At 62.6% G+C, this 57,044-nt stretch carries 50 protein-coding genes and 1 tRNA gene (2 of these 51 only partly in view); 22 read left to right on the plus strand and 29 right to left on the minus strand.

The window, feature by feature from the left end; translation table 11 throughout:
• The 6 genes from Q1B16_RS14740 to Q1B16_RS14765 form a co-directional block, all read left to right on the plus strand.
• Nucleotides 1-60 carry the 3' portion of a LysE/ArgO family amino acid transporter gene (locus tag Q1B16_RS14740; protein ID WP_299790225.1) on the plus strand. Its footprint begins 534 nt before the window's first position, so 60 of the gene's 594 nt are visible here — the last part of the coding sequence; the start codon falls outside the window, past its left edge; it ends in the stop codon at nt 58-60.
• A 104-nt stretch (nt 61-164) separates the two neighbouring features.
• On the plus strand, nt 165-1,082 hold the full coding sequence (locus tag Q1B16_RS14745) for a DMT family transporter (protein ID WP_299790846.1): 918 nt from the start codon (nt 165-167) through the stop codon (nt 1,080-1,082).
• Nucleotides 1,083-1,225: 143 nt separating this feature from the next.
• Nucleotides 1,226-1,423, plus strand: a complete 198-nt coding sequence (locus Q1B16_RS14750; RefSeq protein ID WP_299790228.1) for a hypothetical protein — start codon at nt 1,226-1,228, stop codon at nt 1,421-1,423.
• An 81-nt stretch (nt 1,424-1,504) separates the two neighbouring features.
• Nucleotides 1,505-1,957, plus strand: coding sequence for an isoprenylcysteine carboxylmethyltransferase family protein (locus tag Q1B16_RS14755; protein ID WP_299790231.1), 453 nt, complete (start codon nt 1,505-1,507; stop codon nt 1,955-1,957).
• Nucleotides 1,958-2,093: 136 nt separating this feature from the next.
• Entirely contained in the window at nt 2,094-3,671 is a 1,578-nt protein-coding gene (locus tag Q1B16_RS14760) for a Re/Si-specific NAD(P)(+) transhydrogenase subunit alpha (protein ID WP_299790234.1), read from the plus strand.
• Between the two features lie 12 nt (nt 3,672-3,683).
• A complete protein-coding gene (locus tag Q1B16_RS14765) occupies nt 3,684-5,201 on the plus strand; it encodes an NAD(P)(+) transhydrogenase (Re/Si-specific) subunit beta (RefSeq protein WP_299790285.1) in 1,518 nt (505 codons plus the stop codon).
• 60 nt (nt 5,202-5,261) lie between these two features.
• Here Q1B16_RS14765 and Q1B16_RS14770 read toward each other — a convergent pair whose 3' ends face one another.
• Nucleotides 5,262-5,798 (minus strand): flavodoxin domain-containing protein, encoded by a 537-nt coding sequence (locus tag Q1B16_RS14770; protein WP_299790288.1) that lies wholly within the window; start codon nt 5,796-5,798, stop codon nt 5,262-5,264.
• Nucleotides 5,799-6,084: 286 nt separating this feature from the next.
• Between Q1B16_RS14770 and Q1B16_RS14775 the strand changes: the two genes are divergently transcribed.
• Nucleotides 6,085-7,383: a DUF3422 domain-containing protein gene (locus Q1B16_RS14775; protein ID WP_299790291.1), complete on the plus strand. Its 1,299-nt coding sequence runs from the start codon at nt 6,085-6,087 to the stop codon at nt 7,381-7,383.
• Nucleotides 7,384-7,484: 101 nt separating this feature from the next.
• Here Q1B16_RS14775 and Q1B16_RS14780 read toward each other — a convergent pair whose 3' ends face one another.
• Nucleotides 7,485-9,032, minus strand: coding sequence for a Ppx/GppA family phosphatase (locus Q1B16_RS14780; protein WP_299790294.1), 1,548 nt, complete (start codon nt 9,030-9,032; stop codon nt 7,485-7,487).
• A gap of 174 nt (nt 9,033-9,206) precedes the next feature.
• Here Q1B16_RS14780 and Q1B16_RS14785 point away from each other — a divergent pair, with 174 nt between their 5' ends.
• Complete coding sequence (locus tag Q1B16_RS14785) at nt 9,207-9,431, plus strand: hypothetical protein (protein ID WP_299790298.1); 225 nt, start codon at nt 9,207-9,209, stop codon at nt 9,429-9,431.
• Nucleotides 9,432-9,442: 11 nt separating this feature from the next.
• Here the strand turns inward: Q1B16_RS14785 and Q1B16_RS14790 are convergent, their stop codons facing one another.
• The 4 genes from Q1B16_RS14790 to Q1B16_RS14805 all read right to left on the minus strand — a co-directional run bounded on the left by Q1B16_RS14790 (nt 9,443) and on the right by Q1B16_RS14805 (nt 15,061).
• Nucleotides 9,443-11,617, minus strand: coding sequence for an RNA degradosome polyphosphate kinase (locus tag Q1B16_RS14790; protein WP_299790301.1), 2,175 nt, complete (start codon nt 11,615-11,617; stop codon nt 9,443-9,445).
• 67 nt (nt 11,618-11,684) lie between these two features.
• The gene (locus tag Q1B16_RS14795) at nt 11,685-12,380 is read right to left on the minus strand and encodes a DnaA/Hda family protein (RefSeq protein ID WP_299790304.1); all 696 of its coding nucleotides are present in this window, start codon (nt 12,378-12,380) and stop codon (nt 11,685-11,687) included.
• Complete coding sequence (locus Q1B16_RS14800; protein WP_299790307.1) at nt 12,381-13,448, minus strand: AI-2E family transporter; 1,068 nt, start codon at nt 13,446-13,448, stop codon at nt 12,381-12,383. It abuts the gene before it with no gap.
• 143 nt (nt 13,449-13,591) lie between these two features.
• A complete protein-coding gene (locus tag Q1B16_RS14805) occupies nt 13,592-15,061 on the minus strand; it encodes a histidine kinase dimerization/phosphoacceptor domain -containing protein (RefSeq protein WP_299790310.1) in 1,470 nt (489 codons plus the stop codon).
• Nucleotides 15,062-15,251: 190 nt separating this feature from the next.
• On the opposite strand from Q1B16_RS14805, the gene proS reads away from it, so the two are divergent.
• Entirely contained in the window at nt 15,252-16,595 is a 1,344-nt protein-coding gene (gene proS / locus Q1B16_RS14810) for a proline--tRNA ligase (RefSeq protein ID WP_299790313.1), read from the plus strand.
• A gap of 50 nt (nt 16,596-16,645) precedes the next feature.
• On the plus strand, nt 16,646-17,584 hold the full coding sequence (locus Q1B16_RS14815; protein ID WP_299790316.1) for a serine hydrolase domain-containing protein: 939 nt from the start codon (nt 16,646-16,648) through the stop codon (nt 17,582-17,584).
• Between the two features lie 33 nt (nt 17,585-17,617).
• On the opposite strand, the gene glmM is transcribed toward Q1B16_RS14815, so the two are convergent.
• From glmM to Q1B16_RS14860, 9 genes are all read right to left on the minus strand, one after another.
• The gene (gene glmM, locus Q1B16_RS14820) at nt 17,618-18,961 is read right to left on the minus strand and encodes a phosphoglucosamine mutase (RefSeq protein WP_299790319.1); all 1,344 of its coding nucleotides are present in this window, start codon (nt 18,959-18,961) and stop codon (nt 17,618-17,620) included.
• The gene (gene folP / locus Q1B16_RS14825) at nt 18,951-19,970 is read right to left on the minus strand and encodes a dihydropteroate synthase (protein WP_299790322.1); all 1,020 of its coding nucleotides are present in this window, start codon (nt 19,968-19,970) and stop codon (nt 18,951-18,953) included. Before folP ends, glmM begins: the two co-directional genes overlap by 11 nt.
• Before the next feature lie 39 nt (nt 19,971-20,009).
• Entirely contained in the window at nt 20,010-20,936 is a 927-nt protein-coding gene (locus Q1B16_RS14830; RefSeq protein ID WP_299790325.1) for a dihydroneopterin aldolase, read from the minus strand.
• A gap of 122 nt (nt 20,937-21,058) precedes the next feature.
• Nucleotides 21,059-21,691 carry a cell wall hydrolase gene (locus Q1B16_RS14835; RefSeq protein WP_299790330.1) on the minus strand — a complete coding sequence of 211 codons (633 nt, stop codon included), beginning with the start codon at nt 21,689-21,691 and terminating at the stop codon, nt 21,059-21,061.
• Between the two features lie 185 nt (nt 21,692-21,876).
• Entirely contained in the window at nt 21,877-24,369 is a 2,493-nt protein-coding gene (locus Q1B16_RS14840) for a putative PEP-binding protein (protein WP_299790848.1), read from the minus strand.
• 175 nt (nt 24,370-24,544) lie between these two features.
• Nucleotides 24,545-26,767, minus strand: coding sequence for a glycine--tRNA ligase subunit beta (glyS, locus tag Q1B16_RS14845; RefSeq protein ID WP_299790333.1), 2,223 nt, complete (start codon nt 26,765-26,767; stop codon nt 24,545-24,547).
• A complete protein-coding gene (locus Q1B16_RS14850) occupies nt 26,767-27,294 on the minus strand; it encodes a DUF6446 family protein (RefSeq protein WP_299790336.1) in 528 nt (175 codons plus the stop codon). The genes glyS and Q1B16_RS14850 overlap by 1 nt, the downstream gene beginning before the upstream one ends.
• Before the next feature lie 3 nt (nt 27,295-27,297).
• Nucleotides 27,298-28,002, minus strand: coding sequence for an FkbM family methyltransferase (locus tag Q1B16_RS14855; RefSeq protein WP_299790339.1), 705 nt, complete (start codon nt 28,000-28,002; stop codon nt 27,298-27,300).
• Complete coding sequence (locus tag Q1B16_RS14860) at nt 28,002-28,931, minus strand: glycine--tRNA ligase subunit alpha (protein WP_299790342.1); 930 nt, start codon at nt 28,929-28,931, stop codon at nt 28,002-28,004. Before Q1B16_RS14860 ends, Q1B16_RS14855 begins: the two co-directional genes overlap by 1 nt.
• Nucleotides 28,932-29,084: 153 nt before the next feature.
• Between Q1B16_RS14860 and Q1B16_RS14865 the strand changes: the two genes are divergently transcribed.
• Entirely contained in the window at nt 29,085-30,803 is a 1,719-nt protein-coding gene (locus tag Q1B16_RS14865; RefSeq protein ID WP_299790345.1) for a serine protease, read from the plus strand.
• Here Q1B16_RS14865 and Q1B16_RS14870 read toward each other — a convergent pair.
• Both Q1B16_RS14870 and ilvC read right to left on the minus strand, forming a co-directional pair.
• The gene (locus Q1B16_RS14870; RefSeq protein WP_299790348.1) at nt 30,787-31,716 is read right to left on the minus strand and encodes a DMT family transporter; all 930 of its coding nucleotides are present in this window, start codon (nt 31,714-31,716) and stop codon (nt 30,787-30,789) included. The two genes, Q1B16_RS14865 and Q1B16_RS14870, sit on opposite strands and share 17 nt — an antisense overlap.
• Nucleotides 31,717-32,063: 347 nt before the next feature.
• A complete protein-coding gene (ilvC, locus tag Q1B16_RS14875; RefSeq protein ID WP_299790351.1) occupies nt 32,064-33,086 on the minus strand; it encodes a ketol-acid reductoisomerase in 1,023 nt (340 codons plus the stop codon).
• Nucleotides 33,087-33,218: 132 nt separating this feature from the next.
• Here ilvC and Q1B16_RS14880 point away from each other — a divergent pair, with 132 nt between their 5' ends.
• Together Q1B16_RS14880 and Q1B16_RS14885 are read left to right on the plus strand one after the other, a co-directional pair.
• Entirely contained in the window at nt 33,219-33,674 is a 456-nt protein-coding gene (locus Q1B16_RS14880) for an Lrp/AsnC family transcriptional regulator (RefSeq protein WP_299790354.1), read from the plus strand.
• Nucleotides 33,671-34,129 carry an Lrp/AsnC family transcriptional regulator gene (locus Q1B16_RS14885; protein ID WP_299790357.1) on the plus strand — a complete coding sequence of 153 codons (459 nt, stop codon included), beginning with the start codon at nt 33,671-33,673 and terminating at the stop codon, nt 34,127-34,129. Before Q1B16_RS14880 ends, Q1B16_RS14885 begins: the two co-directional genes overlap by 4 nt.
• A 15-nt stretch (nt 34,130-34,144) precedes the next feature.
• Here Q1B16_RS14885 and Q1B16_RS14890 read toward each other — a convergent pair whose 3' ends face one another.
• Nucleotides 34,145-35,239 (minus strand): Hint domain-containing protein, encoded by a 1,095-nt coding sequence (locus tag Q1B16_RS14890; protein ID WP_299790360.1) that lies wholly within the window; start codon nt 35,237-35,239, stop codon nt 34,145-34,147.
• A gap of 244 nt (nt 35,240-35,483) precedes the next feature.
• On the opposite strand from Q1B16_RS14890, the gene Q1B16_RS14895 reads away from it, so the two are divergent.
• Nucleotides 35,484-36,608: an aminotransferase class V-fold PLP-dependent enzyme gene (locus Q1B16_RS14895; RefSeq protein ID WP_299790362.1), complete on the plus strand. Its 1,125-nt coding sequence runs from the start codon at nt 35,484-35,486 to the stop codon at nt 36,606-36,608.
• Nucleotides 36,609-36,782: 174 nt separating this feature from the next.
• Here the strand turns inward: Q1B16_RS14895 and Q1B16_RS14900 are convergent, their stop codons facing one another.
• Nucleotides 36,783-37,415, minus strand: a complete 633-nt coding sequence (locus Q1B16_RS14900; protein WP_299790365.1) for a J domain-containing protein — start codon at nt 37,413-37,415, stop codon at nt 36,783-36,785.
• Nucleotides 37,416-37,489: 74 nt separating this feature from the next.
• On the opposite strand from Q1B16_RS14900, the gene Q1B16_RS14905 reads away from it, so the two are divergent.
• Nucleotides 37,490-37,747, plus strand: a complete 258-nt coding sequence (locus Q1B16_RS14905) for a BolA family protein (protein ID WP_299790368.1) — start codon at nt 37,490-37,492, stop codon at nt 37,745-37,747.
• Between the two features lie 25 nt (nt 37,748-37,772).
• Here the strand turns inward: Q1B16_RS14905 and Q1B16_RS14910 are convergent, their stop codons facing one another.
• The 3 genes from Q1B16_RS14910 to Q1B16_RS14920 all read right to left on the minus strand — a co-directional run bounded on the left by Q1B16_RS14910 (nt 37,773) and on the right by Q1B16_RS14920 (nt 40,969).
• Nucleotides 37,773-38,174, minus strand: coding sequence for a DUF4177 domain-containing protein (locus Q1B16_RS14910; RefSeq protein ID WP_299790371.1), 402 nt, complete (start codon nt 38,172-38,174; stop codon nt 37,773-37,775).
• Nucleotides 38,175-38,182: 8 nt separating this feature from the next.
• Nucleotides 38,183-39,697, minus strand: a complete 1,515-nt coding sequence (gene gatB / locus Q1B16_RS14915) for an Asp-tRNA(Asn)/Glu-tRNA(Gln) amidotransferase subunit GatB (protein WP_299790374.1) — start codon at nt 39,695-39,697, stop codon at nt 38,183-38,185.
• 69 nt (nt 39,698-39,766) lie between these two features.
• Nucleotides 39,767-40,969, minus strand: a complete 1,203-nt coding sequence (locus Q1B16_RS14920) for a hypothetical protein (RefSeq protein ID WP_299790377.1) — start codon at nt 40,967-40,969, stop codon at nt 39,767-39,769.
• A gap of 270 nt (nt 40,970-41,239) precedes the next feature.
• On the opposite strand from Q1B16_RS14920, the gene Q1B16_RS14925 reads away from it, so the two are divergent.
• Nucleotides 41,240-41,935, plus strand: coding sequence for a transglycosylase SLT domain-containing protein (locus tag Q1B16_RS14925; protein ID WP_299790380.1), 696 nt, complete (start codon nt 41,240-41,242; stop codon nt 41,933-41,935).
• Here the strand turns inward: Q1B16_RS14925 and Q1B16_RS14930 are convergent.
• Complete coding sequence (locus Q1B16_RS14930; RefSeq protein ID WP_299790383.1) at nt 41,932-42,792, minus strand: lysophospholipid acyltransferase family protein; 861 nt, start codon at nt 42,790-42,792, stop codon at nt 41,932-41,934. The genes Q1B16_RS14925 and Q1B16_RS14930 overlap by 4 nt on opposite strands.
• Before the next feature lie 195 nt (nt 42,793-42,987).
• Nucleotides 42,988-45,537 (minus strand): aminopeptidase N, encoded by a 2,550-nt coding sequence (gene pepN, locus Q1B16_RS14935; RefSeq protein WP_299790386.1) that lies wholly within the window; start codon nt 45,535-45,537, stop codon nt 42,988-42,990.
• 147 nt (nt 45,538-45,684) lie between these two features.
• On the opposite strand from pepN, the gene Q1B16_RS14940 reads away from it, so the two are divergent.
• The 4 genes from Q1B16_RS14940 (at nt 45,685) to Q1B16_RS14955 (ending at nt 50,086) form a co-directional block, all read left to right on the plus strand.
• Nucleotides 45,685-47,199 carry an FAD-binding domain-containing protein gene (locus Q1B16_RS14940; protein ID WP_299790389.1) on the plus strand — a complete coding sequence of 505 codons (1,515 nt, stop codon included), beginning with the start codon at nt 45,685-45,687 and terminating at the stop codon, nt 47,197-47,199.
• Nucleotide 47,200: 1 nt separating this feature from the next.
• Entirely contained in the window at nt 47,201-47,350 is a 150-nt protein-coding gene (locus Q1B16_RS14945; protein ID WP_299790392.1) for a DUF2256 domain-containing protein, read from the plus strand.
• Nucleotides 47,351-47,533: 183 nt separating this feature from the next.
• Complete coding sequence (locus tag Q1B16_RS14950; protein ID WP_299790395.1) at nt 47,534-49,684, plus strand: malate synthase G; 2,151 nt, start codon at nt 47,534-47,536, stop codon at nt 49,682-49,684.
• 325 nt (nt 49,685-50,009) lie between these two features.
• Nucleotides 50,010-50,086, plus strand: a tRNA-Arg gene (locus Q1B16_RS14955).
• A 965-nt stretch (nt 50,087-51,051) separates the two neighbouring features.
• On the opposite strand, the gene Q1B16_RS14960 is transcribed toward Q1B16_RS14955, so the two are convergent.
• Nucleotides 51,052-52,167: a tyrosine-type recombinase/integrase gene (locus Q1B16_RS14960; protein ID WP_299790398.1), complete on the minus strand. Its 1,116-nt coding sequence runs from the start codon at nt 52,165-52,167 to the stop codon at nt 51,052-51,054.
• A 126-nt stretch (nt 52,168-52,293) separates the two neighbouring features.
• On the opposite strand from Q1B16_RS14960, the gene Q1B16_RS14965 reads away from it, so the two are divergent.
• Nucleotides 52,294-53,247 (plus strand): DUF1403 family protein, encoded by a 954-nt coding sequence (locus Q1B16_RS14965; protein WP_299790401.1) that lies wholly within the window; start codon nt 52,294-52,296, stop codon nt 53,245-53,247.
• Nucleotides 53,244-53,843, plus strand: a complete 600-nt coding sequence (locus tag Q1B16_RS14970; protein ID WP_299790404.1) for an SMC-Scp complex subunit ScpB — start codon at nt 53,244-53,246, stop codon at nt 53,841-53,843. Before Q1B16_RS14965 ends, Q1B16_RS14970 begins: the two co-directional genes overlap by 4 nt.
• A 173-nt stretch (nt 53,844-54,016) precedes the next feature.
• Here the strand turns inward: Q1B16_RS14970 and Q1B16_RS14975 are convergent, their stop codons facing one another.
• The 4 genes in view from Q1B16_RS14975 to Q1B16_RS14990 are tightly spaced (at most 14 nt apart) and all read right to left on the minus strand, a layout consistent with a single transcriptional unit that may run on beyond the window.
• Nucleotides 54,017-54,535 (minus strand): type II 3-dehydroquinate dehydratase, encoded by a 519-nt coding sequence (locus Q1B16_RS14975; RefSeq protein WP_299790407.1) that lies wholly within the window; start codon nt 54,533-54,535, stop codon nt 54,017-54,019.
• Between the two features lie 14 nt (nt 54,536-54,549).
• Nucleotides 54,550-55,293, minus strand: a complete 744-nt coding sequence (locus tag Q1B16_RS14980; RefSeq protein WP_299790409.1) for an SDR family oxidoreductase — start codon at nt 55,291-55,293, stop codon at nt 54,550-54,552.
• Entirely contained in the window at nt 55,290-56,042 is a 753-nt protein-coding gene (locus Q1B16_RS14985; RefSeq protein WP_299790411.1) for an alpha/beta hydrolase, read from the minus strand. The genes Q1B16_RS14980 and Q1B16_RS14985 overlap by 4 nt, the downstream gene beginning before the upstream one ends.
• Nucleotides 56,039-57,044: the 3' portion of a CoA transferase gene (locus tag Q1B16_RS14990; RefSeq protein WP_299790413.1), read on the minus strand. Its footprint extends 209 nt past the window's final position; the window shows 1,006 of its 1,215 coding nt (coding positions 210-1,215); the start codon falls outside the window, past its right edge; it ends in the stop codon at nt 56,039-56,041. Before Q1B16_RS14990 ends, Q1B16_RS14985 begins: the two co-directional genes overlap by 4 nt.

Here is a 57,044-nt window from a genome sequence, read left to right on the forward strand (position 1 = left end):
CTGGACGTTCTGATCGGTCTCATCATGTGGGCCATCGCGGCGAAGCTGCTGTTGATGTGATCGTTTGAAGCGCCATCCGTCGGGTACCCCTTGCATGACAGGTCGCGTTCAAGGGGGTCGTGCGGCCTCTTGCCATTCCGATGCCCATCCGCTCCATTGCAGGGATGAGCGCCTCCGTACACACCGACACATCAGCCAATCCCGTCAAAGGCATCTTCTGGATGATCGTGACCGGCCTGTGTTTCGTGGCTGTGACGGCCTTGGTGAAAACGCTTGGCGGGCGCGTGCCCGCGGCGGAATCGGCGTTCCTGCGCTACGTGATCGGGCTGGTGTTCCTGGTTCCGGTCTGGCGGGAATTGATGGCAGTGCGGCTCACACCGCGTCAGAAAAAGCTGTTCGGGTTGCGCGGGCTGGTGCATTCGCTGGGCGTTATCCTGTGGTTCTATGCGATGACGCGCATCCCGATCGCCGAGGTCACGGCGATGAATTACCTCAACCCGGTCTACGTCACGATCCTTGCGGTGTTCGTGCTGGGCGAAACCCTTGCGCTTCGGCGCGCGATGGCCGTTGTCGCGGCCCTTCTGGGGGCTTTGATCATCCTGCGGCCCGGCTTTCGCGAGCTTGATCTCGGGCATATCGCCATGCTTGGCACGGCGCTGTTCTTTGCGGGGAGCTACCTGATCGCCAAGATCGTGTCGGGCGAATTGCCCGCGAGCGTTGTGGTGGCGCTCTTGTCGATCACGGTCACGATCGGGCTTGCGCCCTTTGCCATCGCGGTCTGGGTCACGCCCAGCCTCGCCGATCTCGGGATATTGGCGGCGGTGGCCTGTTTCGCGACGGCGGGCCATTACACGATGACGCTGGCCTTCGCGGCGGCCCCGGTGACGGTGACGCAGCCAGTGACATTTCTCCAGCTGGTGTGGTCGGTGCTTGTCGGCATGGCGTTTTTCGGAGAGCCCGCGGACCCGTGGGTGATCCTCGGCGGTGGCGTAATTATGGCATCGGTGATCTTCATCACCTGGCGCGAGGCCCGTCTGCGCAACGTACACCGCACTCCGACAGTCAATGAAACAAAGGGATAAGCTGACGTAATCCTTCCTCACGTCAGCCTGTTGCGGCGGTTTTGCCGCCATTGTTTCGAATTCCGCAAAAAACCCGGATTGGCTCCAAAATTGAACACAATCCCCCATGACAAAAAGGGAAGGTAACGTACGAGGAGACACCCATGTTTGCCGAAACTTTTTCCAGCCCCGATCTGGGCGAATTACGCCACTTTCTGGTAGCCGAGCGTCAGAAGACGCTGTCGGACACCGAATGGAAGTTCCGGATGCGCGGCTACGGATTTCACGTCAAACGCGTCGAAGGCGGCGTGATGGTGGCGCGGATCTCGCAAAACGAAATTCTCGGCTGCGTGAAGATGTAAGCGTAGGGTCGCCGGCTCCGGCGGCCTTTTGTCTCTGCATCCTCTCTCGCGCAGCGCGGCGGGCTTTGCTATGCCCTCCGCATGATGAAGTATATCGACATTCCCCCGGTCTGGCTGTTCGCAGCCCTTGCCATCGCGTGGTGGCAGAAGACCCATTTCGACTACGGGCTAAGCTTTGGCCCGGTCTGGGCCGACCTTCTGGGCGGTCTGCTGGTGGGCGGGGGATTGGTGCTGATCGCGCTGGCCGCCTATGAAATGCGCCGCCACCGCACGACGATCATGCCGCACGAGGTGCCTGACGCCTTGGTGACAAGCGGCATCTTCAAGCGCTCGCGCAATCCCATTTATCTCGCTGATTCGCTGATACTCACCGGGATGGTCCTTTATTGGGACGCCGTGTTATCGCTCCCATTGATCCCGGTCTTTGTCTGGTGGATCGAGAAACACTTCATCCTGACCGAAGAAAAACGCTTGCGGCGAAATTTTCGTGCGGATTTTGCACGATACGAGAAACAAACGCGACGTTGGCTCTAGCCGTTCGGGCGCATCTGTTCTAGATGAGCGGTTCGCGGTGGGGGGACGTTGTGTGCGTTAGGTCAGCACTGTAGACCCATCGCCGGAAAACATGCCGCTACGGCACTTCGGAACGAAGCAAAGGGGGACGGCTCAGGTGAAAATCGGGACGCCAAAAGAAGTGATGAAGGGCGAGGCACGCGTTGCCATGACCCCGGATTCTGCCCGCCAGCTGCAAAAGCTGGGGTACGACTGTATCATCGAAAGCGGTGCAGGCGACGCAGCAGGCTACAATGACGACACGTACAAAGAGGCTGGCGTCAAGATTGTCAAAACCGCCGCCGCCCTTTGGAAAGAGGCCGACGTGGTCGCCAAAGTGCGTCCACCCACCGAAGCCGAGCTGAAAAAGTCGCGTGAAGGCCAGCTTCTGATCTCGTTCTTCTGGCCCGCCCAGAACGAAAAGCTCATGAAGCAGGCGGCCGATCAGGGCACGTCCGTGATCGCGATGGACATGGTGCCGCGCATCAGCCGCGCGCAGAAGATGGACGCGCTATCCTCGATGGCCAATATCGCGGGCTACCGCGCCGTCATCGAAGCGGGCAACAATTTCGGCCGCTTCTTCACCGGTCAGATCACCGCTGCGGGCAAGGTGCCCCCGGCCAAGGTGCTGGTCGTCGGTGCCGGTGTGGCGGGTCTTGCCGCCATCGGGACATCGACCTCTCTGGGTGCGATCACCTACGCGTTCGACGTGCGCCCCGAAGTGGCCGAACAGGTCGAATCCATGGGTGCGGAATTCGTCTTCCTTGATTTCGAGGAAGAACAGCAGGACGGCTCCGCTTCGGGCGGCTATGCCTCTGTCTCTTCACCGGAATTCACCGCAGCGCAGCTTGCCAAGTTCCGCGAGTTGGCGCCCGAGATGGATATCGTGATCACCACTGCGCTGATCCCGAACCGCGAAGCGCCGGAGCTCTGGACCAAGGACATGGTCGAGTCGATGAAGCCGGGTTCGGTGATCGTCGACCTTGCCGCCGAAAAGGGTGGCAACTGCAAGATGACCGTGATGGACGAAAAGATCGTCACAGACAACGGCGTCACGATCATCGGCTATACCGACTTCCCGTCGCGCATGGCGACGCAGTCGTCCAACCTCTACGCCACGAACATCCGTCACCTGATGACCGACCTGACGCCAGAAAAAGACGGCACGGTCGTGCACAACATGGAGGACGACGTGATCCGCGGCGCAACCATTGCGCACGCGAAGGAAGTGACCTTCCCGCCACCGCCACCAAAGGTGCAGGCGATCGCCGCCAAGCCCAAGGAAAAGGTCAAGGAACTCACACCCGAAGAGCGCCGGGCGCAGGAACTGGCCGCGTTCAAAGGTCAGACGAAGCAGCAGGTGACGTTGCTTGCCGTCGGCGCGGCGCTGGTGCTTGGTGTCGGCCTCATCCCAGGCATGCCCGCGAGCTTCATGCAGCACTTCATCGTGTTCGTGCTGTCGGTGTTCATCGGCTTCCAGGTGATCTGGAACGTCGCGCATTCCCTCCACACGCCGCTGATGGCCGTGACCAACGCAATTTCGTCGATCATCATCCTGGGCGCGCTGATCCAGATCGGATCGACGAGCCTTCTGATCACGCTGCTGGGCGCGCTGGGCATCTTCATGGCCGCCGTCAACATCTTCGGTGGCTTCCTCGTGACACGGCGGATGCTCGCCATGTTCCAGAAATCCTAAAGGGGCAGGGCAATGGAAAACGCATTCACCATCGCGGCCTATGTGGTCGCCGCTGTTCTTTTCATCCTGTCGCTGGGCGGTCTGTCCGGCCAGGAAAGCGCGAAACGCGCCGTCTGGTACGGCATCGCGGGCATGGCGATCGCCGTGCTGGCGACGCTTGTCGGGCCTGGGACGGGCCTCTGGTTCGTCTCGCTTGTTCTGATCGCAGGCGGTGCCGCCGTTGGCTACCAACTGGCCACCAAGGTCGAGATGACCCAGATGCCCGAGCTTGTGGCCATCATGCACAGTCTCGTCGGTCTGGCGGCTGTCTTTGTCGGCTTCAACGCCGATCTGATGATCAATTACGTTAACGGTATCTATGAAGCCCAGGGTCTGGTTCTGGGTACGGTCGGCGAGGACGGGATCACCGCCATAGGTCTTCCAAAGGAAACCTATGACAGCCTCTCCGCCTTCGGCCAATTGATCGCCAAGAAATCCAGCGTCGAAATCGGAATCCTTCGGGTCGAACTGGTGCTGGGTATCTGGATCGGTGCCGTGACCTTCACTGGGTCGGTCATCGCCTACGCCAAGCTGGCGGGCGGATCCTCGAAACTGCCGTTCCAGGTCGATACAAGCGCCAAGAAACTGCCCGGCGGGCACATCCTGAATGCAGCTGCTGCCGGCTTGTCGGTCCTTTTGCTCATCGTCTACCTGACGGGTGGCGGATCCTGGGCGCTGGTCCTGTTGACGCTTGCAGGGCTCTTCATCGGCTATCACCTGATCATGGGCATCGGCGGCGCGGACATGCCGGTCGTTGTCTCCATGCTCAACAGCTACTCGGGCTGGGCGGCTGCCGCGATTGGTTTCAGCCTCGGCAACGACCTGCTGATCGTCGTCGGTGCGCTGGTCGGCTCTTCGGGTGCGATCCTGTCCTACATCATGTGCAAGGCGATGAACCGCAGCTTCATCAGCGTGATCCTGGGCGGCTTTGGCGGCCCCGCGGGCGAACAGATGGCCGTGGAAGGCGAGCAGATCGCCATCGACGCGGACGGCGTCGCACAGGCGCTGGACGAAGCCGACAGCATCATCATCATTCCGGGCTACGGCATGGCGGTGGCGCAGGCCCAGCAGAACGTGGCGGAACTCACCCGTCGCCTGCGCGCCAAGGGCAAGACCGTCCGTTTCGCGATCCACCCGGTCGCTGGCCGTTTGCCTGGCCACATGAACGTGCTTCTGGCCGAAGCCAAGGTGCCCTACGATATCGTGCTCGAGATGGACGAGATCAACGACGACTTCCCGGATACGGATGTCGCCATCGTCATCGGCTCGAACGACATCGTGAACCCGGCCGCTCAGGACGATCCCAACAGCCCCATCGCCGGTATGCCGGTTCTGGAATGCTGGAAGGCCAAGCAGGTCTTCGTGTCCAAGCGCGGGCAGGGCACCGGATATTCGGGGATCGAGAACCCGCTGTTCTTCAAGGACAACACGCGGATGTTCTACGGCGACGCCAAAGCGTCGCTGGATGCGCTGCTCAACAAGATCACCTGAGTCCGCGCGATCCCATGACCCTTCGGGCCTCGCATCGCAGGATGCGGGGCCTTTTTCGTTTCACTCCCTCGGGCCTTTGACCCATTCGCTCAGCGTGGCATCCAGCGCGTCCCAATTGGTATATTCCTTGTCCCAGTCCAGATCGGCGTCCGGATCCTTCTTGGCGATGATCCGGCGCATGGCAAATCGTCGGAAGACGTCGTAGCGCGACGGGGTGTACGCCCCGGCGACCTGGCTCACCTGACCGGGGGTCCAGCCGGTGGCATCGGTGAAATCAGACAGGATGGCATTCAAACTGCGCCATTCCTCGGCATCATGCCCGGCGGCCGCAAGCGAGACCGAGATCATCAGCGTCGGCATGTCGTTCAGCGCCCCCGCGTGTTCCGCGGCAAAGTCCGACAGGGTCTTCTGATAGTGCCCGATATGAAGCGACCCCGCCAGGATCGCCCCGTCAAAGCGGCTCAGGTCCACCGGCCCTGCATCGCCCACCGTTGTCAGCTCGACTGAATGACCCATGTCGACCAATCGATCCGCGATGTGGCGCGCGATCTTCTGGGTTTGCCCCTCTATGGTTGCGTATCCGATAAAGAGTTTCATGACCTCTCCCTCTGCTGCCGAAGGGCCACAGCCCGGCGACCCTTTCTCCCGGCCTGATGATACACGGCCGTGAAACCAGGCGCGTTGACCCACCGCAAAAACCGTTTGAGATCATTGAACTGGCAGGCAGAGTGTGGATGTCGCAGGCGCTAAAGATACCGTAAGCGGCGTGCAGTCGCCGCAATGCATACAGTTGAATACAGGTAAAATACTGAAATGTTTGGAAATTTCCTTTACTTGGCAGAATCGCGCGCCTAAGTGGTAGCCAAATCTGAAAGACCGACCCATGGCCCCGATCGAAGATCATCCCCTGCGTTACGCGCTCTCGAACGAGCTTCACGCCCGACCGTTCCCGTCACTGGAGGCCCCGTGCCGGGCCGTCTACCTCGCGCTGAAAAAGCCCAAGGCGGCCGCCGCGCGGGACAAGTCTCTTGATCTCGACCATCTCAAGGCGCTGCTCGATCGGTACGGCACGGCGCATCCGCAGCCCGGGGCCACGCATTTCTCGGGTCAGATCGGACAGCACACGCTGAAATGGGAACAGCACACGGAATTCGTGACCTACACCGTGTTCTTGAACGGCATGCCCGAACGTCCCTTCGATCCGGCGGATATGGACGTCTTCCCGGAAAGCTGGCTTGCCTCTGCGCCGGGGGTCAGGATCACGTCAGCCCTCATCCGGGTCGAGGAACGGCCCGATGAGGAAAAGATCAAACAGAACCTCTCCGACTGGTTCGTTCCCGAAAGCCTCGCCGTCAGCCGGGTCTTGGATGACGACGCCATTGTCGCCGGCGATTTCCGGATCGATCCGGCAGGTCATCTGCGCTTCGGCGTCTTCGTCAGCAAGGGCATCGGCCGCCGCCGCGTTGGCCGCATCGTACAACGCCTGTGCGAGATCGAGACCTACAAGACCATGTCGATGCTGGGCTTCACGCGGGTGCGCGAACTGGGTCCGCGCATGGGCGAGATCGACAATGAACTCAACCGGCTGATGGCGGCCATGACCCAGGGCGACGGTCAGGAAGAAGACCGGCTCAAGGCGCTTCTGGCGGTTTCTGCCGAACTCGAAAGCCTGTCGGCCCAGACATCGTTCCGCTTTGGCGCGACCGGGGCCTACGAGGCGATCGTCGAGCAACGGATCACGGTATTGCGGGAAGAACGGTTCGATGGTCGCCAGACCTTCGCCGAATTCATGACGCGCCGTTATGATCCGGCCATGCGCACCGTCAAATCCGCCGAGAACCGTCTTTCGGCCATGGCGGCGCGGGCGATGCGGGCAGGCGACCTGCTGCGCACACGAGTCGAGGTGGCGCGCTCGGCGCAGAACCAGCAATTGCTCGAAAGCATGAATCAGCGCGCCGATATGCAACTCCGTCTGCAAAAGACGGTCGAAGGCTTGTCGGTCGTCGCGATCAGCTACTACGCCGTGTCGCTTGCCGGGTTCCTGCTTTATCCGCTGGCCGAGATGCTGGGCATCACCAAAGGTGCGGTGACGGCCGCAGCCACGATCCCGGTGGTGCTGCTCGTGTGGCTGGCCATTCGCCGGATCCGGCGCGTTGTCGAGCAGGGCGGTCCCGACCTTTAGGTTTCTTTGGGCTTAAAATACCTTGGGGGGAGGCCGAAGGCCGGGGGGCAACGCCCCCGCGTTTGCGTCTACGCAAACGGCCGGACGCGTCGACGCGTCCGCTACCTCTGAACGGTGACTTCGGTCTCTGCACTCAAAGAGGCCGCCAGCGACGCGAAACGCGCCTCGGCCACTTCGCCGTATAGCGGCACCGATGCCTTGGTCAGCTTCAGGCGCAAGAGCTTTTTCCGGGGTCGCCACTCAAGCGACGTGCCATCGGCGCTGGCATCCGACATCCAGAGCATCGACCCGAACCGCAACGCCTTGCCCAGAACCTCGGCCTCGTTGGTCATCTTTTCGGACAACAATCCTTCGAGATCCTGAAACCGCGTGCCCTCGCGCTTGTTCTTGTAGCGGTGCAACAAGGCCAGCCCGAGGAACACCCGTTCGGAATGCTTCAACCCACCAAGATTGGCCCGGGTGGCGTTGTCGAAACAGGTCTCGGCACGGTAGTCGGGATGCGCGCGCCAGCTTACGTCATGCAAGAGGCACGCCGCCTTGATCAACCGCATCCGCGCCGGGTCGGCGCTTGAAAAGAGCGGCGTGACGAAGCGGAACAGCTTTTTGCCGAACCCCGGCAGACGCGCATCCTTGGCTTCGGCAAAGCGGCAGGCTTCGATCAGCGGGTCGCGGTCGCGCAGCACCTGCGGCATCTGTTCGTACAGTAGCCCTTCGCGGATGCCATAGCTCGATATCGCGATATCCTTTGGCTTGAACGTCTGCACCAGACGCTTGAGGACATCCGCGGCATAAGGCACCAGCTCCATCCGCGCGTTGGACACGCCGCAGGCTTGGCGCAGCTCTTCCAGGTCGCTCGATTTGATGAACTTGACGGTCTGGTTCACCGACTTCTTGTCCATCCGGTATTCGTGCAGCACGTGTAGCGGATAGCCGCGCCGGTACATGTCGATCCGGGCGATGGCACGCCACGATCCGCCGACAAGGAACAGGCGGTCGCGCTGTGGTCCCATATGATCGGCAAGCTTGGCCATCACGTCCTTGATGTGCTGGTCACGGCCTTTTTGCCCGCCCTTGAGATCGCGCAATTTCAGCGGCCCGAGGTTGGAACTGATCCGCCGCCCGACACGCCCGTCGGCGATCTCGGCCAATTCCATCGACGACCCGCCGATATCGCAGACCAGCCCGTAGCTTTTCGGCCAGCCAAGCAGCACACCCTGCGCCGACAGACGCGCCTCTTCCTCGCCGCCGATGACCCAGATCCGCAGGCCGGTCTCGCGCAGGACGTCTTCGCGGAACTCCGGCCCGTCTTCGGCTTCGCGCACGGCGGCGGTGGCGACGACACTCAGCGGTGGCAGGTTCATGCCCTCGGCCAGCGCCTGAAATCGTTTCAGCGCCTGCAACGCACGCTCCCGGCCTTCGGGGTTCAAACGCCCGGTGTCGGACATGCCCGCGCCCAAGGCGCACATCAGTTTTTCGTTGTAGAAATAGGCCGGGGATCGCGCCGCGCCGTCGAACACCACAAGACGCACCGAGTTCGACCCGATGTCGATCACGCCCACACGGGACAACGCCCGCGCCTTGGGGTCGTTGAACAGGGGGCGGCCAAATGGGCCCAAGGGGTCGTGTTCGGAGTCGGTGGTTCCGTCCATATGGCCTCCCGGTCAAGGTCGCGCGCACCGTGTCAAAGCAGGACGCATCGGTCAAGAAAACCTGTACCGCTTGCCGCAACTATTTCCAGCGCCTTGGAGGCAGAGCGGCGGTGACGTTACGGGAACCGATCCCGCAACACCGCGTTTTCACAGCACAGCAAGCGAGGATGTCCCATGGCAGCGCAAGGTCTCCATTCACTGAAACCAGCCGGAAAACAGGGCGCGAAACCGTCGAAAGAGGTCCGTGCCGGGCCAGGTGACGCGGGCCGGCAGGACCGTCCCGAACGCTTGCCCGAACGTCCCGGGGGCCGCCAGAAAGGCCGCAACGCGGTGATGCTCTTTGCGGTGCTCTGCGCCATCGGTGCAGTGGTCTGGGTACTCCTGCAATTGGCGGCTTAGAGGCTTCGGGATCACTCTTCGGTATGGGTCAGTTTCGGCACATCCGACGCCCCGGCTGAACCGCGTCCCGACAGCGACGGGTTTTCCATGAAAAAGCGGTGACAGTTGAACGCGAACGCCCCTTCCTCCCAGGTCGTTCGCACGAAACTGCCATCCGCCTGCATGATCCAGCTTTGCGCCACGTCGGCAAGGTTCGCCGCCATGATCTGACTGACGATCTGGGCTTTGACGGTGGCGTTCTCGATCTCGACCAGTGTCTCCACCCGCCGGTTGAGATTTCGGCCCATCCAGTCTGCCGATGAGATGAACACGCGGGCTTTCTTGTGCGGAAGGCCGTATCCGTTGCCGAAGCAGATGATCCGCGAGTGCTCCAGGAACCGTCCGACGATGGACTTGACGCGGATGTTCTCGCTCAGCCCCTTCACGCCGGGACGCAGCCCACAAATGCCCCGGATGACGCAGTCGATCTTCACCCCATCCTGACTGGCGGCATACAGCGCGTCGATCATGTCGGGCTCGATCAGGGAATTCATCTTGAGCCAGATCTGCGCCGGTTTGCCTGCGCGTGCGTGTTCGGCCTCGGCGGCGATCATCTCCAGCATCTTCGGTTTGAGCGAATGCGGCGAGATGCTCAGATTTTCGAGACCGTCGGGCAAGGCATACCCAGACAGGTAGTTGAACACCTTGGTGGCATCCCGCCCAAGTGCCGCGTCGCACGTGAAAAAGCTCAGATCGGTGTAGATGGTCGCGGTGATCGGGTGGTAATTCCCGGTGCCATAATGGGTGTAGGTCACCAGCTTGTTGCCCTCGCGGCGCACCACGACCGAGATCTTGGCGTGGGTTTTCCAGTCGAGGAAGCCGTAAACCACATGCGCGCCGGACCGTTCCAGCCGTCGCGATTGCCGGATATTCGCCGCCTCGTCGAACCGCGCCTTGAGTTCGACCAGAGCGGTGACGGACTTGCCGTCCTCTGCCGCTTCGCACAGGGCTGCGACGATGGGGGACTGGCGGGATGTGCGGTAGAGCGTTTGCTTGATCGCCACCACATCCGGGTCGCGGGCGGCTTGCGCCAGAAAGCGCACGACCATGTCGAATGTTTCGTAGGGGTGGTGGAGCAGCATGTCCTTCTGCTTGATCGCGGCGAACATGTCGCCGTCGAAATCCTGCACGCGCTCGGGCACACGGGGGGTGAAGCTGGGCCAAAGAAGATCAGGACGGCTGTCCAGCACCAGTTCCTTGAGGTCGGCCACGCCGATCATGCCGGTCAACTCGATCACATCGTCGTCACGGACCCGCAATTCGCGCATCACGGTGTCGCGCAAGCCCTTGGACGATCCCGCCGAGATGGTCAGGCGCACCACTTCGCCTCGGCGGCGGCGCTTCAACGCCACCTCGAATTCGCGCACGAGATCTTCGGCCTCGTCCTCGACCTCGATGTCGCTGTCGCGCAACACGCGGAATCCGAAATGGTCGCGCAGTTTGTAGCCGGGGAAGAGCCGGTCGAAATGCAGCAGCAGAAGGTCTTCGAGAAACAGGAATCGGTCCGCCCCGTCGCGAGCGGGCAAAGCCACAAATCGGTCGACCTGCGCGGGGATCGGCAGCAATGCCTGCAAGCCGGTCTTGTCCTTGCGCCGTTCCAGTTGCAGCGCAAGGCAATAGCCGTTGTTCGCAATGAACGGGAAGGGGTGCGCGGGGTCGATGGCGAGCGGAGACAGGACCGGAAACACCTGGTTCAGAAAGACGTCTTCCAGATGCGCCAGATCGTCGTCATCGAGGTCTTCGCGCGACAGGATCGAGATGCCTTCCGACTCCATCTGCTCACGCAGTTCGGCCAGCACGCGCTGCTGCGAGGCCATGAGCTTGCGCGCGTTCTCGTTGATGAGGACAAGCTGTTCCGCCGGGGTGAGTCCATCGGCGGCAGGGGTAACGTTGCCTGCCTGCGCCAGTTCCCGAAGACCCGCCACGCGGACGGTGTAGAATTCGTCCAGATTGGTGGCCGAGATCGACAGGAACCGCAGCCGTTCCAGAAGCGGTACGCGGGGATTTTCTGCCTCTTCCAAGACACGCCAGTTGAAGCCGAGCCACGACATCTCGCGATTGAAGAACCGTCCCGGACCGGACAGATCGACATCGGGCAGGTTCGTTGGATCGGGGAAAGGGGCGTTCAGGAAGTCGGCGCTGTTCATGGGCATCCCTTAGCGGCGGCGCGTGACGGCGTCGTGACGCACGGCCAAAGAAGATCTCTGCAAGGCCCTAGTCTGACGCGGTTTCTTCCCGGAATTCAAGATCGGCCAGCGCTTTGCGCGCCAATGCGCGGGTCACGCCTTTGGGCGTGCCGAGCGCTTCGGTGTCCAGATGCGCGACCACGGCTCCGGCGGCTTCGAAAGACCGGGGCATCCAGCGCACCAGATAGGGGATCACATCCGCCATCGGGACGATCTGCCGATCGGCGAACAGCTTGGCCAGAACCGCCGACAGCAGAATGTCGTCGGGCGGTGCCATCTTGGCCACGGTCGTTCCCGCCATCCGGCTCGCCAGATCGGGCAGGCGGATCGCCCAGGCCGACGGTGGCCGCGTCGCAGTCAGCAGCATGGAGTGCCCATTGGCCAGCACGAGGTTGTGCAGGTGAAAGAGCGCTTCCTCGGCCTCCGCATCGCCGGCGATCTGTTCCACGTCTTCGACACAGACCGGCGCATCGGCCAGTACGGGCACATCTGCGTCGGCAAGGTCGCACGCCGCAACCATGCGGCCATCGCTATCGGCGCACCAGACATGGGCCAGGTGCGATTTTCCCGATCCGTGCGGTCCAACCAGAACCAGCTTGCCGTTCGGCCAGTTCGGCCAGGTGTCGACAAGGCCGAGGGCCACCGCGTTGCTCTGGGTGACGTAAAAGTCCCCGCGTCCCAGCGCGGGCCGCGCCGGAATGTCGAATTTCAACTGAAGAGGCATTTATTCGCGGTCCTGGTCACTCAATCCGCGATAGAGGCGGCTATGGAGATATTGATCGGCGGCAAAGCGCATTATGACACCGATGGCCGCCGCGACCGGAACCGCGACCAGCATCCCGACAAAGCCGAACAGCGTGCCGAAGATCGACAGCGCAAGGATCAGCCAAACCGGATGCAGGCCCACCGAGGATCCCACCAGCTTGGGGGTGAGCACATTACCTTCGATCACCTGGCCCAGCACGAACACGCCCGCGACAAGACCGATGGACAGCCAGTCACCCCAGAACTGGAACAGCGCCAGACCGATGGCCAGCGCTCCGCCGATCAGCGCGCCGAGATAGGGAATGAACGTCACCAGACCGGCAACGAACCCCACGACGAGCCCGAATTGCAACCCGATCACCATGAGCGCCACCGCGTAGTAAGTGCCCAGGATGATACAGACAGTGCCCATGCCGCGGATGAAGCTGGCCAGTGTCTTGTCGATATCGGCAGCCAGCTTGCGGATGGTCGGCGCATGATCGCGCGGCAAAAGCTCGTCGATGCGGGCGACCATGTTGTCCCAGTCCAGCAGCAGATAGACCGCCACCACCGGCACGATCACGAAGAGCATCACGATATTGATGAAACCCGCCGCCGAACTCAGCACGGTATTCAGAAGCTCTCCACCGCGTGACTGGATCGTTTCACCGACCGAGATCAGCGATTGCCGCAGCGGGCTTTCGGTATCCATCACCTCGGGGAACCGCGCGATCAGGAAATCGCGGAGATTGCCGAACAGGGTCGGCGCCACGTTGAACAGATCCACCGCCTGATCGATGAGCGCCGGAATGACCAGAAGGAGAAGGATCACAAAGGCAAGAATGCCAACCACCGTGATCAGGAACGTCGCCGCCACGCGGCTGAGACCCAACCGTTCCAGACGATCCGCCACCGGATCGAGGAAATAGGCGATCGCGCCGCCCAGCACGAAGGGCAACAGCACGTCGCCAAGGAACCACAGCACAATCGCAAAGGCGATTGCCGCGACTCCCCAGTATTTCAGCTGTTCCCGCGCGGGAAGTGCCATGCCAAGCGCCCTTTGAATCTGGACCCTACATCGCCTGTCCGTTGCAGGGTTTCAAGAGGCACACGCAGCCTCACCAAAGCTGTGATGTTTTCCGCTGACGCGGCATCCTCGATCAGGCGCGTTGCGCAATCCCGGTGCGCGCCTCACGCTTCGACCGGCATGGTGATCTGCGCGACGAACCGGTTTGGATCCTTCGACCGCGAAACCTCGGCCCCGATCTGTTCGGCGAATTGCTGGATCAGGCGTTCCCCGGTGCCCGAGGAATCGATGTCCAGCGTCTGCGAGCTGTCCGAATGGCTGTTCTCGACGGTAATCTGGAGCTTGTCGTCGGGCCACACCTCGAGCAGCAGCTTCACCGGCGTGTTCGGCCGGGGAGAGCCGTGTTTGATCGCATTGGTCAGCAACTCGTTGAGCATCAGGCTCAGCGCGATCGCCGTATCGCTTTTGAGTTTGCAGGCTTCTGCCGGATGCTCGAAAACCAGCGCCTGTTCCTGCAACTCCGCGCTTTTGCGCGTCGACTGGACGAGCCTGTTGAACAAGGTGATGACATCGATCCGGGCCACGTCGCCGTCGATCTGGATGGCGGCGTGCACATCCGCCACGGCACGAACCCGCGATTCCACGGCGCGCAGGGCGGCGCGCGCCCGTTCTGCGGCCGGGCCGCCGGTCACGATCAACCGGCTCGCCTGAAGGCGCAGCAGGGACAGCGCAATCTGCAGGCTGTTCTTGATGCGATGGTTCGCCTCGACCACCAGCGCCTCGCGCACTTCGACCGCCCGTTCCAGTTCGCGACGGGCGTTTTCAATATCGGTCAGATCGACGAAGGTGCCGACCAGTTTGGGCCGCCGGTCGATTGGATCGGTCGCAATCTCGCCCCGAATGCGGACGAAGCGCTCTTCGCCATTGGGCAGCGGGACGCGGTAATCGAAAGACGCGATCTCGCCGGGCGGTGCTGCCAGCACGCGGGCCACCTCGGCATGAACCGCACCGATATCGTCCTGGTGTACCCGTTCGAAGAATGGTGCCGCGTAGGGCCCGGCCTCCTCGGGGGCAAAGCCGAACATCGCGTCGATGGCGTCGTGGCGCAGGAACAGATCGGTCTCGGGATCGTAGCTGAAATAGGCGACGGAGGCTGTCGATGTCGCCGCACGCCGGTGACTTTGCGCCAGCCGCGCTGTCAGCGTCGCCTCGGTCACATCCCGCGCGGTTTGCAGGATCGCGATGATCTCGCCGTCCTCGCGGATCGGCGCGAAATGCATCTGCCAGTGGTGTTCCATGTAAACACCGTTTTCGTTGACCAGATCGAACCGGGCGGGGCCAACCTCTTGCGGTTCGCCGGTCCGAAGGATCTCGGCCACGGCGCTGCGGATACCCTCGACCGCCTTTGATCCATCGGCGTCGGCGCTTGGTGGAAATGCCTCGAATATCCCCTTACCGGCGACGTCGACGCCCACGGTGTCCGTCATCACCTCATGTGCGGAATTGCGCCATAACAGCGTCATGTCGTCATTCGGCATGAAAAACAGGGCAGCAAAAGGAAGCGCTTCGAAACCAAGCGCCAGAATGTCCTGTATCCTGCCCGGGGCGACGGACAGGGGCAAATCGCTTTTCATTTCCGAAACAGACTCCGAACTATCAGGTGCGCAGAAGATGTTTGATTTCCATGGCAAAGTCCATCGCCTACCAGCCTTTTTGCGGGCCCATCTCGCCAAGCGCTCTTGAACTGCGCATGGCGCTCTACGCCCCTTGTCCGGGTCGATGCAACCCGCTAGGACGGGCGAAACCACCATCCGAGGCCAACACATGCGTCTGTCCCGCTATTTTCTGCCCGTTCTCAAGGAAACCCCTGCCGAGGCCCAGATCGTCAGCCACAGGCTGATGCTGCGCGCCGGGATGATCAAGCAGGCCAGCGCCGGGATCTATTCGTGGCTGCCGCTGGGCTACAAGGTGCTTCGCAACATCGAGCAGATCGTGCACGAAGAGCAGGCGCGTGCAGGTCACATCCCGATGCTCATGCCCACGTTGCAGTCCGCCGATCTCTGGAAGGAATCCGGCCGTTACGACGCTTACGGCCCCGAAATGCTGCGGGTCGAAGATCGGCATGGACGTGACATGCTCTACGGTCCCACCAATGAAGAGCTGATCACCGACATCTTCCGCAGCCATGTGAGCAGCTACAAGGACCTGCCGCTGACGCTGTATCATATACAGTGGAAATTCCGCGACGAGATCCGCCCGCGGTTCGGCGTCATGCGCGGCCGCGAATTCCTGATGAAGGACGGCTACAATTTTGACCTGACCAAAGAAGACGCGCTGCACGCCTATAATCGCCATCTGGTCAGCTACCTGCGCACCTACGAACGCATGGGCCTTCAGGCAATTCCGATGCGCGCGGACAGTGGGCCCATCGGCGGCGACGACACGCATGAATTCCTCGTGCTGGCCGAAACCGGCGAGTCCGAGGTGTTCTACGATTCCGAAATCACCGATCTGAAATTCGGCGACCGCGCTATCGACTACGATAACAAGGCACAGTGCCAGGCCGTGCTTGAGGAATTCACCTCGCGTTACGCCCGCACGGACGAGACCCATGACGAGGCTGAATTCGCCAAGGTGCCTGCTGACCGTCAGCGCACTGCGCGCGGCATCGAGGTGGGCCAGATCTTCTATTTCGGAACCAAGTATTCCGACGCCATGGGCGCGACGGTTGCGGATGCCGACGGCAACCGCGTGCCTGTTCATATGGGCAGCCACGGGATCGGCGTGAGCCGCCTGCTGGGCGCAATCATCGAAGCCAGCCATGACGACAAGGGCATCATCTGGCCCGAAGGCGTGACGCCGTTCCATTGCGGCATCGTCAATCTCAAGCAGGGCGACGACGAGGCCGACGCGGCCTGCGAGTCGCTTTATGCAAGCCTCATCGCGCTCGGGCTTGAACCGCTCTACGACGACCGCAACGACCGGGCAGGTGCCAAGTTCGCGACGATGGACCTCATCGGTCTGCCATGGCGCATCACCGTCGGCCCGCGCGGTCTCAAGAACGGCGTTGTCGAACTCACCTCCCGCCGCAGCGGTGAAAGCGAAGAACTGCCGCCCGAACAGGCGATTCAGCGGATTGCCGCGATATACGGCAAAGCCAGCGCCTGACAAAGGCACGTCTCTTGCGGGATCACCGTCGCATTTGCTAGCCAGAGGGCATGAAACGCCTTTCGGCATTCCTTTTGGGTTTCTGGGCCGCAAGCCCGGTGGCGGCCTCTGATCCCGTCGCGCTATTTGAAGAATGGGCGCGGGCGGAAGGCGCGGGTGAGACTGCGATTGCGGTGCTGATCGACGGACAAATGGCGCATGACAGCAACGCGGATCGGCCCGTCGATCTTGCGTCCAACTCCAAGGCGATCACGGCGCTCTGCGTGCTGTCATTGGTGGATGAGGGCAGTCTGCACTGGGACATGCCGCTGTCCGAGGCGCTGGGGCGCGATGCGTTCGATGCGACGCTGGCGGAGTTGGTGACCCATAGCGCCGGGATCGGGCAGGACACAACGCAATTGCGGATGGGGTTCTGGCTCAACGAGGACACGCCGCGTCACGCGCATGTCACCGACCTCGTGCTTGATCGCGACGGCCAGAAAGGCACGCGCGGTGCGTTCCGGTACAGCAACGAGAATTACGCGCTTCTGGGTCGGATCATCGAACTGGCCAGCGGAGTAAGCTACGAAGACACCTGCCGCGCCCGTGTGCTCGAGCCTGCGGGCGTTTCGGGCGCCCTGTCACCCCGGTTCGGTGCCTTCGCCGCGTGGGGTGGCTGGCGGATGACCATGCAGGATCACGCGACTTTGCTGTGGCATTGGTTTGGACCCGACGGACGGGTCGGGACGGACCCGCTGGCGCTGCCGCATATCGCACGGGGCGAGGGCAGTTTTTACGGCCTCGGGATGAACTACACGGAAGACGGCAACGGGATGCGTTACTCTCACGCGGGCGCGCTGTCTTTTCCCTTTGGCCCGAAAACCGGGGCCTTTGCCGTGGTGTACCCGTTCAACGCGGTCGCCGCGATGGGCTATGATGTGGCCATTGCCGATCCGCCGAAATTCCGGAAGATCGCCGACCAGCTGGGCGAAACGCTCAACGGGGAATAGGCGCTGGTCTCGGTGCCAACGAAACCCGACCGGTCAGACAGCCGCGGACACTTCGGCCACGATCCCATCCACCACTTCGACAAGCAGCCCCTCGTCCTCGCACTCCGCCATGACACGGATCAGAGGCTCCGTGCCGGATTTCCGGATGAGCAGACGACCCTTGCCGTTGAGCCGCGCTTCGGCCTCGGCGATGGCGGTCTTGACCGACCCGACCTCCAGCGGCGCGATTGACGGATCGTAACGCACGTTCTTGAGCAGTTGCGGCACCGGCTCAAAGCTCCGCGCCAACGCGCTGGCCGGCTGTCCGGTGCGGCACATTTCGCCAAGGAACTGCAATCCGGCCATGAGACCGTCGCCCGTGGTTGCGTAATCCGTCATGACAATGTGGCCGGATTGTTCACCACCGAGGTTCCAACCGCCCTTGCGCATCGCTTCGACCACATAGCGGTCCCCGACGCCCGTTCGTTCCAGGCGCAGCCCACGGCCATCGAGGAACCGCTCGAGCCCGAGATTCGACATGACGGTCGCAACCAGCACACCATCGCGCAGCCGGTCCTCATCGGCCCAACGCGCCGCCATCAAGGCCATAATCTGATCGCCGTCCGCGACTTGCCCGGTTTCGTCGATCAGGATCACCCGATCGGCGTCGCCATCGAGGCAGATCCCCACATCCGCGCCATGCGCCACCACGGCAGCTGCGGCCAGCTGCGGATGGGTCGAGCCGCACCCCTGGTTGATATTCTCCCCGTTCGGCGTCACGCCGAGCGGGATGACATCCGCGCCCAGCTCCCAAAGCACTTCTGGCGCGGCCTTGTAGGCGGCCCCGTTCGCGCAATCGACCACCACCTTGAGCCCGTCGAGACGCATTCCGGCCGGGAAGGTCGACTTTACCCGCTCCTGATAGCGGAAACGTCCGTCGTCGATCCTTTTCGCGCGCCCGATATTGTCGGCCTGCGTCGGGGCCACACCGGTCTCGATCAGCGCTTCGATCTCGGCTTCGTCGGCATCGGACAGCTTGAACCCATCCGGCCCGAAAAACTTGATCCCGTTGTCCTGCGCGGGGTTGTGGCTGGCCGAGATCATGATCCCCAGATCGGCCCGCATCGACGGTGTGAGCAAACCCACCGCAGGCGTCGGCACCGGGCCCAGCAGCAATACGTTCATGCCGGTCGAGGTGAGCCCAGCTGTCAGCGCGTTCTCGAACATGTATCCCGATTGCCGCGTGTCCTTGCCGATCACGACGCGGTGGACACCCTTGGAGTCCTGCCGGAAATGCCGCCCGACGGCAGCGCCGATCCGCAGCGCCATGTCGGCGGTCATCGGAAAGCTGTTCGCCGTCCCACGGACACCGTCGGTTCCAAAAAGCTTACGCACCATGCTCGTATCCCCACTCGATTGCACGCCAGAGCGCCAGGGCCTGACGCGTTTCCTTGACATCGTGCACACGTATAACCTGTACGCCCTGCGACGCTGCGTGCAAGGCGACCGAAACCGATCCCGCCATGCGTGTGTCCGCGTTGCCCGCCCCCGAAATCGTGCCGATGAATTTCTTGCGCGAGGCGCCCAGAAGGATCGGGCAGCCCAACCCGTGGAACAGGGATATATCGTTCAAGAGCGACAGGTTGTGGTGCAAAGTTTTGCCGAACCCGATCCCCGGATCAACCATGATCCTGTCGCGCGGTATTCCGATATCGACCAGTGCGTCGACCCGACGTGACAGAAAGTCAAAGACGTCCAGCCGCACATCATCGTATGTCGGTGCATCCTGCATGGTCTGTGGATCGCCCTGCGCATGCATCACGCAGACAGGCACGTCTCGCCGCGCACAAAGGGGGCCGAGCGCCGTATCGTAGGTAAAGCCGGACACATCGTTGACCAAGGTTGCCCCGGCATCCAGAGCAGCTTCGGCCACGGCGGTCTTGCGTGTGTCGATTGAGATCGGAACGTCCACCAGACCCGAAATAGCCGTGATCGGAACCTCGACGCGCGCGATCTCCTCTTCGACGGGTACCGGAGTAGACCCCGGCCGGGTGCTTTCTCCGCCCACATCGATGATGCCCGCGCCGTCGCGGACCATCTCCTGCGCCTGGGCGACCGCCGCTTCGGGTTCAAGAAATCGCCCGCCATCGGAAAAGCTGTCCGGCGTGACGTTGAGAATTCCCATCAGGGTCACCGTATCCATCCGGCATCCCGCGATCGGTGCGCGCGCAGCCGTCAGGCGCTCCAAAGCGTCATCAGGAACCGCTTTCGCCGGGATAAGGTCCGGTTTCGCATCGCGCCGATACACCGCGACCTCGGTGAACCACAGTGGTCCACCGGCCAGCGGCATGGCGTCTTTCGGGCGTTGGGGCCCGGATCGGGGCAGGGGACGGAAATATGATGTCATGGCGCGTCAATGAAACGCTCTGCGAATTTTGACAAGCGGCTAAAGCACGCTTTCGCCGATGGGTGTGTTGCGGACTGAAACATTTGCCGACGCGGGCGCCTCAGCCCCGATCACGAGCAGTTCCCGCGCGTCCATTTCGTCCGCAAACCAGGCCGACAGGGCCGCCGTATCGGTGACGGGTGTCTCCGGTCCGGCAACCGCGTCCAGCACGATCTTCGACGGGGCCCAGATGCAGACCTGTCCGTTTTTCATCGCCCAGTCGAGCTCGGTTCGGGTCGCGACCACCTTGCAGCGTCCGTCGCGCGCGGCGAGAACCCAGCCATTCTGCTCGATCGCCAAGAGGTCGATCCGGCGCTGCGTCATGGCATGGCCGGTGACCGGGCGCGGGCCGTCAGGCAGGCCGACGCACAGGATCAACGGAACGCGCTCCGCCTCGAGCTGATCGAGCCACGCGGCAAGGTGTTCCGACGCGATGGCCGCATTCGACAAGTACACGACGCGGGGATGAGGGCGCTCCTGGCTGCTGTCATGCGCGGCAACGTCCAGATCGGACCTCGACCGCACGATCTCTACGCCAAGCGCGCCGGGACCGCGATCCAGCTTCTCGATCCGAACGAAGGCCCGCAGCGCCTGCGGTTCTTGCAGGATCCGCTCGGCGATTCGCTCGGCCAGCGTTTCCAGAAGGTTCAGGCGCTCCGCTCCAAGCTCGGCGGCGATGGCTTCGGTGACCCGGTCATAGGACAGGATGCGGTCAACGTCATCATCGATATGTCCAACGATTGGTTGCACTTCGACGACGACATTAAAGCAGATGCGCTGCGTCGTGCCACGTTCCGCCTGGAACGCGCCGATCTCGACATTGACGATATGATCGCGGAGCGAGATCCGATCCACCGGTCCGTCCTGGGCCGTGGCTATGGCGCGTTCTGACGGGTGCGCAAAAGCAAGTCGGATTTCAGAACTCATCGCAAGGCCTCCGGATCGGTCGCGACTGGGCTATCAGAGGATGCCGGAAACGAAAATGCCGCGAAGGGGCATTTTGCACGCCACTCGCGACATCGTCGGGTCTTGGGATCGACGGGACTGGATCAGCTGTTGCTGCTGACACGCCAGGTGTGGCGGTAGAACAGGTGCACACCGATGGACGCCGTCTTGGTGTAGGTGCGCGACCAGCGTGGGCGCACGGCGTTGGTGTGGTAATGCGTTGCCCCTTCGGTCAGGTTCATCGGCGCGCGACCGTCAAGAATGGCGCGGGCGACCTTGCCGACACGCTCCCAGGCGCGGGGTTCGCTGATCCGTTCCGGAATGCCGTCGCAGGTGTAGGTGAACTGGCACTGGTATTTCTTGCCGGTGCCCTGGTTGATCACGCCACAAATGCTGTTCGGAAAGCGGGCGCTCTTGACGCGGTTCATGATGACTTCGGCGACCGCGAACTGGCCTTTGATGGTTTCGCCGCGCGCTTCGAAGTAGAGAGCCTCTGCCAGGCATTCCCACTGAGCGCCGCCGCTCGCCTTGTCCTGCGCGTTCAGCCAGGACGTATTGTAGATTGCGCCTTTGCGTGACGCGGGTGTGACAAGCGATGTCAGATGCGATTGGCCTGCTGCTGAAAGGCCGTTTTGTTCTTGGGTGACAAGAGCTTGAGCAGCGTCCTTCGAGCGTTCTGCGAAGGAGGGCGATGCCACGAGTGTGGCCGCCAGAATAAGTGCAAACAATCTCGACATACCGAGTGTTCATCTCGCGATATTGTGGGTGGCGACGAGATGCACAGAAAACAGGCATCGCCGCGCGTTCGACGGGCTGTTACAGAAAATATTGGAAATCCACAAGTTACCCGCCCATGCGCGTGGCGCAAGGCCGATGCCCGACCCCGAAATGGGGCAAAATCTGGGCCGAATTGTGCCGACGGCTACTTTATCTTGTCGGCCAACGCAAGTTGTGCTGCGGCAAGACGTGCCACCGGAACCCGGAACGGAGAGCAGCTGACATAGTCGAATCCAGCCTCCCGACAGAAGGCGATTGATTCGGTATGCGCGGCATGTTCCCCGCAAATCGACAAAACCACGTTCGGGCGGGCAGCGCGACCCCGAACCACCCCCAATCGCAACAATTCCCCGACACCCTCGGTATCGAGGATATGAAAGGGGTCTTCGGTGAAGACGCCTTGCCGGACATATTCCGACATGAACCGCCCCGCATCGTCGCGCGACAGACCGTAGGTCATCTGTGTGAGATCGTTGGTGCCGAAGCTCAGGAAATGGGTGTGCTCCGCGATATCCCCGGCGCGCAAACAAGCGCGGGGGGTCTCGACCATCACGCCAAGACGATAGCTGAAATCCGCGCTCTGTTCCGTGCGCACGGCGGCAGCCACTGCCTCGACCCGGCCCCGGACGAGTTCGACCTCGCGCTTGGCGGACACCAGCGGCACCATGATTTCGGGCACGACCGTGATGCCTTCGCGGGCGGCCTCGACCGTCGCCTCGAAGATCGCGCGCGCCTGCATGTCATAGATCTCGGGCACCGAGATCCCCAATCGCACGCCGCGCATCCCCAGCATCGGATTGTATTCCGCGAGGCTGTCGATCCGACGGGTCACGTCGCTCACCGGAATGTCCAGCGCTTCGGCCAGTTCGCGCTGGCCTGCACGGCTTGTGGGCAGGAATTCGTGCAAAGGCGGGTCGAACAACCGGATACACACGGGTTGGCCCTGCATGATCTGGAAGAGCTCGAGAAAATCCGCGCGTTGCATCGGTAGCACCAACTCCAGCGCCGCCTGACGATCCTGCGGGTTCTGCGCGAAGATCATTTCGCGCATCGGGGTCAGGCGCTCGGCTTCGAAGAACATATGTTCGGTCCGGCACAGACCGATGCCCTGGGCGCGGAAATGCAGCGCTGTCTTGGCGTCGGCGGGCGTGTCCGCGTTGGCGCGCACGCCGATATCGCGCTCGGCATCGGCCCAGCTCATGAAGGTGCGGAACGTCTCATCCAGCGTCGCCTCGATCATCTCGACCGACCCGGCGAGGATCTGGCCGTTGGTGCCGTCCACGGTGATCTCGTCACCTTCCCGAAGCACCCGGCCATCGGTCGCCACAAGCTGCTTGCGTTTGACGTGGAACCGCAGGTTCGCGGCCCCCACGACGCAAGGAAGACCAAGCCCGCGCCCGATCACCGCCGCGTGGCTGGTCATGCCGCCGCGTTCCGTCAACACGGCCGAGGCCACATGCATGCCGCGAATATCCTCAGGGCTGGTTTCGCGCCTAACCAGAACACAGGGTTCGCCCCGCGCGGCGCTGGCCTGAGCCGCCTCTGACGAAAACACGATCCTGCCCGTCGCAGCACCGGGGCTGGCGGCGATTCCGCTGCCCAGAACATCGCGCTTGGCCTTGGCGGATACCTGGCGGTGCAGCAATTCCGACAGCGCCCTCGGTTCGATCCGCATCACGGCCTCTTGCCGCGTGATAATTCCGTCCTCGGCCAGCCGCACCACGATCCTCAGCGCCGCACGCGCGCTGCGTTCGACCCGCACGCCGTCAAGAATATGCAGCTTGCCGTTCTCGATCGTGAACTCGATCTGCATTTCCTCGCGCAGCCGGGCGCGCATCAGGGCCGCGTGGTCTTTGAGCGCCGCGAACGCCTCGGGCGCCAACTCTTCAAGCGACGGCCCGCGCGGGTCTTTCTCAAGGAACATCGACGCGGCCCCGCCGTCCAGCGCCTCGCGGCCTTGGCTTTGGCTCAGGTAACGGCCCGTGATCTGCGGCAGCCCGGTGGAGGGATTGACCAGTTGCAAAACACCCGATCCACATTCACCACTGCCCAAACCCAGCGCCATCTCCTGCACCACAAGGCCGAGCCCTGCATCGACAGGCGCGCCCTTGGCCTGACGCAGCAGCCGCGCTGTCGTGCCCTCCCAGGCCCGCGCCATGGACCGCAGGATCTCCGCCAGCTGGATCGCCGGATCCTGCGGAAACGGCTCTTCGGCCTCGTCTTCGTAAAGTTGCAGCGCCTCCCGCAGCGCGTCGTGGCCTTCGCCTTGGATCGCATCGAACCCTTCAGCATCGAGCCGCGCCACGTCGATGGCGTAGTTGACCACGAAACGCAGGTAGATCTCGGTCGCCGCCTGCGTGCCGATCTGGTCGCAGAGATCGACATAGCGCGCGTCGTTCATCCCGATATTGAGCACGGCACCGGGGCCACCCCAATCCGGGTCTTCGGATGAGGGGCGCACGCAAAGCAGGGCATTGGGGTCGAATTCCGTCAGAATGTCGGACACATCCGGTCGATACCCGGACGCGATCTGGTGCACCGTGCCGAAGGACAAGGCAACCGTTCGGGGCACCGGAAGATCGAGCCGCACAAGGCGTTGCAAGCACTTCGCCCGCCCGCCATGGGTGGGCGTGGACATGGGCGATGTCGGAGTGATGAGCGTCACATCCGGGTTGTCAGGACTTGGTTTCTGCACCGCAGCACCTCTTGAACGTGGGCGCAGCATAAGGGCAGCGCGCAGTCTGACAAGAGGCGTTGATGGCGCAGGCTGGCGTCGGGTCCCGAAACCGGAATCCGACGTGTTTTCTTGGGGTTCAGCCTTCGATCCGCGTCAGGTCGGCCACCTGCAAGCAGGTTTTGCGGATCGTGCTGAGCAGGTTCAACCGGTTGCGTCGCAGCAGGTCCTTGTCGGCATTGACCTGAACCGCCTCGAAGAACGCATCCACCGGCCCGCGCAAATCGGCCATCGCCGCCATCGCGGTTTCGAAATCCTGCGCTTTCATGGCCGGCGCGATCTTAGCCTCGGCCTTGGCCAGAGCGTCGAAAAGCGCGGTTTCGGCGGGGTCTTCCGCGAATTTCGGATCGGCACCGAAAGAGTATTCGACCCCGTCCTTCTCTTCGGCCTGGCTTAGGATGTTGTTGGCCCGCTTGAAGCCCTGAACGAGGTTCTCGCCGTCCTCGGTCTCGAGCACAGCCTGCAACGCCTTGGCCCGCTTGACCAAAAGCGCCAGATCATCATTGCCGTCCATTTCGATACACGCGTCGATCACGTCATGCCGGATGCCCTGGTCGCGGAGATAGACCTTGAGACGGTCGTGGAAGAAGGACAGCAGATCGACCGATTTGTCGGGCACTTCGTTCTGCATCGCATCCAGACCATCGGTTTTTTCCCCATTACGCCGCGCCTTGAGCGTACGATAGGCCGCGCCGAACACGCCGTGCTCTGCGATTTCAGAGATCAGGTCGGTGACATCATCGTCGCTCACCCCGTCGATCAGGTGCCCTTTGTGGCGGACAAGCTGCACGTCGATGAAACGATCGAGCGACACCTGAAGCCCGTTTTCCAGCACCAACCGGATCACCCCCAACGCTGCGCGGCGGAGCGCGAACGGGTCCTTCGATCCCGTGGGTTTCTCCTCAATCGCCCAGAACCCGGTCAACGTGTCGATCTTGTCGGCTAGCGCGACCGCGACGGACACGGGCGCGGAGGGCACGTCATCCGACGGTCCGAGCGGGGAATAATGCTCCTGACAGGCGACGCCGACCTCCGAAGGCAGACCGGCGGCATCGCTGTAGTACCGGCCCATGAGCCCCTGAAGCTCCGGGAATTCGTAGACCATCTCCGAGGCCAGATCGGCCTTCGCCACGGTCGCGGCCTGCTCTGCCAGTTCGGCATCCGCCCCGACCACCGGGGCCAGTTCGCGCGCGAGGGCGGCGATACGTCCGATCCGGTCACGCTGCGACCCCAGCTTGTTGTGGAAGGTCACGTTCGACAGGCTGTCCGTCCACGCGGTCAGACCCTGTTCCTTGGCCACCCGCAGATCGTTCTCCCAGAAGAACTTGGCATCCGCCAATCGCGCCGACAGCACCTTCTGGTTGCCCGCGAGGATCGTCGCGCCGTGATCGGCGGTCTCTCGGTTCGCCACGGTGACAAAGCGTTCGATCCGCCCGGACTTCGGATTGCGCACCGAAAAGAACTTCTGGTGCTCTTTCATCGAGGTCTGCAACACCTCCGGCGGCAGGTCCAGAAACTCCGATCCAATCGCTCCCATGAGCACGACCGGCCATTCGACAAGCCCCGCCACTTCGGCCAGAAGTCCCCTGTCTTCGACGACTTCGAGCCCGCTTGCGAAGGCCTGGTTGGTTGCGTCCTGCCAAATCGCCTCGGCCCGTTCACCTGCGTCGAGCACCACATGCGCGCGTTTCAGCTTGGCCTCGTACTCATCAAAGCCCGTGACATCGAACGCGCCGGGCGCCATGAAGCGGTGGCCTTCGGTCGTGCGCCCGGATTTGATCCCGTCTACGTCGAGCCGCACCACATCAGAGCCATCCTCGCGTGTCAGCACGCATAGGATGCGGTGCAGGGGCCGCACCCAGCGCAGGGAACCGGCGCCCCAGCGCATCGATTTGGGCCACGGGAAGTTGCGGATCGTGTCCTCGAGCACCTCGGCCACGATCTCTTCCGCCGACCGGCCGGGTTTCTCGATCACCGCATAGAACACGCGGCCTTTCTTCTCGTCCCGCTCGATCAGGTCGTCGCGGCGTACACCGGCCCCGCGCAAGAACCCTTCGATGGCCTTTTCCGGCGCATCGACGCGCGGGCCCTTGCGTTCTTCCTTGATGTCCGGCGATCGGTCGGTCAACCCGTCCACCCGCAACGCCAGACGGCGCGGCGTTGCATAGGCGACGGCCCCGGCATAGGTCAAACCGGCCTCGACCAGCCCGTTCGTCATCCGCGACTTCAGGTCGTCCGCCGCCTTGGCCTGCATCCGCGCCGGGATTTCCTCGGAAAAAAGCTCGATCAGAAGGTCGGGCATCAATTGTCTCCGTTGTCGCGTTCGGGGCAGTCGTCGCCCAGCGGGCTGCCGTCATAGGCCTTGTCGCCGCATTCGTTGATTTCGTGCCAGATGTAGCCGTGTCCGTCCTCGGTGACGGCGACCACCCGGTCGATCCCGAATTCGAGATTGCGCTGGCTCGTGAACACCTGCGCGCGGCCCATGCGGATATCCTCTCCGATGGCCTCGGCGTCGAAGCAATCGAACCAGCCCGGAGCGTTGCGCGGTGACGCCCCGATATAGGGCTCGTAGGTTGATGTCAGCGTCGACAACGGCGTCTGCGTGGTGAAGCAAGCTCTGAACCTGATGGGTGAACTGTCGGAATCAATCGCTTGAAAATCCTCGTAAAGGATCGTCTCGCGCCGCCCGTCTTGCGTGGTCAGTTGCACATCATCCGTCCCGGTCGGCGTGACCGTTTCGTAATAGGCGTAGACCTGAAGATAGTACATCGCCACGCCCGCGATCAGCGCGCTGAGGACGATCACGATGGTAAGGATTTTTCCGGTCATCGTCTATTTCCAGTCCATGTTCACATGAGGCCGTTCCATCCGTGCCGCACGCGCGCGTAACGCATCGGTGCGCGGCAGCAGGTCGGGGATCCGGCTCTCGTGGGTTTCGACGAACAGATGCCCGATCCGATATTTTACCGGATGGTCAAAAAGCGCCTCCAAGAGCGGCACCTCCGCCCCCTCGATATCCATCTTGATCAAGGCGATATCCGCATCCAGCCCTTCGAGAAAGGCCGGAAAGTCCATCACGCGCACATTCACTGCGCTGGTCGTGTCGATATTACGCTTTTGCGCCATCAGCGATGAGGATTGCGATTGTTCCACCGGATCGCTGTCGAAACACGCGGTGCGATAGAGCGGAAAGGTCCCGTCCTCGGTCCCGGCGGCCGCCTCGATCACTTCGACATTGGGCATATCCGAAAGACGGGTCCGCAATTCGGCCGCCGTCCACGGGTCCGGCTCAAACGCGTAGACCTTCGCGGCATGCGCCGCCATGGTGCGGGTATGCTGGCCCAGGTTTGCGCCGAGGTCGATACAGATCTTGCCCGTCGCGCCCGCCAACGCCTCCCGAAACGCCGCTTCTGCCTTGGGGGTATCCACAAGCTTGCGCAGCTTGCGGCGGTACTTCTGCCCAAGCTCCCCCGGCAGATGCTGCATCAGGCCGTACTTGGCCCGGCGCATCGGCGTATTTCGGTTGGCAGAGGCCATCAGGCCGCAAAGCCCCCGGCTTCGGTCTGCACGAAGGCGTCGGCACAGCGTTTCGCCAGCGCGCGCACGCGCCCGATATAGCTTTGTCGCTCCGTGACCGAGATCACGCCGCGCGCATCGAGCAGGTTGAAAATGTGGCTGGCCTTGATGCATTGGTCATAGGCCGGGTGGGCCATGACGATGCGCTTTCCGGTCTTCGGATCGTCGTCGGCCTGATCCAGGATGCGGGCACATTCCGCCTCGGCCTCTTCGAAATGGCGGAGCAGGACCTCCGTATCCGCGACGTCGAAGTTCCAGCGCGAATATTCCTGTTCGGTCTGGCGGAACACGTCGCCATAGGTCAGCGCGATCGACGCGTCAGGGTCGTTGTAGGGCATATCCATCACGTGATCGACACCCAGAACATACATCGCCAGACGTTCCAACCCGTAGGTCAATTCGCCCGATACCGGGTGGCAATCATGCCCGCCAACCTGTTGAAAATACGTGAACTGCGACACTTCCATGCCATCGCACCACACCTCCCAGCCAAGCCCCCAGGCACCCAGCGTCGGGCTTTCCCAGTCGTCTTCGACAAAGCGAATGTCGTGCAGCGCCATGTCGATCCCGATGGCGCGCAGCGACCCGAGATACAGGTCCTGAAGATCGGGCGGCGACGGTTTGATGAGCACCTGGTACTGGTAATAATGCTGCAACCGGTTCGGGTTTTCGCCGTAACGCCCGTCGGTGGGGCGGCGCGACGGCTGCACATAGGCCGCAGCCCAGGGTTTCGACCCCAAGGACCGCAACGTGGTGGCCGGATGAAACGTGCCAGCACCCACTTCCATGTCATAAGGCTGCATCACCGCACAGCCCTGACCGGCCCAGTAGGACTGGAGCCGCAGGATGATCTCCTGGAAACTGCGTGGCTTCGTGATGGTCTGATCCATGGCGATGTCACCCCGGTTTGCACTGGCGCCTGATTAGGCCCATGGGGTCCGGGGGTCAATTGCGTGCGAGGCCCTAATTTTCGCGTTCCAGTGTCGGCACAATCTTGCTAGAGCATGGCGCAGAAACGGGTTTTTCGAGCAGGTGACGATCGCATGGTGCGCAGGTTTTTCTTTTCGATGCTGGCGGTGCTGGTGTTTTTTGGCGCAGAGGCACGGGCGCAGGACAGCGTCTATGTGCAGATCGAGGCGCAACCCACCTTGTCCGAAGTCGAAGCGCGCCTGCGCGACTACGCCTCCATGCTGCCCGATGTGAACGGGTTTGACCTTGGCCGAGGCTGGTATGGTATTGCCCTGGGGCCCTATCCCCGCGATGAGGCCAACCGCGTCCTGCGCAGCCTGCGCGCGCAACGGCTGATCCCCGGCGACAGCTATATCGAAGGCCCCGATCGCTATGGTCAGCGCATCTGGCCCATTGGCGCAGGCCCGGCCATCGCCACGCCGACGATCACCGCGCCGGAAATTCCTGTCGCGCCCGAACCCCAAGCCAGTGACGAGACCCCGCGCGAGGCCCGCGCGTCCGAGGCGCTGTTGACCCGGTCGGAACGCGAGGCGGTGCAGATCGCGCTGCAATGGTCGGGCTTCTACAATGCGGCGATTGACGGTGCCTTCGGGCGCGGCACCCGTGCGGCGATGGGCGCGTGGCAGCAATCCAACGGGTTCGAGGCCACCGGCATCCTGACCACCGCGCAACGCGCCGAGCTTTTCCGGCAGTACAATGCTGTGCTTGACGGTATGGACATGCAGACCGTGCGCGACACCCGCGCAGGGATTTCCATCGACCTGCCGCTGGGCGCCGTTGCCTTCGATCGCTACGACAGCCCGTTTGCGCATTTCGAGCCGACCGGGTCGGTCGACGGTGCGCGTGTTCTGCTTATCAGCCAACCGGGCGACCGTGACCGTCTCGCTGGCCTTTACGAGATCATGCAAACGCTCGACATCGTGCCGCTCGACGGCCCGCGCGACCGCAACCGCGACAGCTTTACCCTCACCGGCCAGAATGCCCGCATCGTCTCGCATACCGAGGCGCGGCTGGAGGATGGCGCGATTAAAGGGTTCACGCTGGTCTGGCCCGCGGGCGACGAAGAGCGCCGTACTCGCATCCTCGCCACGATGCGCAACAGCTTTGATCCCATTCCGGGCGTGCTGGACCCGGCGGTGATCGCCGAGGACAGCCAGCGCGTCGATCTGGTCGCCGGGCTGAGCATCCGCCAGCCCAAGCTCACCGCCTCGGGCTTTTTCGTCGATGGTCAGGGCAGGGTGGTCACGACCGATGCCGCCGTTGCCAATTGCGGCCGCATCACGCTGAACAGCGATTATGGCGCTGAAGTCATGGCCACCGACCCGGCCCTCGGCATTGCCGTGCTGCGCGCGACCCAGCCTTTGGCACCGAACGCCGTTGCACAATTCCGCGACGGCACGCCCCGGCTGCAATCCGAGATTGCCGTGGCGGGCTTTTCCTTTGGTGGCGTCTTGCCGTCCGCGACGATGACCTTCGGGCGGCTTTCGGACTTGCAGGGCCTCAACGGCGAAGACACGCTGTCGCGTCTTGATATCAGCACGCTCGACGGTGACGCGGGTGGCCCCGTCCTTGACGATGGCGGCGCGGTGATCGGCATGCTGGTCCCGCACGATGCAGGTGGTCGGCAATTGCCCGATGACGTGAACTTCGCCACCAAGAGCATGTCGGTGCGCGCGATGCTGGAACGGGCAGGGGTGTCGCCTCAGGTCACGCCGGGCCTCGCGCGGCTTGACCCGGTGGACCTCACGCAGAAGGCAACCGCGATGACCGTCCTGATCAGCTGCTGGGAGTGACCCGGCGGCTGAACAGCCGTTTCAACGCGCCCCACTGGCTGATGAACATCCCGATCAGGATCAACCCCATCGCGATCAACAGGACGGGCTTGAACGGCTCGCCCAGGATCACGATGCCAAGGATGACCGACCACATCGGCACCTGGTAGCCGACCAGCGACATGAAGACCGGCCCGGCGCTGCGGATGACAAGAATACGCATCAGGTTCGCGCCCGCCGTCGGAACCAGCCCGAGGATGGCGATGATCAGCAGGATATCCGTGTCCGGCATCGGCGGCGGTCCCTCGACCGCCCAGGCTGTCGGCACCACGAGCAACGCGCCGAACACCAGTGCGAGGGCTGCGAGCCCGAACGGGTCGATCGGCGGCAACCGTCGCACCAGAACCGAACTGCACGCATAGCACGCCGCTGCCCCGACACAGGCCAGCCGCCCGAATGGCTCCATCGGATCACCGCTCGACACGAACGCCTGCCCGCCCAAGAGGACGGTCACACCGACGAAGCCGATGATCAGACCGATCAGACGCCGCAAGGTGATCTGCTCTCCCGGCACGAACAGATGTGCCAGCGGCAGCACCATCAGCGAGACCGAGGCCATCGACACGCCTGCGAAGCCGGAGGTGACGGTTTGTTGGCCCCAGCTCAGCAGCATGAAGGGAATGGCCGAGTTGAGCACGCCCGAAAGGATCAATGGCCCCCAGGACGTCTCCGGTGTCGTGAAGACACGCCCGCCACGCCACAACCAGATTGCCACTGCCAGAAGGGCTGCGAACCCGATCCGCCCGGCGGCCAGCCAGAACGGCGTGATCCCTGTCAGGGCGAGTTCGATGAACAGGAATGTGGCGCCCCAGATCAGGCCAAGCGTCGCCACCATGCCCCAGCTGGCCGGGGTGATCTCGGGGGGTGTTTGCATAAATAATTGGCATCCAGAGCGGGGCGGCGGTAAAAAACCGGCACCAGACGTTGCAACCCGGAACGGTTCGGTTAGCTCTGTACTGCGCGGCTGATCATTCAGCAACTCCCCTAAGGGGAAAGGTAACGTCTTTCAGGAGGACCCAATGGACGCGTTTTTCATTCTGCCTATCGTCATTCTTCTCGCCCTGCTGGCGTGGTGCGTGCTGCAACTCAAAGACGATATGTAGCCGTCCCGCAGCGCTTTGCGTTAACGCAAAGCTGGGATGCGTCAACGCATCGTGTGCCAAATGACAAAAAAGGGCAGCCCAAAGGGGCCGCCCTGAAAATCGGTAAGGATCGGGTGGATCAGTTCTTCGATTTGTCCACCATCTTGCCTGCGGAGATCCACGGCATCATGCCACGGAGCTTCTCGCCGGTCTCTTCGATCTGGTGCTCGTCGTTGATGCGACGGGTCGCCTTGAACATCGGCTGGCCGACGGCGTTTTCCTGCATGAAATCCCGCACGAATTTGCCGGTCTGGATGTCGGTCAGAACCTCTTTCATGCGCTTCTTGGTCTCGTCATAGGGCAGGATCCGCGGGCCGCTGACGTACTCGCCATATTCAGCCGTGTTCGAGATCGAGTAGTTCATGTTGGCGATGCCGCCTTCATAGATCAGGTCGACGATCAGCTTCACCTCGTGCAGACACTCGAAATACGCCATTTCTGGCTCGTAGCCCGCTTCCACGAGGGTCTCGAACCCCATGCGGATCAGCTCGACCAAGCCACCACAGAGCACCGCCTGCTCACCGAAGAGGTCGGTTTCGCACTCTTCGCGGAAGTTGGTCTCGATGATGCCCGAACGGCCACCGCCGATGGCCGAGCAATAGCTCAAGCCGATTTCCAGCGCACGCCCCGACGCGTCGTTGTGAACCGCCACAAGGCAAGGCACGCCGCCGCCTTTGGTGTATTCGCCGCGCACCGTGTGGCCGGGGCCCTTGGGGGCCATCATGATGACGTCCACGCCGGGCTTCGGCTCGATCAGGCCGAAATGCACGTTCAGACCGTGGGCGAACGCGATGGCCGCGCCTTCTTTGAGGTTGTCGTGCACGTACTTCTTGTAGGTCTCTGCCTGAAGCTCATCGGGCATGGTGAACATGATCAGGTCACACCAGGCCGCCGCTTCGGCGATGCCCATGACCTTGAGCCCTTCGCCTTCGGCCTTCTTGGCCGAGGCCGAGCCGTCGCGCAGCGCCACGACGACGTTTTTCGCGCCGCTGTCGCGCAGGTTGAGTGCGTGGGCGTGGCCTTGGCTGCCGTAGCCCAGAATGGCCACTTTCATGTCCTTGATCAGGTTGATGTCGCAATCGCGATCGTAATAAACGCGCATGATATTCCCTCGGTCTGCGTTTCGATTGAGGTGCAGAATAGGGGTTTTTCGCTAAAGAAGGCAGCGAATTAAGCGCATTCTCGTCTCATCATGGGGATTTCATTCTATTTTAGCCCGTGATACGCAAAATTCATGCTCGATGCGACCGATCTCCGAATCCTGCGCCAATTTCAGGCCGCCCCCGATTTGCCTACTGCCGATCTGGCCGATCGGGCAGGGGTGACGCCCACCACGCTGGCGCGACGCATCGACAAGATGCGCGCAGCTGGTGTCATCCGCGCCGTGCGCGCCGTGATCAACTGGCCGGCCCTGGGCTACACGGTCGAGGTCAGCTTGCGTGTCACGCTCGACAAGACCCAACCCCGCGCCTTCGATGAATTCCTCGCCGCAGCGCGAGAGGTGCCCGAGGTGATCGAGGCGCAGACCTTTCTGGGACAGGTCGATGCCCGCCTGTCCGTGATCGCCCGCGACATGCCGCATTACCAGCAGGTCTATCGCGATAAGCTTCTGACCCTACCGCATATCGCCGATATCGAAGCGCTGATGCACGTCGCTCGCGTCAAGTTCGACGAGACACTACCGCTATGATCGACCTCGACGACACCGATCGCGCCATGATCCGCGCCGTGGCCGAAGATGCGCTGATCTCGGCCGGTGCGTTGGGTCGCGAGCTTGGCCTCAGTCAGCCCGCGGCCTGGCGGCGTCTCAAGCGCCTCAAGGACGCAGGGGTGTTCCGGGGCCAGAGGCTCGACATGGATGCGCAAGCCCTGGGCTTCGGCGTCACGGTTTTTCTGGGCGTAAAACTCGCCACCAAGGGGCGCGTCAGCCTCGAAGACTTCGAACGCGCCGTGACCGCAATCCCCGAAGTGCAGACCGTCGAACACGTCCTTGGGGCCTACGATTACCGCCTGCGCGTCGTCGCCCGCGACATCGCCGATTTCGAACGTGTCCTGCGGCGGCGCATCATGACGCTGCCCGGTGTCGGCAATATCGACGCCAATGTACTGCTCTCCGAGGAACGGTTGCCCGGACCCATCGGCTAAGACACGTTTACCGATCTACGCCGCCCAACCTAAAAGTGCCTTCGCCTCGTGCCGTTTCAACGTGTAGCGCGCCATCGGCCGATCGGCACGGTCAAGCGGAACATCCGGCAAAAGCCCGACGATCTCGTCCCGCGCATCTTCGTCAATAGTGTCGAGCGCGATCTGCCCCGGGTAAAGCGTTTCTGCCGCGCAGCCTTCCGCGAAAACGACGTGATGCGCGTCGCATAAGAAGTGCCAGTATTCGACCAATGGACGCGGTTCAGCAACGATGCTTTTGCCGTTGATGAGATGCTTGGCGGCAACCAGAACCTCGGCCTCGCCGAACATCAACTCGGCCTCCATTCCCCGGAGCAGCATCCTGTGGTTCGGCGACACCCATAGGTCACGGACATTTTCGAGTGCGCCGCGCCGAATACGGATTGGCGTGTTGATCCCGTCGCCCGGGACAGTGACACGTCCAATCCACCGGATCGGCTGAGGCCCCCGGTCAAGGGTCGTGACCAGATCGTCGACGCACAGGCTCTCGATGAACCGTGGTCCGCCTGGTGTTTCGATCAAGGTGCCGGCCGCGAAGCAAATCACGATCAGCCCGTTGGCCACATCGGACGAAAACGCGCCATCGGCCGCTTCGCCGCCCGAAATATTGCCATCTTCATCGAGGTCGATATCCTCGTTCGTTGGCACTTCCAAAGGACCGTTTTGCGCGGCCAGAGTGCCAAGAATATCCACCCCGGCAACCGCCGCCAGAGTCCCCAGAACCGGCGCGCCGCTGTCGCTCGACGTCAATCCGTCCGCCTCGAATTCCAGATAACGATCCCCCATGGATCGTCGGCCCATATCGATATCAGCGCTGCCGGAGTAGGTGTATTTGGGGACATCGTTGTAATAGTCCGACGCGTTGTCGTAGACGATGATCTGCGTGATGGTCGAATTGCCGGTCAGAACACCGTCGGCGGTCGCGCCATCGGCCACGAACACGATGATATCGTTATTCTCGAAAACGGCATCGCCACCACGGATCATGTACTCGCCGCCATTCGAGGCGTTCGAGTTTGCACGCGGGTCCCCGACGATGCTGAATCCGTTCAACAACAACGTGGTTGTTGCCATGTTTGCTCTGCCTCTCGGGGTCTGACGCCCCTTTTCTGAATTTCGATAAGCTTACCTCTGGGTAAGCTCTTCGGTCAATCATTCACCAATCGAAAACAAGATGTTGTGTCTTTTGACGTCGATCCATCTAACCTGTCACCCCGTACCGTTGTGCCGCAAGAGGTCCGCGACCTTTTGAACCGAACTAGGCTTTGCCAATCTTTCGCCACCGCGTTACCCAAGATGAAACTCACGGAGGTTGCCCATGGCTTTGCTCGAAACGATAGACCCGAACGGGCTCGAAGAATTTTCGGTCGTCTTCACCGACCGCTCGCTCAACCATATGTCGGCCACGTTTCAAAAGGTAATGACCGACATCTCAGGGATGCTGAAGGACGTCTACAAGGCCGACGCGGTGGTCCTTGTCCCGGGTGGCGGAAGCTACGGGATGGAGGCGGTGGCGCGCCAGTTCGGGCAGGGGGCCAAGACCCTCATCGTGCGCAACGGCTGGTTTTCCTACCGCTGGACACAGATCTTCGAAGCGGGCGGCTTCGGCGGTGACACCGTGGTGATGAAGGCGCGCCAGACCGGGAACGAGGTCTTCGCCCCCTTCGCGCCAGCACCCATCGACGAGGTGATGGCGCGCATTCGGGAGGAAAAACCAGATATCGTCTTCGCACCCCATGTGGAGACCAGTGCCGGGATCATCCTGCCCGACGACTATGTCACTGCGCTGGCCGCCGTCGCGCACGAGGTCGGCGCGCTGATGGTGCTGGACTGTATCGCGTCCGGCTGTGCCTGGGTGGACATGAAGGCCACAGGCGTCGACGTGTTGATCTCGGCCCCGCAAAAGGGCTGGTCCGCGACGCCCTGCGCGGGCCTCGTGATGCTGTCCGACCGCGCCGTGAAACGGATGGAGGAGACCACCTCCAACAGCTTTGCCACCGATCTCAAGAAGTGGCACCAGATCATGATGGCCTACGAAAATGGCGGCCACGCCTATCACGCGACCTTGCCCACAGACGGGCTGCGGGCCTTTCGCGATACGATGCTGGAAACCCGCGATTACGGGTTCGAGAAACTGAAAGACGCGCAATGGGCGCTCGGCTCCCGCGTGCGTGCGCTTCTCGCGGAAAAGGGCGTCCGGTCCGTCGCGGCTGACGGCTTCGGCGCGCCCGGTGTCGTGGTCAGCTACACGCAAGACCCCGAGGTCCAATCCGGCCGCGCCTTCGCCGCGCGCGGAATGCAGATCGCCGCCGGGGTGCCGCTGCAATGCGACGAACCGCCCGAATTTAGCACCTTCCGGCTCGGTCTCTTCGGTCTTGACAAGCTTTATGACGTCGACGGCACCGTGGCGCGCCTCAAGCGCGTGCTGGACGAGGTGCTTTGACCCACCGCTGCACCGGGACCGAACCGGAGAAGACGCGTATATGAAAAGAGAAGAAGCCGGGGAGCGCGCACCATCCCCGGCTTCTTCTTTTTGAAAATATGCAAAAGCAACGTCGTCTCGTGCGCTTCATTTGTGGGACAACGCAGGGCGGCCAGGTTTCGCCCGCCCGAACCCCTATTTGAAGTTCCGGCTGTCCTTGATCTGATCCCAGGCCCAAACGACCTGTTGCAACTGCTCTTCCTGGCTGCGGTCGCCGCCGTTCATGTCCGGGTGCAGCACCTTGATCAGCGCCTTGTAAGCCTTGCGCACCTCGGCCTTGGTCCAGTGGTCCTTGGCTTCGAGGATCTCCATCGCCCGTCGTTCGGTCGGGGGCAGCCGCTTCGTGTAGCCGCCGGTGCTGCCGTTGCGCCCCGGGTTGCGTGTCGCGTTATCGCCCAGCACCTGGTGCGGGTCCTCGATGCCCAGCCGTGCCCAGGCCTTGGCCTCGGGGTCGCGCCAATCCTTCGTGCGCCGCTCCCAGACCTTATCCGAGCTCGTCTGCGCGTTCATCTCCGCTTCGGTCTTGCCGTCGAAGAAGTTCCACTTGTTGTTGTACTCGCGCACGTGCTCCTGGCAGAACCAGTAAAAATCATCGAGCACGTCCGGCGCTTTCGGCGCACGGAACTTCCCCGCTTCCTCGCAGCCCTCGTGATCGCACACGCGGGTCGAGGTCTCGGATGCGCCTGACATGCCCCGTCGGCCACGGGGGTTCTTCTTCTTCGCCGATTTGATCGACATATCGAAACCGAATGGATCTGATTTGCTCATAACCTGCCCTTTTCGACTCGGAGGCAACACTCTAGACCAAAACGCGACAGAGGTAAGGTGCAGGACGCGAAAAAATGACCCGAACGGAACAGATCGAAACACGTCTGCGCGAGGCATTGACCCCACGCGAACTTACCGTGCGCGACGAGAGCGAGGCGCATCGCGGCCATTCCGGCTATCAGGAGGGCGGCGAAAGCCATTTTCACGTGATCATCCGTGCCGACGCTTTTGCCGGTCAGTCCCGAATTGCGCGTCACCGCATGGTGCACAAGGCGCTTGGCCCTGACCTGGTGGCGGCCATCCACGCACTGTCGATGGATCTCGGAGAGTAGGTCGGGGTTCAGCCCGGCCTTTGCTTCACGCGGGCCGCGTCTCTTCGCTGCCTTCCTCGAACTCCGGCTGCTTGTCCGGCTCGGGCGCCGCTTCGGCCACGCCGTCGCCCTCGGGCACCGCCGCTGTCACGGCGGGCGCTTTCGTCAGAACCGGCTCGACCCGCGCAGGCACGGCTTCGGGAATCGTGTCTTCGGCCTCCGCGATGGCCCGGCGAAACACCAGCAAGGTGCGCCAATGTGTCTCCGACCCGGTCAACCCGACCCGCTCCTGCGACGGCAAAACGTCCGAGCGCTGATACTCCCAGCCATCGGCGGCAAGCGCGTTGATCGCCTGTTCCACGCCCAACGCAAACCGCGCCTCGGGCGTCTTGACGCCCTTGGCTTTGATCCCCTTCACCGGGGCCGGAACAACCTTGTATTCGTACACGCCCCTGCTCACAGCCCTAGCTTCGCCGTCACGATCTGGTTGACCGCCGCCGGATTGGCCTTGCCGCCCGTGGCCTTCATCACCTGACCCACGAACCAGCCCGCAAGCTTCGGGTTTTGCTGGGCTTTCTCCACCTGTGCCGGGTTGGCCGCGATAATCTCATCGACCGCTTTCTCAATCGCGCCGGTGTCCGTGACCTGTTTCATGCCGCGCGCCTCGACGATCTCTGCCGGGTCGCCCCCTTCGGTGTAGACGATCTCGAACAGGTCCTTGGCGATCTTGCCCGAGATGTCGCCCTTCTTGATCAGCGCAATGATACCAGCCAGTTGCGCGGGCGAGACCGGGCTTTCCGTGATGTCGTGGTCTTCCTTCTTCAACCGACCGAACAACTCGTTGATGACCCAATTCGCCGCCAGCTTGCCGTCGCCACAGCCCGCGACCACCTCTTCGAAATATCCGGCATTCGCCGTGTCCGCCGTGAGCACGTCGGCATCGTATTCGGACAGGCCAAACTCCTTGACGAAGCGGGCTTTCTTCTCGTCCGGGAGTTCCGGCAGATTGGCGGCGATATCGTCCACCCACGCCTGTTCGATCTCCAGCGGAAGCAGGTCCGGGCAGGGGAAGTAGCGGTAATCATGCGCTTCTTCCTTGGACCGCATCGACCGCGTTTCGTTCTTGTCCGGATCGTAAAGGCGGGTTTCTTGGTCGATCTTTCCGCCCGCTTCCAGGATACCGATCTGACGGCGCGCTTCGTAATCAATCGCCATCTGGATGAACCGCATGGAGTTCATGTTCTTGATCTCGCAACGTGTGCCGAGATGCGAGAAATCCTGAGTTTCCTGATACTTCTCATAAGTACCGGGACGACAGACCGACACGTTCACGTCCGCGCGAAGGTTACCGTTCTGCATGTTTCCGTCACACGTCCCCAGATACCGCAGGATCTGACGCAGCTTCACCACGTAGGCCGCCGCTTCCTCGGGTCCGCGAATGTCGGGGCGGCTGACGATTTCCATCAGCGCCACGCCCGTGCGGTTGAGATCCACGAAAGACATGGACGGGTCCATATCATGGATCGACTTGCCTGCATCCTGTTCGATATGGATCCGTTCGATCCGCACGCGCCGCGCGATGCCGGGTTCCATGTCGACGATCACCTCGCCCTCGCCCACGATGGGGTGATACAGCTGGCTGATTTGGTAGCCTTGCGGCAAATCTGGGTAAAAATAATTCTTGCGATCAAACGCGCTGACAAGATTGATCTGCGCCTTAAGCCCAAGCCCCGTGCGCACCGCCTGTTCAACGCAGAATTCGTTGATGACCGGCAGCATCCCCGGCATGGCGGCATCCACGAAGGACACGTTGGAATTGGGTTCGGCCCCGAATTGCGTCGACGCGCCCGAGAACAGCTTGGCCTTGGAGGCGATCTGTGCGTGCACCTCCATGCCAATGACCAGTTCCCAATCATGCTTGGCGCCGGCGATCACCTTGGGTTTCGGGGCTTCGAAGGTCAGGTCCAGCATGGCAAATCCTCTTGGCGTGAACGCCGCGTGGAATACGCCAGAGGGGGGCAGGGGGCAAGGGGGCGCGGTCTACTCCTTGATTGCACCGGGGGCGGTCACAGGGGGAAGACCCTGGGCGTGACGCGCCAGCGCCGCCGACGCGCGCTGGCGTCCTTTGGTCAGCCGATCCTGGTCGTCCAACCGCGCGGCCCAGACACCCTTTGCCGCGTACCAGACGCGCGGGTGGATTTCCTTCAGGTGATTGGTGACGATCCAATCGAAACAGTCCGCAATCTGCGCGCGGGCTTCGAGATTGACGCCGGTCGGCTCCAACGCCGTGCCGGTGTAGGCGGCGAAGACATTGGCGGTGTGCTGGTCGTTCTGCCGCGCAAAGATGTCGCGCAGGCCCTGACAGAAAAGGTCGGCGTCCAGCAAGGCGAAGGCCTCGCTATCCACGCTGAGCGCGTCCATGTAGGTCCAGGTATAGCCACCCGCATCCCAGATATCCGCCGTGCGTTCCATCGTGCGCCGGGCTTCGTGTTCGAGGCGCTGATAGCTGCCGAACCAGCGGGGCAGCATGTGGTTGCCGAGCGCCCGCATGTATTTGGCGACGCGCGGAGCGAGGTCGATCAGGTCTTCGTAATCGTCGCTTGCCCGCGTGCGGGGACGCGTCTCGGCGGCAAGCAGCGCACAGCGCACGGCGGCGAGCATCGGCGAATCCAGTTCGAACGCGTCATAGCGGTCGATCAGGTCTCCGGCGCTTTTGAAGTGACGGAAGAACGCGGCGCGATGCGCGGGCGGGATGTCCTGCCGCCAGCCCTCGCCGCGCCAGGCCCAGCCGATGTCGATATGCGCGCTGGCCACCACGTAGGCGACGCCGTGATCATCGCCCGTCTCGTCGAGCACAAGCTGCATGTCGTTCATGATCGATGCGGCGCCCAGTTCATCCCCCGATGCCACCGCGCGGGATGCGGCCGTCACCGCGTCGGCACGGGCACCCTCGGCAAGGATTTCGGCCTCGGGTACGCCGCCGGGGGTCATGGCGCGTTCTGCATCGGCGCTGCGGATGCGATCGCCCAGGGTGCCCCAGGCATCCTGACGCGCAAGGTAAAGACCGGCCTCGAACAGCGCGTGGTGCAAATCTTCCTCCTCGCTCGATGTAGCGACCGGAAGCTTGAGCTTGCTCGACGGTTTCAGCGCCTCGACATTGAGAACGGACCCCGACGGCTCCGTCGCGTCGGCGGCGTTTCGGGCTTTGCGGATCAGGGTCGTCAGGTTTTCCAGAACGGGCATCGGATCGGCCTTCGTTTGGTCCGGCGCAGGGGCCGGACGGTGAATTTCGGTCCCACCAGAAATGCCTGAAAAACGTGTCGCAAATCGGGCGCCAAAACGATCTCGCAGCGGTAATCCGGGGGCGGTCGGACCCCGGTGATCAGGTTTCCGCCCAAATCCCTAAAATCGCGCGGAAAGCCGCCCATCCGGTACACCTTGCCCGATTTGGCGTTGATTTTCGGCGAAAAACCAGAAAAACACCTGCGGATGTCGCGCTGGGGGATCATAGGCGTGGCGGTGCTTGCGCTTGGCCTTGCCGGGTCTGTCTCTGCGACACCTGCCACAGTGGTTGACGGATCGTCAACGAATGCGCTGACCGTGTCGCTCAGGCCGGTCGCGCGGAACTACACACCTCTTCCCGATATGCGTTGGAGCCACCGGCGCGAAGCCGATCGCTGGTCCCGTGCGGCCCTAACCGCTCTGCGCAGCCATGCCAGCGCGCTGCCGCGCACGGTGCCCAAGGATATCGGTGACTGGTGCCCCGCCTACGCGACGAACGACACATCCGCACGCGAGGCGTTCTGGATCGGCCTTCTGTCGACACTGGCCAAGCACGAAAGCACATTCCGCCCCACGGCAGTGGGCGGCGGTGGCAAATGGTACGGCCTGCTTCAGATATTGCCCGCGACAGCACGTGGATACAGGTGCAACGCAACCTCGCGGGACGGTCTCAAGAACGGGGCCGCCAACCTGCAATGCGCCTTGCGCATCATGGCCGTGACCGTTCCGCGCGATGGCGTGGTTTCCCACAACATGCGCGGCGTGGCCGCTGATTGGGGACCGTTTCACAGCCGTGCGAAACGCACAGACATGATGAAGTGGATGCGTAAGCAGCCCTATTGTGCAGGGCTGTCGCGATCTTTACGCCCGGTTGCCCGGCCCGACGTCTCTCAGTGGGACGAGGTCTTTTCGACCCGCGGCGACTAGGCCCGACGCGCCGGAAAGCGGGACGCGGCCAAAAGCGATACGCCCTGTTTCTGTGGCTCCCCCAAGGCGAGCGTTGCGCGACGCAGCAATTCGATCCCATCCTCCGAATTCTCAGGCAAGGCCTTGGGCGAAATCGGCTCTCCGACGCGGATATCGTAGGGTTGGCGGTGCTTGTTCAGTGTTTCGTGGAACAGAGTAATGTCGCGCAGCGTCGGATGGATCGCATCGAACAAATAGAACAGCGCGGAATTGCGGGCCTGAAGGTGGATCGGGATCACCGGCAGATCGAATTTCCGCGCCAGCATCGCGGCCGACGCCATCCACGGCCGTTCATGAAGCCGCACGCCCCGCCTTTTCGCCAGACGACCTGACGGGAAGATGACGCCCAGCCGATCGTTCTTAACCGCATTCCGCGCGTAAACCATTGTTTCGCGCGTCTTGGCGTGGCTGCGACGATCCTTGCGCCATTCGACCGGCGCGATGATGTCGCTCATCTGGGGCATCACCTTGAGAATGTCGTGATTCGCGAAATAATAGGCATCACGCCGGACGGATCGAAGCAATCCATGCAGGATGATTCCGTCCGCGATCCCGGTGGGATGGTTCGCAACGACAAGCGCGGCGCCATGACGTGGGATGTGCCCCAGACCGGACACGGTGACATGCTTGGCAAGCCGATCGGCCATGATATCCATGATTTCAAGGGCAGACAGGGTGCCGATCTCTTCGGCCAGCTTCACGGTTCGGTTGTAGCCGAGAAGCGTGTCCAGCACGGGCCGGGCCGCGAAGGCCCCGGGCGTGTTGCGGAATAGCCAGGGCGCACGATCCTGGATCAGCGGGTCTATCCGGTCTTTCATGCGGCAACTCCTGGCAGGCCAGCGTGACACCGGCATGACAAACGCATTGGATCCTGCGCCGGGGAACAAGTCATAATTCCGGAGCATACAGCTTTGCGCAATGTCACGCCACTTGTCGATCAACGCCGGCAAGTCGTTGCCGGTTCCCGATTTTTCGGATTCGGCGGCGTTTTATTCGCAGGGGTGTCGTATCGGTCAGCCGAGGATGCGGCTGACCATTTCATCGGTGTCACGGCTCAGATTCGGTTTCGCCTTGATGCGCTCGAGCTGTGCTTTGATCAGCGTCTGACGGTCCGTGTCATACCGCTTCCAGGTCTGGAAGACCGAGCACAGGCGCGCGGTGGTTTGCGGATTCTTGTCGTCGAGTTTGATCAACCAATCTGCCAGGAACGCATAGCCCGCACCGTCCTTGCGGTGGAAACCGGCGTGGTTCATTGCGAAACCGCCCATCACCGCGCGGAAGCGGTTGGGGTTGCCCATGTCGAACGCCGGGTGTTCCACCAGCCCTTCGGCGACATCCACAGCCACCTCCGGCTTGGCCATGCCGACCTGTAGGCCGAACCATTTGTCCATCACCAGGCGATCGTGTCTCCACTGGTTTTCAAAGGACTTGAGCGCGGCCTCACCCTTGCCGGCGCGCAACAACTGGCCCAGCGCTGAAAGCTGCAACGTCATGTTGTCGGCACTATCGAACTGCGCTTGGGCCGTGGCGCCATCGTCCAGCACAGTCTGAAGCGACAGAAGCGCACTGCCAAGGTCGCGTTTGCCGGCTTGGTCCGCATCCGGGCGGTAGGGTTCGGTCACAGCAACGCTCTGCATCAGGTCACCGATCCAACCCTTCCAACGATGGGCCATGTGCCGTCTCAAACTGTCCGCGGCGGCCCAGATCGCGTCGGGATCCGGGACCGTGCCGCGTTCGAACAACACCTGCGCAAGCTCTGACTGCGTGGGACCGGACAGCATCAGCGATCGGAAGGCCGGATCAAGCGTGTCATCGCGGACCACGCGTTCCAGCGCATCGATCCACGCATCGTCATGGGGCGCGCCGTCCTGGATCGTGGCGACAAGGCTGTCGCGGCACAGGTTGCGCCCCGCTTCCCAACGGTTGAACGCGTCGGTGTCATGCGCCAGCAGGAATGTCCGCTCTTCCCGGCTGACGTCGCGATCCAAGACAATCGGGGCGGAGAACCCGCGCAGGATCGACGGGACCGGTTTGCTGGCCAATCCGTCAAAGGAAAAGCTTTGTTCGGCTTCGGTCAGTGCCAGAACGCGCGTGGGAACGACCTCATCTCCATTGGGATTCAAAAGACCGACGGCAATCGGGATGACCTTCGGATCTTTCACGTCCTGACCGGGGGTCGGCGGCGTGTGCTGTTTGAAGGTCAGGGTATAGACCCCGTCCGTCCAATCCTCTGACACCGTGACGCGGGGCGTGCCGGATTGGGAATACCACAGCTTGAACTGACCAAGATCGCGGCCGGTCGCATCCTCGAAAACGGCAAGCCAGTCTTCGATGGTGCAAGCCTGACCATCGTGACGGTCAAAATACAAATCCAGAGCACGTTTATAAGCATCGTCACCGACCAGGGTTTTCAACATGCCGATCACCTCGGCACCTTTTTCATAGACCGTGGCGGTGTAGAAATTGTTAATTTCCTGAAAACTCTCCGGCCGCACCGGGTGGCTGAGCGGGCCCTGGTCCTCGGGGAACTGCCGCGCGCGCAGGTCGATCACGTCGCTGATGCGTTTGACCGGCTCGGACCGCATGTCGGCCGTGAATTGCGCGTCACGAAAGACCGTCAGACCCTCTTTCAGGCATAGCTGGAACCAGTCGCGGCAGGTGATGCGGTTGCCTGTCCAATTATGAAAATACTCATGCGCGATAATAGCTTCAATTCTCTCGAAATTGCTGTCGGTGCTGGTTTCGGGCGAGGCCAGAACGCAGGACGAATTGAACACGTTGAGCCCCTTGTTCTCCATCGCGCCCATGTTGAAATCGTCCACCGCGACGATGTTGAAAATGTCGAGATCGTATTCACGCCCGTAAACCTCTTCATCCCAAGTCATTGATTTCTTGAGGGCTTCCATCCCGAAGGCGCATTTGCTCTCGTCGCCGGGACGGACCCAGATATTCAGCTCGACCTCTTTGCCGGACATCGTGGTGAACGTGTCGGGATGGTTGACGAGATCTCCCGCCACCAGCGCGAATAGGTAAGCCGGTTTCGGCCACGGATCGTGCCACTCCGCCCAGCCCTCGCCGCTGCCGGTCGGATTTCCGTTGGACAGTTTCACCTTTTCTTCACCTTCGATCCGTACTGTGAAGGTGCTCATGACATCGGGCCGGTCGGGGTAATAGGTGATCTTGCGGAAACCTTCCGCCTCGCACTGGGTGCAATACATGCCGTTCGACATATAAAGCCCTTCCAGCGCGGTGTTGGTTTCGGGGCTGATCTCGACCTCGGCCTCCCAGGTGAAAGGGCCGTCCGGCACGTCGCAGCGCAGGCCCTCGTCGGTCACGGTCGGCGTGACATCGGCACCGTCGATCTTGGCCCAGAGCAGCTTGAGTTCTTCGCCATGCAGGAAAAACGTGCCATCCGTCGCATCCGGGTTCGGCACAAAGGCGATCTTGCTGATGACCCGTGTCGCGGTGGGGGCCAGCCGGAAGGTCAGATGCACGCTCTCCACCACGAAGCCGAAGGGCGTGTAGTCCTTGAGGTAGATCGTCTTGGGCGCGGCGTCTTTCATCATGTGCTCCGAATTGGTGACGTTTGCGTGTCGAAGTAATACCTATGCCGGGATTTCAAAGAAGGGAAACGGGTTGCAGCGTGGGCCCGCACGACATGCTCTGAGCCACCGCTGGTCACGCGCCTTTGGACCCCTAGCTACAATGGCATGACAACCGTTCTCTGGTTCAAGCGCGACCTGCGCATCCACGACCACCCGGCGCTGGCTTTGGCCGCGCGGGATGCGCGTGTCGTGCCGCTTTACATCGTTGAACCCGAATACTGGGCGCTGCCCGACACGTCCGGTCGGCAGTTTGCGTTTTTGCAGGAAAGCCTCGCCGTTTTGCAAACCGCCCTGCGCGGTCTTGGCAGCGATCTTGTGGTCCGGGTGGGTGACGCCGTTCAGGAGTTTGAGGATTTATACCAAACGGTAAAATTCGATCACCTCGTCAGCCACGAGGAAACCGGCAACGCCTGGACCTTTGCCCGCGACAAACGGGTTGCCGCCTGGGCGCGGGGGCAGGGCGTGCGCTGGACCGAGCTTCCGCAATCGGGCGTCGTGCGGCGTCTGCACGGGCGCGATGGGTGGGCGGGGCAGCGCAACGCCTTCATGGCGCATGCGCAGATCGAGGCTCCAAAGGCGTTGCCGCCCTGCGACCTGCCGTCGGACCCGATCCCGAAACTCTGTGCACCGGACCCCTGTGCGGACAGACAGCCAGGGGGGCGCGACCATGCGCTGTCCCTGCTTGGCGGCTTCCTGACGGAACGGGGGCAGACCTACCGCCGCGCCATGTCCTCACCGTTGGACGGGGCCACCGCGTGTTCGCGGCTCAGCCCGCATCTGGCGCTCGGCACGATCACCGTGCGCGAAGTGGTGCAGGCCACCGCCGCCCGCCAGCGCGAGGTCAGGGGCGGTCCGCGCGATGGCTGGAGCGGGAGCCTCAAGTCCTTTCAATCCCGCCTCGCCTGGCGCGATCACTTCATGCAAAAGCTCGAGGATGAACCCGAACTCGAGCATCGCAGCCTGCACCGCGCCTATGAGGGGATGCGCCCGCGCGAACCGGACCACAGCCGTCTGAGCGCGTGGGAAAACGGCGAAACCGGGCTGCCGTTCCTAGATGCCTGCATGCGATCGCTGCGCGCCACCGGCTGGCTCAATTTTCGTATGCGGGCGATGGTGGTCAGCGTCGCGAGCTATCACCTCTGGCTTGACTGGCGCAGCACCGGGCCGCACTTGGCGCGGATGTTCACCGATTACGAGCCGGGCATTCATTGGAGCCAGATGCAGATGCAGGCAGGCACCACGGGCATCAACACACCGCGGATCTATAACCCGATCAAGCAAGGCACCGATCAGGACCCGACCGGCACGTTCACACGGCGCTGGGTGCCGGAACTGGCCGACGTGCCGGACACGCATCTGCAAACTCCTTGGACATGGGACGGCGCAGGGCGCGTTTTGGGGCGACATTACCCAGAGCCGATAATCGATGTTCCGGCAGCGGCGCGCGCGGCGCGGGACCGCATTTTTGCAATGCGCCGCACCGTGGATTGCACTGAGACCGAGCGCGTGATTCAAAAGCACGCCAGCCGCAAGGACAGTGCCGGGCATTTTGTCAACGACCGCGCGCCGCGACGGCGGGCGTCGAAATCCGATGATGGCCAGTTGAGGTTGGACCTGTAAGATGCCGAAACAACGCAAAAAATCCGACTTGCCAACCAAAACCTGCGCCACCTGTGGACTGCCGTTCACCTGGCGCAAGAAATGGGCCAAGGTCTGGGACGACGTGAAATACTGCTCGGAGCGGTGTCGGCGAGAGAAGACCAGACCCTAGAGCCATCCGCATTCCCAAAGGCATCCCGACGCCTCGTACTCTTTCGTTTTCCGAAACAGCGCGCCTCGATTTTCAAATTTCCCCGAAAGGCGATTTTTGGTCAGATCATCTGACCAACCCTGTTGCGGATCGGAAACTTTCTTTCTAATTGAGTACCACAGTATACAGCGAGGGGAACGCCACATGGCCAAGCGGATCGACCGTCACGGATTGCAGATCGACCAGACGCTTTTTGACTTTATCGAGGGGCAGGCCTTGCCCGGCACGGATGTCGAGGCCGATGCATTTTGGGAGGCGCTGTCCACCCTCGCGCATGAGTTCGGGCCGAAGAACGCGGAGCTTCTGAAAACCCGCGAGGATCTTCAGACCAAGATCGACGAGTGGCATATCCGGCATCGCAACCAGCCGCATGACCACGAAGCCTACAAGGCGTTTCTCTCCGAGATCGGGTATCTGCTCGAGGAAGGCGACGATTTCGAGATCGAGACTGCCAACACCGACCCCGAGATCGCGACCGTTCCCGGCCCGCAGCTTGTCGTGCCGATCACCAATGCGCGCTACGCTTTGAACGCGGCCAACGCGCGCTGGGGCAGCCTTTACGACGGCTTTTACGGCACCGACGCGATGGGCACGCCCGCGCCGAAGGGCGGCTACGACAAGGGCCGTGGTTCCCGCGTGGTCGCCCGCGCACGGGTGTTCCTGGACGAGGCCTTCCCGATCGAGGGCGGCAGCCATGCGGATGTGCGGCGGTACTATGTCCACAATGGCGCGCTGCTGATCGACGATATGCCGCTTGTCGATCCGTCGAAATTCGTGGGCTACAAAGGCCATCCCAAGGCCCCGGACGCGGTGCTGCTGCGCAATCACGGCCTGCATGTCGAACTGGTCTTCGACCGCACTCACTTCATCGGCAGCCGCGATCAGGCCGGGCTGGCGGATGTGCGCCTCGAAAGCGCAGTAAGCGCGATCATGGATTGCGAGGATTCCGTGGCCTGCGTCGATGCCGAGGACAAGACCCTCGCGTATTCGAACTGGTTGGGCCTGATGAAGGGCGACCTTGAGGACACGTTCGAGAAAGGCGGCAAGACCGTCACCCGGGCACTCAACCCGGACCGAACCTACACCGCGCCGGATGGCAAAGGTGAGGTGACGATCAAGGGCCGTGCACTGATGCTGGTGCGCAATGTCGGCCACCTGATGACGAACCCCGCGATCCTGCTGAAGGACGGGTCCGAGATTTACGAAGGGCTGATGGACGCGATGATCACAGCGCTCATCGCCAAGCACGATCTGAAAAAGTCGGACGGGCTGCGCAATTCGCACCACGGCTCGGTCTATGTCGTGAAGCCCAAGATGCACGGGCCGGACGAAGTGACCTTTGCCGACGAGACCTTCACCTTCGTCGAAAAGGCGCTGGGCCTGCCGCAGAACACCGTCAAGCTGGGCATCATGGACGAGGAACGTCGCACCTCCGTCAATCTCAAGCAGTGCATCCGCGCGGCCAAGCACCGGGTGGCGTTCATCAACACCGGCTTCCTCGACCGCACCGGGGACGAGATCCACACGTCGATGGAGGCTGGGCCCTTCAGCCGCAAGGACTTCATCAAGCGCAAGGCCTGGATCGGCGGCTACGAGAACCGCAACGTGGACATTGGCCTCGAATGTGGGCTGTCCGGCAAGGCACAGATCGGCAAGGGCATGTGGGCCATGCCCGACATGATGGCCGCGATGCTGGAGCAGAAGATCGAACATCCCAAGGCGGGTGCCAATTGCGCCTGGGTGCCGTCGCCCACCGCCGCCACGCTGCACGCGCTGCATTATCACAAGGTCGATGTCTTCGCCGTGCAGGACAAGCTGCGCAAGGGCGGACGCCGCGCGCATGTGGACACGATCCTCGACATCCCGCTGGCCGCGTTCCAGATGTGGAGCAAGGACCAGATCGCCCGTGAGGTCGAGAACAACGCGCAAGGCATCCTCGGTTATGTCGTGCGCTGGGTCGATCAGGGGGTGGGGTGTTCCAAGGTGCCCGACATCAACAATGTGGGTCTGATGGAGGACCGCGCTACGTGCCGGATCAGCGCGCAGCATATCGCCAACTGGTTACACCACGACGTCGTATCGAAGGACGATGTGATGGAGATCATGCAGCGTATGGCCAAGGTCGTGGATGAGCAAAACGCAGGCGATCCGGCCTACACACCAATGGCGCCGGGCTTTGACACGATCGCGTTCAAGGCGGCCTGTGACCTCGTGTTCGAAGGCCGGGTGCAGCCCTCGGGCTACACCGAACCGGTGCTGCACAAGCGCCGTCTGGAGCTGAAAGCTGCGAGCTGAGGCGGGCCGTTTCCGTCAACGGAAACATCACGATGCGTCGACGCATCGCGGCCCCGCGCGGTGGGTTCCCGAGCGAGGAAGAAACAGGGGCGCAAAGCAAGATTTGCATTTGCGCCCCCAAACCCTTCTGCGTATAGAGACGGCAGGCACCTGTAGCTCAGCTGGATAGAGCGCTGCCCTCCGAAGGCAGAAGTCAAGGCTGGTGATGCTTGGTTGTGTTGGAAGAAAGAAGTTACTAAACAACGGTTTGAGCGAATGTAGGGTTTGCTCTTCATGCCGACGAAATTCTCGCGTAAGCATGGCGTAAGCATCTCGCGAACGGTATGCACCCGTAGCTCAGCTGGATAGAGCGCTGCCCTCCGAAGGCAGAGGCCAGAGGTTCGAATCCTCTCGGGTGCGCCAAAAAACACTATAAATCAATAACTTACACTTTCGCGCATTTGTGGACCTAGTGCTTACGCGGGAAATTCACGTAAGCAGTGCAATCGCGGAAGTCAGCTGAAGTTGCATCGATTTCCCATCGAATCTTTAGCGCGTGGTCCTGGTCGAAGGCGTATGACTTCAGCGTTGCTGCTTGCATCGCCTTCTTTCATCTCGCCAAGTATCGCATCGAGGAAGACGGAGCTGCTGGTTCCGGCAAGCACTGCAGGGGATATGGCGGCAGACCACATTTTCGTGTGCACTGTGTGTGCAACGTGTCGTCGTAGAGGGGCGAACTCTGGCATACTGCGCCGTAATCCAGCGTAGTCATATCCGCCGCCAGAATTTTGCCCAATGAAGAATATCTGCTATAAAACAATATGTTAGAATGAGAGGCGGCCCGATGATGGATTGGACGGGTTTATAACAAAAATCAATGCGTTGAGAGGTGTCTTGTGCAATATGTGTGCAACTTAAAATCGCCTTCTGGCGTGCTTTGTCGGGTGTTCTTCGGTTCAACTAATTTGATCCAATTGCAGCTCGTTTGACAGAGCAAAACCCACATTCGCCCGAAGACAACCAAATGGGCTAACTCCGTATTTGGGAGATGCAGCGCAGAAATTTTAGGCGGGATCAGGCCCGACTTGGGGATAGTGGTGGTCAGGAAACCGATCCTCCACGGCGCATAAGCGCGCCGATGCCAAAATTTTTTGCAGCTTCTTCTTGGAGATATTCCGTTTCCCGTTGATCTTACCAATGGTACCAGCGGTCTTTGCCAGGCTTCCATAACGCCTTGAAATCAAGCGCAATGTACAGCCCGCTACATGCCAATCCTCGGTGAAGTTATGGAGACATTAATCGCTGGAGTAAGACTCTTTCAGCGTCATGAAAATTAATCGTTTGCAGTCTAAAGTGTCATGGATAAACGACCGTTTGGTCGCAGACACTTATAACCCCGCGGCCTTGGTCAGATTCACCCGGAACCGGTCACGGCGGCGCTGGTACCGGCGGGTCATCTCGGCTGAAGCGTGGCCGAGCTGCTTCTGGACGTAGCGTTCGTCGACCTCGGCCGAACTGGCGAGACCGGCCCGCAGCGAGTGGCCGGAAAACAGGGCGAGGCGGTCTTTCTCGGGGAGTTCCGAGCGAATGCCGGATTTCAACACGGTGGCCTTGATGAGACGCGCAACGTGCTTGTCGTTCAGGCGAGCTTCCAGGGCTCTTTTGCCATCCCGTGAGGTGCGCACGAAGACCGGGCCGAAATCAATCTTTGCAAAGTGTAGCCATTGTTCAAGCGCATGGACCGGACAAGTCTGTTCTGAAGAGCCGCGTCCAATCTCGACCTCACGCCAGCCGGTCTTTGCATTCAGGGTCAGTACGACACCATCCTTGAGGATCTCGATCCATCCGCCGCTCTCAAGTGTATCGTCTTTGTGCACATCTAGGCTGACGATCTCGCTTCGGCGCAACCCTCCGGCAAATCCCGTGAGCAGGATGGCCCGGTCGCGCAGCCCGCGCAGATCGAAACCCAGGGTGGCGACCATCGCGAGGATGTCTTCGGGCAGGATGGCTTCTTTCTGGACCGGTCGACGCGCATGCTTGCGCTTGATCCCGGCCAGCACGGTGGCGATGTGCCGGTCCTTGCGGTCCAGCGCGAAACCGCGTTGCGCATAGTTCCAGGCAAGTCCGGATAGGCGACGATCTATGGTGCTCACCGAGAGGGCAGAGGATCCATTGGTCGGCGCAGCCAGGTCGGTCAGGTAGAGGCCAATCATCTCCGGCGAAGGGGGGAGGGGGTCTGTTCCCTTCAATCTGCACCAGCGGGCGAAGTTCTTCCAGTCGGTGGTGTAGGCTTTGTTGGTGTTCTCGGCCGTTGAGGCTTTGGCGTAGTCGCGTGCATTCTCAACCAACCGATCGAGCGTGCCGGACCCGGCGACGTGGGAGGGCAGGGCGATTGATCCGTCCGCTGGCTCTCTCTCGTCGTATCCGTCTTTGTTGCTCGCACCAGAGGACGCTAAGATCGATTTCTGGGCGTCTGGTAGCTGGTTTTCGGGCGTTTCGCTCATGTTTTTGAGCCTATCTCATTTGAGTCCGATAATGCAAACTTATTGGACATGATGCAGACTCGCAGGGTGGGGCGGTTTGCACATCATATTGTGGACGAAAGCGCCGCGAGAGACTAGTGTTGTGGCATGACCTATCAGCCGACTGCCATCTCGAACAACCTGGGCAAGCTACCGCGGCTGCCGGGCTGGGTCACCTCCGGACGTGTGGAAACCTTCGAGGCTGTGGCCTTTCGGTCCGGGGCGGCGCTGAGCGTGCTCGATCAGCTTGTCTCTGATCCCAAGCATGGCGTGCCGCTGAAGCTCCTGGCAAACCGGCTGGCCCTGAGCGCGGCGACCGCGACCTCGAAACTGGAAGGACGGTTGGCGCGTGAGGCGGATATTCGCGACGCCTATCACCTGACGCTGCCGGGCGAGGCGCGGGGGCCGGATGGCGATCTGCTTGCCTTTTGGCGAGGGGGCGCATGCCAGCGGTCAGATGGGATAGGTGAGATCGCCGACCTCGTCGGTGCCGACTTCGCGCGCGACGTGGGCGTTTGGCTGGACGTGGGGTTGGAGGGCGCGCGAACCCACGGGCCATTGGCCGGCTGCGTTTGCGTCCTTCGCGCGGTGCTCGAGACCGACGACCGGGCGGAACGGGTCGCCTGCCTGCTCTCGGACATCGTTCTGGCGCGGGCGCTGAACTGGAAGCAGGTGCTGCCCGTTACCGCGCAGCGGCTGACAAAGGCGGACCTGCGCGACCTGACCGCAGAAGGGCAGGGGGCCGAGTTGGCAGTCGAGATGCAGATCCTCGAGTCCATCGAGGCCACCGTTCGACTGGCGCGAGACGTCGCCCGCCGCGCCGACGCGCTACGTTCCGTGGCGCCGAAGCTGCGCGCGAAAGGATCGGAGGCTGCGGTCGACCTGTTCCTGACCGAGGATGCCGTGGCGCCGGCGTCGATGCTGTCGCCGCGCATCAGGGGCACCTCGATCCCCATGACCTCGCGCGCCGCGCGGCGGTTCTGCGACCGGTTGGTTGAACTCGGCGTGGCCCAAGAACTCACTGGGCGACCGACCTTCCGACTCTACGGGATCGCACCATGAATGTCGCGACCAGGAAACGGAAACCGGCGGAGGAGGGCAGTGCCGCCTTTGACCGTGAGCTGGACGATCTGCCACAGGAACTCCGCTGGCGGGAATGGATGGGGCGGATCGAGGCGGTGCTCTTCGCCAGCGCGTCACCGGTCGGCCGCGACGACCTGGCGCGCGTGGTGGGGCAGGGGGCCTCGGTCGAGATGCTGATCGAGGACATCCAGGCCGAGCTGGTCGGCCGCCCCTACGAATTGGTTCAAGTCGCCGGCGGTTGGATGTTTCGGACGAAAACGCAGTTCGCCGATGCCATCAAGGCCGCTGCCGATCCCGGCGACCCGTCGCTCGGCTTCACCGAGATCGAGATGGGGGTGCTCTGCGCCATCGCCTATCACCAGCCGATCGACCGGGCCGGGCTGAAGGACATCTTCGGTAAGGAGGTCAGCCGCGATCTGCTGGCCCGGCTGCGCTACAAGGACCTGATCGCCAGCGGGCCGCGGTCGCCGCGGCCTGGGGCGCCGCATACCTTCGTGACGACGGACACGTTCCTCGTGACCTTCGATCTGCAGAGCCTGCGGGACTTGCCGGAGCTGGATGTGTCGAAGCCGTGATGTCCGAATTATGCGGCGCTCTTCGAGAGGGTGCCGGCCACTGTCATACCAGCGCGGCGTCAGAAAGCTCTTCCGGTTGCTCGGCCAAGCGATGCGGACCATTCGCGATCGGATCCTCGGGGACCATGATCGCCGAGACGTTGAACGCGCTCGTTTGCTGCGCGGGCCGTTTCTCAGCCCTCGCCGCCGAGGAAGGTCGTGTCGTCCAGCGCCTGGGTCATCGCCAGGATCGCGCCGGTATAGGAATACTGCCGCATCCCCATGCACATCCCGGTCGCCGAATGGGTGAAGGACGATTTCAACGTCCCCGAATCCAGTCCCCGCGGCATTGCGGGCGCGGCCGAGATGTTGGCGAAATGCACCTCGATCACCGGGCGGCCAGCATCCTGAAGGGCGTGGCGGATGGCCTCGCCGATGGTCGTGGCGCCGGCGGGATTGATGATGTAGCCGTCCACGCGCGCGGCCGATTCATGGATGAATTCCAGGATCGCGCCCTGGTAGTTCGACGAGAAACACTCGATCTCCACCCCGAGGTCCTCGCCGAAGCGGGTGCAGAACGCCTTGAGATCGTCGAGCGAGGCGATGGAGCCGTAGACCTGTTTCGACCGGTTGCCCAGCGAGGACATGTTCGGCCCGTCGATGACCGCGATCTTGTGGCGACGGTCGTTTTCCCGGGTGATTGTGGCTTGCATTGCTTGTTCCTTCCCTAGCGTTTCAGTCGGATCGTCCCCATGCCGCCGTCGATTTCCAGCGTGGCACCGGTGGTCGAGCGGGCGAGGGGGGAGGCGAGATAGGCGACCGCGTGGCCGATCTCGGCCGGGTCCAGCATGTGGCCGGTGGGCTGTCGGCGGTCGAATTCGCGCCGGAGCGCGGCGGGATCGTCGGCGCGGGCCACGATCTCGGTCATGAAGGGCGTGTCCACCGTGCCCGGCGCGATGGCGTTGACGGTGATGTTTTCCGCCACGAGGTCCGCCGAAAGCGCCAGCATCAGCGCCTGGCAGGCGCCCTTGGAGGCGGAATAGAGCACCCGGTCCGGGATGCCGTTCAGCGCCGAGCACGAGGACATCACCACGATGCTCGCGGCCTTGGATTTCCGCAGCCAGGGCAGGGCGGCCCGCGCCGTGCGTAGCTGTCCGAACACGTTGATGTCGAAGACGCGGCGCCAGTCCGCCTCCGTTCCGTCCTCGAGCCCGCCGACGAAGCCCACGCCGGCGTTGTTGACCAGCACGTCGATCCGGCCGTGGCGCCCGCCGAAGGCGTCGGTGGCGGCGGTTACGGCTTCCATGTCCGTCACATCGGCGATCAGCGCCTCGGCGCCCTTCGGCACGTCGCCGGCCCGGTCGAGAACGCCGACCGTGGCGCCACGGAGCAGCAAGGCCTCGACGCTGGCGCGCCCGATGCCGGAGGCACCGCCGGTGACAAGGCAGATGCGGTTGTCGAGATCGGTCATTCCAGCCCTTCCAGGAAGCCGCGGATCGCGGCCGAGGTCTCGCGCGGCGTCTCCAGCAGGCCGAAATGGCCGGCGCCGGGGATCGTGTCGAACTCGGCGCGGCCGCCGGCGTCGCGGATCGTCCCGGCGATGCCCATCAGCACGTCTGGCGGCGTGGACAGGTCGCCGGCATAGGCCAGGCACAGGGCGGGCGGGAGCGCGGGCGCGATCCGCCCGTAACCCTCGAAACTGGCCAGCGCCCGCCAGGCGGCGTCGAACCCCTCGGGCGTCATCTTCGCCAACGACGCGCGGGCGCGGTCGATGGCGGGTTCCGGCCCCGTCCGGCCGAACCAGCGTTGCACGGTGTGTTCGGTGACCGCCGCGACCGAGCCCCGGGACACGGCGCAGGCGCGTTCGGCGAAGACCGGAAGGCCCTCATGCGGCGTCGCTGCCAGGCAGACGCTGCGCGCATCGCTGCGGGCGGCCAGTTCCGCAGCCACCGCGCCGCCCATCGAGAACCCCGCCAAGTGCCGCGCGCCGGTCTTCCGCATCGCGGCCTCGGCATCGTCCACCATCTGCGTAAGGCTCTCGGCGGAGGTGGCGGCGGCGACGCCGTGGCCACGCTGGTCGAAGCTCAGGACGCGCCGGCCGGGGCCGAGGTCCAGATCGGCGAAGAACGCCGCCTCCTGCCCCAGCGGATGCAGGCAAAGGACGGCCTCCGGCCCCTCGCCCCAGCTCTGCAACTCGGTGTCGAACCCGTTCAGCCTCATTTCAGGACGCCTGCCGCTTGCAATGTCTCGACCTCTCCGGCACCCATTCCCAGCCAGTCCGACAGCACCTCGGTCGCGTCCCCGCCCAGGTCGGGCGGATAAGTGGCCGGCACCGGCACGCCCGGTCCCATCCGGATGGGCGAGCCCACGACCTCGATCGCCTGGCCATCCTCGTCCGCCATCGACACGACCATCTCGCGCCCCGAGCCGCGCGCGTCTTCCAGCGCCTCGGGCACGGTCTTGACCAGCGCGTTGGGCACGTCGTGCTCGGTCAGCCTCTCGGCCCAGTCGGCGGCGTCGCGCGCCATGAAGGCGGGTTCCAGCTCGGCCCAGAGCGCGGCCTTGTTGGCCAGGCGCAACCGGGCATCGGCGAACCGCGGGTCTTCCAGCAGATCGCCGCGGCCGAGCGCGGAGGCCAGGCCCGCCCACATTTTCTCGGTATTGGCGGTGACCGCGATCTGTCGCCCGTCACCGGCGGTGAAGGCGCGGTAGGTGGGGATCGAATCGTGCTGCGCGCCCTGCGGCCCCGGTGTCGCGCCGCCGATCAGCGCATAGGCGCTTTGATAGCTCAGCATCGCAAGCTGGCAGTCTAGCATGCCCACATCCACGTGCCGGCCGGTGCCGGTGCGCGCCCGTTCCGCCAACGCGGCGTTGATCGCCACGGCGGCATAGAGCCCCGCCACCGTGTCGCCCGCCGGAATGCCCAGACGGACCGAGGGGCGGCCCGGTTCGCCGGTCAGCGACATGACCCCCGACAGCGCCTGCACGATCATGTCATATGCGGGCCGCTTTGCCCAGGGACCGTCCAGGCCGAAGCCGGTGATCGAGGCCCAGATCAGGCCGGGATGCGCAGCGCGCAACCTGTCGATATCGAGCCCCAGCCGCGCCGGCACGCCGGGGCGGAAATTCTCGACCACCACATCCGATTCGCCCACCAGCCGGCGCACCAGCGCTTGGCCCTCATCCTGGCGCATGTCGACGCAGACCGAGCGCTTGGTGCGG

The organism is uncultured Marivita sp., from assembly GCF_947488135.1.
GTDB lineage: Bacteria > Pseudomonadota > Alphaproteobacteria > Rhodobacterales > Rhodobacteraceae > Marivita.

What these genes read in the sequence shown, in the direction of transcription:
- Q1B16_RS14900 (WP_299790365.1), bottom strand. Translation starts at nt 37,415, where the DNA reads ATGAGCAAATCAGATCCATTCGGTTTCGATATGTCGATCAAATCGGCG.
- Q1B16_RS14795 (WP_299790304.1), bottom strand. Translation starts at nt 12,380, where the DNA reads ATGCCTCTTCAGTTGAAATTCGACATTCCGGCGCGGCCCGCGCTGGGA.
- Q1B16_RS14905 (WP_299790368.1), top strand. Translation starts at nt 37,490, where the DNA reads ATGACCCGAACGGAACAGATCGAAACACGTCTGCGCGAGGCATTGACC.
- Q1B16_RS14850 (WP_299790336.1), bottom strand. Translation starts at nt 27,294, where the DNA reads ATGACCGGAAAAATCCTTACCATCGTGATCGTCCTCAGCGCGCTGATC.
- Q1B16_RS14800 (WP_299790307.1), bottom strand. Translation starts at nt 13,448, where the DNA reads ATGGCACTTCCCGCGCGGGAACAGCTGAAATACTGGGGAGTCGCGGCA.
- Q1B16_RS14980 (WP_299790409.1), bottom strand. Translation starts at nt 55,293, where the DNA reads ATGACCGATCTCGACAACCGCATCTGCCTTGTCACCGGCGGTGCCTCC.
- Q1B16_RS14780 (WP_299790294.1), bottom strand. Translation starts at nt 9,032, where the DNA reads ATGGACGGAACCACCGACTCCGAACACGACCCCTTGGGCCCATTTGGC.
- Q1B16_RS14805 (WP_299790310.1), bottom strand. Translation starts at nt 15,061, where the DNA reads ATGAAAAGCGATTTGCCCCTGTCCGTCGCCCCGGGCAGGATACAGGAC.
- Q1B16_RS14750 (WP_299790228.1), top strand. Translation starts at nt 1,226, where the DNA reads ATGTTTGCCGAAACTTTTTCCAGCCCCGATCTGGGCGAATTACGCCAC.
- Q1B16_RS14965 (WP_299790401.1), top strand. Translation starts at nt 52,294, where the DNA reads ATGACCTATCAGCCGACTGCCATCTCGAACAACCTGGGCAAGCTACCG.
- ilvC (WP_299790351.1), bottom strand. Translation starts at nt 33,086, where the DNA reads ATGCGCGTTTATTACGATCGCGATTGCGACATCAACCTGATCAAGGAC.
- Q1B16_RS14830 (WP_299790325.1), bottom strand. Translation starts at nt 20,936, where the DNA reads ATGAGTTCTGAAATCCGACTTGCTTTTGCGCACCCGTCAGAACGCGCC.
- Q1B16_RS14815 (WP_299790316.1), top strand. Translation starts at nt 16,646, where the DNA reads ATGAAACGCCTTTCGGCATTCCTTTTGGGTTTCTGGGCCGCAAGCCCG.
- Q1B16_RS14745 (WP_299790846.1), top strand. Translation starts at nt 165, where the DNA reads ATGAGCGCCTCCGTACACACCGACACATCAGCCAATCCCGTCAAAGGC.
- Q1B16_RS14785 (WP_299790298.1), top strand. Translation starts at nt 9,207, where the DNA reads ATGGCAGCGCAAGGTCTCCATTCACTGAAACCAGCCGGAAAACAGGGC.
- Q1B16_RS14960 (WP_299790398.1), bottom strand. Translation starts at nt 52,167, where the DNA reads ATGAGCGAAACGCCCGAAAACCAGCTACCAGACGCCCAGAAATCGATC.
- pepN (WP_299790386.1), bottom strand. Translation starts at nt 45,537, where the DNA reads ATGAAAGACGCCGCGCCCAAGACGATCTACCTCAAGGACTACACGCCC.
- Q1B16_RS14885 (WP_299790357.1), top strand. Translation starts at nt 33,671, where the DNA reads ATGATCGACCTCGACGACACCGATCGCGCCATGATCCGCGCCGTGGCC.
- Q1B16_RS14950 (WP_299790395.1), top strand. Translation starts at nt 47,534, where the DNA reads ATGGCCAAGCGGATCGACCGTCACGGATTGCAGATCGACCAGACGCTT.
- Q1B16_RS14865 (WP_299790345.1), top strand. Translation starts at nt 29,085, where the DNA reads ATGGTGCGCAGGTTTTTCTTTTCGATGCTGGCGGTGCTGGTGTTTTTT.
- Q1B16_RS14920 (WP_299790377.1), bottom strand. Translation starts at nt 40,969, where the DNA reads ATGCCCGTTCTGGAAAACCTGACGACCCTGATCCGCAAAGCCCGAAAC.
- Q1B16_RS14930 (WP_299790383.1), bottom strand. Translation starts at nt 42,792, where the DNA reads ATGAAAGACCGGATAGACCCGCTGATCCAGGATCGTGCGCCCTGGCTA.
- Q1B16_RS14765 (WP_299790285.1), top strand. Translation starts at nt 3,684, where the DNA reads ATGGAAAACGCATTCACCATCGCGGCCTATGTGGTCGCCGCTGTTCTT.
- Q1B16_RS14790 (WP_299790301.1), bottom strand. Translation starts at nt 11,617, where the DNA reads ATGAACAGCGCCGACTTCCTGAACGCCCCTTTCCCCGATCCAACGAAC.
- Q1B16_RS14755 (WP_299790231.1), top strand. Translation starts at nt 1,505, where the DNA reads ATGATGAAGTATATCGACATTCCCCCGGTCTGGCTGTTCGCAGCCCTT.
- Q1B16_RS14890 (WP_299790360.1), bottom strand. Translation starts at nt 35,239, where the DNA reads ATGGCAACAACCACGTTGTTGTTGAACGGATTCAGCATCGTCGGGGAC.
- folP (WP_299790322.1), bottom strand. Translation starts at nt 19,970, where the DNA reads ATGACATCATATTTCCGTCCCCTGCCCCGATCCGGGCCCCAACGCCCG.
- Q1B16_RS14970 (WP_299790404.1), top strand. Translation starts at nt 53,244, where the DNA reads ATGAATGTCGCGACCAGGAAACGGAAACCGGCGGAGGAGGGCAGTGCC.
- proS (WP_299790313.1), top strand. Translation starts at nt 15,252, where the DNA reads ATGCGTCTGTCCCGCTATTTTCTGCCCGTTCTCAAGGAAACCCCTGCC.
- Q1B16_RS14940 (WP_299790389.1), top strand. Translation starts at nt 45,685, where the DNA reads ATGACAACCGTTCTCTGGTTCAAGCGCGACCTGCGCATCCACGACCAC.
- Q1B16_RS14840 (WP_299790848.1), bottom strand. Translation starts at nt 24,369, where the DNA reads ATGTCCACGCCCACCCATGGCGGGCGGGCGAAGTGCTTGCAACGCCTT.
- glyS (WP_299790333.1), bottom strand. Translation starts at nt 26,767, where the DNA reads ATGCCCGACCTTCTGATCGAGCTTTTTTCCGAGGAAATCCCGGCGCGG.
- Q1B16_RS14775 (WP_299790291.1), top strand. Translation starts at nt 6,085, where the DNA reads ATGGCCCCGATCGAAGATCATCCCCTGCGTTACGCGCTCTCGAACGAG.
- Q1B16_RS14855 (WP_299790339.1), bottom strand. Translation starts at nt 28,002, where the DNA reads ATGGCCTCTGCCAACCGAAATACGCCGATGCGCCGGGCCAAGTACGGC.
- Q1B16_RS14835 (WP_299790330.1), bottom strand. Translation starts at nt 21,691, where the DNA reads ATGTCGAGATTGTTTGCACTTATTCTGGCGGCCACACTCGTGGCATCG.
- Q1B16_RS14880 (WP_299790354.1), top strand. Translation starts at nt 33,219, where the DNA reads ATGCTCGATGCGACCGATCTCCGAATCCTGCGCCAATTTCAGGCCGCC.
- Q1B16_RS14860 (WP_299790342.1), bottom strand. Translation starts at nt 28,931, where the DNA reads ATGGATCAGACCATCACGAAGCCACGCAGTTTCCAGGAGATCATCCTG.
- glmM (WP_299790319.1), bottom strand. Translation starts at nt 18,961, where the DNA reads ATGGTGCGTAAGCTTTTTGGAACCGACGGTGTCCGTGGGACGGCGAAC.
- Q1B16_RS14975 (WP_299790407.1), bottom strand. Translation starts at nt 54,535, where the DNA reads ATGCAAGCCACAATCACCCGGGAAAACGACCGTCGCCACAAGATCGCG.
- gatB (WP_299790374.1), bottom strand. Translation starts at nt 39,697, where the DNA reads ATGCTGGACCTGACCTTCGAAGCCCCGAAACCCAAGGTGATCGCCGGC.
- Q1B16_RS14945 (WP_299790392.1), top strand. Translation starts at nt 47,201, where the DNA reads ATGCCGAAACAACGCAAAAAATCCGACTTGCCAACCAAAACCTGCGCC.
- Q1B16_RS14895 (WP_299790362.1), top strand. Translation starts at nt 35,484, where the DNA reads ATGGCTTTGCTCGAAACGATAGACCCGAACGGGCTCGAAGAATTTTCG.
- Q1B16_RS14870 (WP_299790348.1), bottom strand. Translation starts at nt 31,716, where the DNA reads ATGCAAACACCCCCCGAGATCACCCCGGCCAGCTGGGGCATGGTGGCG.
- Q1B16_RS14770 (WP_299790288.1), bottom strand. Translation starts at nt 5,798, where the DNA reads ATGAAACTCTTTATCGGATACGCAACCATAGAGGGGCAAACCCAGAAG.
- Q1B16_RS14985 (WP_299790411.1), bottom strand. Translation starts at nt 56,042, where the DNA reads ATGAGGCTGAACGGGTTCGACACCGAGTTGCAGAGCTGGGGCGAGGGG.